The 57671-nt window shown below is 71.5% G+C and carries 41 protein-coding genes and 2 pseudogenes (1 of these 43 running past the window's edge); 13 read left to right on the forward strand and 30 right to left on the reverse strand.

Translation table 11 applies throughout. The features are described 5' to 3' along the window. Positions 1-327: 327 nt before the first annotated feature. The 3 genes from ACZ4Z3_RS30470 to thyX form a co-directional block, all read right to left on the reverse strand. Positions 328-2013 carry a ribonuclease J gene (locus tag ACZ4Z3_RS30470; protein WP_468504053.1) on the reverse strand — a complete coding sequence of 562 codons (1686 nt, stop codon included), beginning with the start codon at positions 2011-2013 and terminating at the stop codon, positions 328-330. A gap of 168 nt (positions 2014-2181) precedes the next feature. Further along, positions 2182-3081, reverse strand: a complete 900-nt coding sequence (gene dapA / locus ACZ4Z3_RS30475; protein ID WP_468504054.1) for a 4-hydroxy-tetrahydrodipicolinate synthase — start codon at positions 3079-3081, stop codon at positions 2182-2184. A gap of 211 nt (positions 3082-3292) precedes the next feature. Then, positions 3293-4033 carry an FAD-dependent thymidylate synthase gene (gene thyX, locus ACZ4Z3_RS30480; RefSeq protein WP_055713438.1) on the reverse strand — a complete coding sequence of 247 codons (741 nt, stop codon included), beginning with the start codon at positions 4031-4033 and terminating at the stop codon, positions 3293-3295. Positions 4034-4222: 189 nt separating this feature from the next. Here thyX and ACZ4Z3_RS30485 point away from each other — a divergent pair, with 189 nt between their 5' ends. After that, positions 4223-4780: a hypothetical protein gene (locus ACZ4Z3_RS30485; protein ID WP_468504055.1), complete on the forward strand. Its 558-nt coding sequence runs from the start codon at positions 4223-4225 to the stop codon at positions 4778-4780. Between the two features lie 64 nt (positions 4781-4844). On the opposite strand, the gene ACZ4Z3_RS30490 is transcribed toward ACZ4Z3_RS30485, so the two are convergent. The 6 genes from ACZ4Z3_RS30490 to eccD form a co-directional block, all read right to left on the reverse strand. Continuing rightward, positions 4845-5300: a DUF485 domain-containing protein gene (locus ACZ4Z3_RS30490; protein ID WP_468504056.1), complete on the reverse strand. Its 456-nt coding sequence runs from the start codon at positions 5298-5300 to the stop codon at positions 4845-4847. Positions 5301-5316: 16 nt separating this feature from the next. Continuing rightward, entirely contained in the window at positions 5317-6069 is a 753-nt protein-coding gene (dapB, locus tag ACZ4Z3_RS30495; protein ID WP_468504057.1) for a 4-hydroxy-tetrahydrodipicolinate reductase, read from the reverse strand. Positions 6070-6103: 34 nt separating this feature from the next. Beyond that, on the reverse strand, positions 6104-7483 hold the full coding sequence (locus ACZ4Z3_RS30500; RefSeq protein ID WP_468504058.1) for a M16 family metallopeptidase: 1380 nt from the start codon (positions 7481-7483) through the stop codon (positions 6104-6106). After that, on the reverse strand, positions 7480-9699 hold the full coding sequence (locus tag ACZ4Z3_RS30505) for a polyribonucleotide nucleotidyltransferase (RefSeq protein ID WP_468504059.1): 2220 nt from the start codon (positions 9697-9699) through the stop codon (positions 7480-7482). Before ACZ4Z3_RS30505 ends, ACZ4Z3_RS30500 begins: the two co-directional genes overlap by 4 nt. A gap of 357 nt (positions 9700-10056) precedes the next feature. Further along, positions 10057-10344 (reverse strand): 30S ribosomal protein S15, encoded by a 288-nt coding sequence (gene rpsO, locus ACZ4Z3_RS30510; RefSeq protein ID WP_030583699.1) that lies wholly within the window; start codon positions 10342-10344, stop codon positions 10057-10059. Between the two features lie 212 nt (positions 10345-10556). After that, positions 10557-12068, reverse strand: coding sequence for a type VII secretion integral membrane protein EccD (gene eccD, locus ACZ4Z3_RS30515; protein WP_468504060.1), 1512 nt, complete (start codon positions 12066-12068; stop codon positions 10557-10559). Between the two features lie 317 nt (positions 12069-12385). Here eccD and eccCa point away from each other — a divergent pair, with 317 nt between their 5' ends. After that, positions 12386-16354, forward strand: a complete 3969-nt coding sequence (gene eccCa / locus ACZ4Z3_RS30520; RefSeq protein ID WP_468504061.1) for a type VII secretion protein EccCa — start codon at positions 12386-12388, stop codon at positions 16352-16354. A 235-nt stretch (positions 16355-16589) separates the two neighbouring features. Then, the gene (locus ACZ4Z3_RS30525) at positions 16590-16907 is read left to right on the forward strand and encodes a DUF397 domain-containing protein (RefSeq protein ID WP_055537238.1); all 318 of its coding nucleotides are present in this window, start codon (positions 16590-16592) and stop codon (positions 16905-16907) included. Between the two features lie 62 nt (positions 16908-16969). Here ACZ4Z3_RS30525 and ACZ4Z3_RS30530 read toward each other — a convergent pair whose 3' ends face one another. From ACZ4Z3_RS30530 to eccB, 4 genes are all read right to left on the reverse strand, one after another. Further along, positions 16970-17278, reverse strand: a complete 309-nt coding sequence (locus tag ACZ4Z3_RS30530; RefSeq protein WP_468504062.1) for a WXG100 family type VII secretion target — start codon at positions 17276-17278, stop codon at positions 16970-16972. Positions 17279-17315: 37 nt separating this feature from the next. Continuing rightward, positions 17316-17657, reverse strand: coding sequence for a WXG100 family type VII secretion target (locus ACZ4Z3_RS30535; RefSeq protein WP_055537236.1), 342 nt, complete (start codon positions 17655-17657; stop codon positions 17316-17318). Positions 17658-17821: 164 nt separating this feature from the next. Further along, positions 17822-19099, reverse strand: a complete 1278-nt coding sequence (mycP, locus tag ACZ4Z3_RS30540) for a type VII secretion-associated serine protease mycosin (protein WP_468504063.1) — start codon at positions 19097-19099, stop codon at positions 17822-17824. A gap of 13 nt (positions 19100-19112) precedes the next feature. Next, the gene (gene eccB / locus ACZ4Z3_RS30545; RefSeq protein WP_468504064.1) at positions 19113-20645 is read right to left on the reverse strand and encodes a type VII secretion protein EccB; all 1533 of its coding nucleotides are present in this window, start codon (positions 20643-20645) and stop codon (positions 19113-19115) included. 194 nt (positions 20646-20839) lie between these two features. On the opposite strand from eccB, the gene eccE reads away from it, so the two are divergent. From eccE to ACZ4Z3_RS30560, 3 genes are all read left to right on the forward strand, one after another. After that, positions 20840-22177: a type VII secretion protein EccE gene (eccE, locus tag ACZ4Z3_RS30550; RefSeq protein ID WP_468504065.1), complete on the forward strand. Its 1338-nt coding sequence runs from the start codon at positions 20840-20842 to the stop codon at positions 22175-22177. Further along, a complete protein-coding gene (locus tag ACZ4Z3_RS30555) occupies positions 22174-23079 on the forward strand; it encodes a hypothetical protein (RefSeq protein ID WP_468504066.1) in 906 nt (301 codons plus the stop codon). The genes eccE and ACZ4Z3_RS30555 overlap by 4 nt, the downstream gene beginning before the upstream one ends. 239 nt (positions 23080-23318) lie before the next feature. Further along, positions 23319-26708, forward strand: coding sequence for an SCO5717 family growth-regulating ATPase (locus tag ACZ4Z3_RS30560; protein ID WP_468504067.1), 3390 nt, complete (start codon positions 23319-23321; stop codon positions 26706-26708). Positions 26709-26775: 67 nt separating this feature from the next. Here the strand turns inward: ACZ4Z3_RS30560 and ACZ4Z3_RS30565 are convergent, their stop codons facing one another. The 9 genes and pseudogenes from ACZ4Z3_RS30565 to rimP all read right to left on the reverse strand — a co-directional run bounded on the left by ACZ4Z3_RS30565 (position 26776) and on the right by rimP (position 37528). Further along, positions 26776-27729, reverse strand: a complete 954-nt coding sequence (locus tag ACZ4Z3_RS30565; RefSeq protein ID WP_079055317.1) for a bifunctional riboflavin kinase/FAD synthetase — start codon at positions 27727-27729, stop codon at positions 26776-26778. A gap of 406 nt (positions 27730-28135) precedes the next feature. Then, positions 28136-30015, reverse strand: a pseudogene (locus ACZ4Z3_RS30570) (trypsin-like peptidase domain-containing protein); the annotation flags it as partial. 292 nt (positions 30016-30307) lie between these two features. Next, positions 30308-31222 (reverse strand): tRNA pseudouridine(55) synthase TruB, encoded by a 915-nt coding sequence (truB, locus tag ACZ4Z3_RS30575; RefSeq protein ID WP_468504068.1) that lies wholly within the window; start codon positions 31220-31222, stop codon positions 30308-30310. Continuing rightward, positions 31219-31665, reverse strand: a complete 447-nt coding sequence (gene rbfA / locus ACZ4Z3_RS30580; protein WP_107464482.1) for a 30S ribosome-binding factor RbfA — start codon at positions 31663-31665, stop codon at positions 31219-31221. Before rbfA ends, truB begins: the two co-directional genes overlap by 4 nt. Before the next feature lie 74 nt (positions 31666-31739). After that, complete coding sequence (locus ACZ4Z3_RS30585; RefSeq protein ID WP_055543214.1) at positions 31740-32033, reverse strand: DUF503 domain-containing protein; 294 nt, start codon at positions 32031-32033, stop codon at positions 31740-31742. Between the two features lie 370 nt (positions 32034-32403). Next, the gene (infB, locus tag ACZ4Z3_RS30590) at positions 32404-35466 is read right to left on the reverse strand and encodes a translation initiation factor IF-2 (protein ID WP_468504069.1); all 3063 of its coding nucleotides are present in this window, start codon (positions 35464-35466) and stop codon (positions 32404-32406) included. A gap of 147 nt (positions 35467-35613) precedes the next feature. Further along, the gene (locus tag ACZ4Z3_RS30595) at positions 35614-35892 is read right to left on the reverse strand and encodes a YlxR family protein (RefSeq protein WP_079050026.1); all 279 of its coding nucleotides are present in this window, start codon (positions 35890-35892) and stop codon (positions 35614-35616) included. A 137-nt stretch (positions 35893-36029) separates the two neighbouring features. After that, positions 36030-37016, reverse strand: a complete 987-nt coding sequence (gene nusA, locus ACZ4Z3_RS30600) for a transcription termination factor NusA (RefSeq protein ID WP_055523732.1) — start codon at positions 37014-37016, stop codon at positions 36030-36032. Positions 37017-37018: 2 nt separating this feature from the next. After that, positions 37019-37528 (reverse strand): ribosome maturation factor RimP, encoded by a 510-nt coding sequence (gene rimP, locus ACZ4Z3_RS30605; RefSeq protein ID WP_468504070.1) that lies wholly within the window; start codon positions 37526-37528, stop codon positions 37019-37021. A gap of 233 nt (positions 37529-37761) precedes the next feature. On the opposite strand from rimP, the gene ACZ4Z3_RS30610 reads away from it, so the two are divergent. The 3 genes from ACZ4Z3_RS30610 to ACZ4Z3_RS30620 are packed head-to-tail and all read left to right on the forward strand — an operon-like array spanning position 37762 to position 39738. Then, on the forward strand, positions 37762-38328 hold the full coding sequence (locus tag ACZ4Z3_RS30610; RefSeq protein ID WP_468504071.1) for a hypothetical protein: 567 nt from the start codon (positions 37762-37764) through the stop codon (positions 38326-38328). Then, positions 38325-38780 (forward strand): ferritin-like domain-containing protein, encoded by a 456-nt coding sequence (locus tag ACZ4Z3_RS30615; protein WP_468504072.1) that lies wholly within the window; start codon positions 38325-38327, stop codon positions 38778-38780. Before ACZ4Z3_RS30610 ends, ACZ4Z3_RS30615 begins: the two co-directional genes overlap by 4 nt. Positions 38781-38808: 28 nt before the next feature. After that, positions 38809-39738, forward strand: coding sequence for an aminoglycoside phosphotransferase family protein (locus ACZ4Z3_RS30620; protein ID WP_468504073.1), 930 nt, complete (start codon positions 38809-38811; stop codon positions 39736-39738). Between the two features lie 220 nt (positions 39739-39958). Here ACZ4Z3_RS30620 and ACZ4Z3_RS30625 read toward each other — a convergent pair whose 3' ends face one another. From ACZ4Z3_RS30625 to dxr, 6 genes are all read right to left on the reverse strand, one after another. Next, positions 39959-41665 carry a proline--tRNA ligase gene (locus tag ACZ4Z3_RS30625; RefSeq protein ID WP_468504074.1) on the reverse strand — a complete coding sequence of 569 codons (1707 nt, stop codon included), beginning with the start codon at positions 41663-41665 and terminating at the stop codon, positions 39959-39961. A 101-nt stretch (positions 41666-41766) separates the two neighbouring features. Then, positions 41767-42297 carry a GNAT family N-acetyltransferase gene (locus tag ACZ4Z3_RS30630; RefSeq protein WP_359690618.1) on the reverse strand — a complete coding sequence of 177 codons (531 nt, stop codon included), beginning with the start codon at positions 42295-42297 and terminating at the stop codon, positions 41767-41769. 102 nt (positions 42298-42399) lie between these two features. After that, positions 42400-43254: a GNAT family N-acetyltransferase gene (locus ACZ4Z3_RS30635; RefSeq protein ID WP_055522833.1), complete on the reverse strand. Its 855-nt coding sequence runs from the start codon at positions 43252-43254 to the stop codon at positions 42400-42402. A gap of 196 nt (positions 43255-43450) precedes the next feature. Next, positions 43451-44608, reverse strand: a complete 1158-nt coding sequence (gene ispG, locus ACZ4Z3_RS30640) for a flavodoxin-dependent (E)-4-hydroxy-3-methylbut-2-enyl-diphosphate synthase (RefSeq protein WP_468504075.1) — start codon at positions 44606-44608, stop codon at positions 43451-43453. A gap of 192 nt (positions 44609-44800) precedes the next feature. Continuing rightward, entirely contained in the window at positions 44801-46105 is a 1305-nt protein-coding gene (locus ACZ4Z3_RS30645; RefSeq protein WP_468504076.1) for a M50 family metallopeptidase, read from the reverse strand. Continuing rightward, positions 46102-47376 carry a 1-deoxy-D-xylulose-5-phosphate reductoisomerase gene (gene dxr, locus ACZ4Z3_RS30650; RefSeq protein ID WP_468504077.1) on the reverse strand — a complete coding sequence of 425 codons (1275 nt, stop codon included), beginning with the start codon at positions 47374-47376 and terminating at the stop codon, positions 46102-46104. The genes ACZ4Z3_RS30645 and dxr overlap by 4 nt, the downstream gene beginning before the upstream one ends. Positions 47377-47595: 219 nt before the next feature. Between dxr and ACZ4Z3_RS30655 the strand changes: the two genes are divergently transcribed. Then, entirely contained in the window at positions 47596-48051 is a 456-nt protein-coding gene (locus ACZ4Z3_RS30655) for a lamin tail domain-containing protein (protein WP_468504078.1), read from the forward strand. A gap of 22 nt (positions 48052-48073) precedes the next feature. Here the strand turns inward: ACZ4Z3_RS30655 and secA are convergent. After that, a pseudogene (secA, locus tag ACZ4Z3_RS30660) lies at positions 48074-50704 on the reverse strand (preprotein translocase subunit SecA); the annotation flags it as partial. A gap of 156 nt (positions 50705-50860) precedes the next feature. After that, positions 50861-52801 carry an acyl-CoA dehydrogenase family protein gene (locus ACZ4Z3_RS30665; protein ID WP_468504079.1) on the reverse strand — a complete coding sequence of 647 codons (1941 nt, stop codon included), beginning with the start codon at positions 52799-52801 and terminating at the stop codon, positions 50861-50863. Positions 52802-53262: 461 nt separating this feature from the next. Between ACZ4Z3_RS30665 and ACZ4Z3_RS30670 the strand changes: the two genes are divergently transcribed. The 3 genes from ACZ4Z3_RS30670 to ACZ4Z3_RS30680 form a co-directional block, all read left to right on the forward strand. Then, positions 53263-54273: a LacI family DNA-binding transcriptional regulator gene (locus tag ACZ4Z3_RS30670; RefSeq protein WP_468504240.1), complete on the forward strand. Its 1011-nt coding sequence runs from the start codon at positions 53263-53265 to the stop codon at positions 54271-54273. A gap of 302 nt (positions 54274-54575) precedes the next feature. Then, positions 54576-56633, forward strand: coding sequence for a glycoside hydrolase family 31 protein (locus ACZ4Z3_RS30675; protein ID WP_468504080.1), 2058 nt, complete (start codon positions 54576-54578; stop codon positions 56631-56633). 313 nt (positions 56634-56946) lie between these two features. After that, on the forward strand, positions 56947-57671 hold the 5' portion of the coding sequence (locus ACZ4Z3_RS30680; RefSeq protein ID WP_468504241.1) for an AI-2E family transporter. 322 nt of this gene lie beyond the right edge of the window; only the first 725 of its 1047 coding nucleotides appear in the window; its start codon is at positions 56947-56949; the stop codon falls past the right edge of the window.

The following is a 57671-nucleotide window of genomic DNA, read 5'->3' on the forward strand; positions in this document are numbered from 1 at the left end:
CAAGGAACGGACGCTTCCTTTGTACTCACCCGAGTATCTTCTCGGGCTTTCCTCCGGGCGCTTCCCTTCGGTCTTGCGTTTCCGACTCTATCAGATCGTTTTCCGATCCGATTTCCTCGGTGCTTTCCAGGTTCCCGCTTTCGCGTTTCCCTTTCCGGCGGTTCCGACTTTATCAGAAGTTCTGAGTCGGAATTTCCGCCCGGTCCGGGTGGTTCCTGACGCACAGTTGCGTCGGGTTCCCCCCTGGGCGGAGCCGTAAACGTACTGGAGCGGAGCGCCCCGATGCAAATCGAGGGGCCCCGCTCCCAGTCAGGCGCTGACGGAGGGTCAGACCTCAACCACCACAGGCAGGATCATCGGCCTGCGTCGGTACGTGTCCGAGACCCACTTGCCCAGGGTGCGTCGGATGAGTTGCTGCAGCTGGTGGGGCTCGACGACCCCGTCCTGCGCCGACCGCTCCAGCACTTCGGTGATCCTCGGGGCGACGTCGGCGAAGGCGGAGTCCTCGATGCCGGAGCCGCGGGCCTGGATGTGCGGGCCGCCGGTGATCTTGCCGGTGGAGGCGTCCACGACCACGAAGACGGAGATGATGCCCTCGTCGCCCAGGATCTTGCGGTCCTTCAGGGCCGGCTCGCCGACATCGCCGACCGAGAGGCCGTCGACGTAGACGTAACCCGCCTGGACCTTGCCGGAGATCCTGGCCTTGCCCTCGATGAGGTCGACGGCGACGCCGTCCTCGGCGATGACGATGCGGTCGTGCGGGACGCCGGTCATGGCGCCCAGCTCGGCGTTGGCGCGCAGATGCCGCCATTCACCGTGGACCGGCATCAGGTTCTTCGGGCGGCAGATGTTGTAGAAGTACAGCAGCTCGCCGGCCGAGGCGTGTCCCGAGACATGGACCTTGGCGTTGCCCTTGTGGACGACGTTGGCGCCCCAGCGGGTCAGGCCGTTGATGACGCGGTAGACCGCGTTCTCGTTGCCGGGGATCAGCGACGAGGCCAGGATCACCGTGTCGCCCTGGACGATGCGGATCTGGTGGTCCCGGTTGGCCATGCGCGACAGGGCCGCCATCGGCTCGCCCTGGGAGCCCGTGCAGACGAGGACGACCTCGTGGTCGGGCAGGTCGTCGAGCGTCTTCACGTCCACGACCAGGCCCGGCGGGACCTTCAGATAGCCCAGGTCCCTCGCGATGCCCATGTTGCGGACCATCGAGCGGCCGACGAAGGCGACCCGGCGGCCGTACTCGTGGGCCGCGTCCAGGATCTGCTGGATGCGGTGGACGTGGCTGGCGAAGCTGGCCACGATGATGCGCTTGCGGGCGCCCGCGAAGACCTGGCGCAGGACGTTGGAGATGTCCCGCTCGTGCGGGGTGAAGCCCGGGACCTCGGCGTTGGTCGAGTCGGAGAGGAGGAGGTCGATGCCCTCCTCGCTCAGCCGGGCGAACGCGTGGAGATCGGTCAGACGGTTGTCCAGCGGGAGCTGGTCCATCTTGAAGTCGCCGGTGTGGACGACCATGCCCGCGGGCGTGCGGATCGCCACGGCCAGGGCGTCGGGGATGGAGTGGTTGACCGCGACGAACTCGCAGTCGAAGGGGCCGATGCGCTCGCGGTTCCCCTCCGCCACCTCCAGCGTGTACGGGCGGATGCGGTGCTCCTGGAGCTTGGCCTCGATCAGGGCGAGGGTCAGCTTGGAGCCGATCAGCGGGATGTCGGGCTTCTCGCGCAGCAGATACGGGACACCACCGATGTGGTCCTCGTGGCCGTGCGTGAGGACGATGCCCTCGATGTCGTCGAGGCGGTCCCGGATGGACGAGAAGTCCGGCAGGATCAGATCGATTCCGGGCTGCTCCTCCTCGGGGAAGAGCACTCCGCAGTCGACGATCAGCAGGCGGCCGCCGTACTCGAAGACGGTCATGTTCCGGCCGATCTCGCCGAGGCCGCCGAGCGGGGTGACCCGCAGGCCACCTTCGGGCAGGGGCGGGGGCGAGCCCAGTTCAGGATGCGGATGACTCAAAAGACTCTCCTCACCACGCGCGCCACGTGCCTCCGTGGCACGTGGCGCGCGTGACGTTCGTGCATAAGCAGTTGTGTATGGGTATGCAGGCACTCGCGTCCTGCGTATTCAGTTGTGAAGTCGGTGCCGCACTGTGCGATGCCAGGTCGCGCCGCGCGAAGTCTGGTGTTAGAGCTGTACCCCGCCGGCAGCAAGATCGATCTTGAGCTGGGCGGTCTCCTCGGGCGAGAGCTCGACCATGGGGGCGCGCAGCGGTCCGGCGGGCAGTCCCTGGAGGGCGAGCGCCGCCTTGGTGGTCATCACGCCCTGGGTGCGGAACATGCCCGTGAAGACCGGGAGCAGCTTCTGGTGGATCTCGGTGGCCTTCTGGACGTCGCCGGAGACGTACGCCTCGACGAGGGTGCGCAGCTCCGGGGTGACGACGTGGCCCACGACGGAGACGAAGCCGACCGCGCCCACGGAGAGCAGCGGCAGGTTCAGCATGTCGTCGCCGGAGTACCAGGCGAGGCCCGAGCGGGCGATGGCCCAGCTGGCGCGGCCGAGGTCGCCCTTGGCGTCCTTGTTGGCGACGATCCGCGGGTGCTCGGCGAGGCGGACGATCGTCTCGGTGTCGATCGGGACGCCGCTGCGGCCCGGGATGTCGTAGAGCATCACCGGGAGGTCGGCGGCGTCCGCGATGGCCCTGAAGTGGCGGTACAGGCCCTCCTGCGGGGGCTTGTTGTAGTACGGCGTGACGACGAGGAGGCCGTGCGCGCCGATCCGCTCGGCGGCGCGGGCCAGCTCGATGCTGTGGTGGGTGTCGTTCGTGCCGACGCCGGCGAGGATGTGGGCGCGATCGCCCACGGCCTCCAGGACGGCTCGTACCAGGTCCGATTTCTCCGCGTCACTGGTGGTGGGGGACTCGCCGGTGGTCCCGTTGATCACCAGGCCGTCGTTGCCTGCGTCCACCAGGTGGGTGGCGAGCCGCTGCGCGCCGTCGAGGTCGAGTGCGCCGTCCGCCGTGAAGGGCGTGACCATGGCGGTGAGGACCCGCCCGAAGGGGGTCTGCGGAGTCGAGGTCGGAGCCATGGGTAACACGCTACTCGTTGCTCAGGGCGCGGTCTGCCCTAGGGGGCCGGGAAAAGTCAGGACAAATGCGGAGCCCGGCACTGCCTGCTCGGGGGTTCAAGCAGTGCCGGGTCCGTTTGATCAGGCTAGATGAACTTCGCGAAATGCCGCAATACGGACACTTCGCCTGGCTGACCCGTACATCTGTGCCTGGCCGAAACACATCTGCCGATCAGGGGGCGACCCGGCCGTTGGCGTTGAAGGCGGCATAGGTCAGCGGCATGAGCTCGGCCCACGCGGCCTCCATCTTCTCGCCGACCATCTCGATCTCCCGTTGCGGGAAGGACGGCACCTTCGCGAGCTCGTGCTGGGTGCGCAGGCCGAGGAAGTGCATCAGCGAGCGCGCGTTGCACGTGGCGTACATCGAGGAGTACAGGCCGACCGGGAGGACCGTACGGGCGACCTCGCGGGCGACGCCGGCGCCGAGCATCTCCTGGTACGCCTCGTAGGCGTGGACGTACGCGTCCTCCGTGATCCGCCCGACCAGCTCCTGCTGGGCCTGGGTGCCCTCGACGAAGACGTACTTGCCGGGGCGGCCCTCCTGGACGAGCTTGCGGGACTCGTCGGGGACGTAGAAGACGGGCTGGAGCTCCCTGTAGCGGCCGCTCTCCTCGTTGTAGCTCCAGCCCACGCGGTGGCGCATGAACTCGCGGAAGACGAAGATCGGGGCGCTGATGAAGAAGGTCATCGAGTTGTGCTCGAAGGGGCTGCCGTGCCGGTCCCGCATGAGGTAGTTGATGAGGCCCTTGGAGCGCTCCGGGTCCTTCTTCAGCTCGTCCAGCGACTGCTCGCCGGCCGTGGAGACGCGGGCCGCCCACAGCACGTCGGAGTCGGACGCGCTGTGCTTGACCAGCTCGACGGTGACATCGCTGCGGAAGCTGGGCTTGAGATCGTCGGCGGGGGTGTCGGTCACGGCTCGAAAGGTCCTTCCCATTGCTGCTCTCGGGCGGCGCCCACTCTACGGGCCGCCAACGACAAGGGGTCGGTTGGCCTGATTTGTACCGCCTTGTGCCTCCATCGGTCCCCCGAGAGTGGTGGGCCCGGGTCCGGCTCGGTAGCCTCACCCGGCACAACCTGTGCGTGGATCGAGTGAGGATCAGCCGTGCCCCTGCCCTTCCTGACCGCCGATCGCGCCTTCGACCAGGCGGTGGACGAGGCGCTGCCGTTCGACGACCGCGACCGCTGGCGGCGGCCCTACCGTCCCGGCCCGTGGCGGGTCGGCGCGGCCGCGCTCCTGCTGCTGCTCGCGTCGTACGTGCTGGTCGCGGCGGTCATCATCGCGGCGGCCGACTCGCTTCAGGCGGGCGCGCTGTGCTTCGGGGCGGCGCTGCTGATCATCGCCTGCACCCTGCGGCTGCTGCGGGTCGGTATCTGGGTGAGTGCGCGGGGTGTGCGTCAGGTGAGCTTCTTCCGGACGCGTACGGCGTCCTGGGAGCCGACCGTGTCGGTGCGTACGGTGCAGCAGCCGGTGCGGTGGCTCGGGCTGCCGCGGTCCGTACAGGGGCAGGCGCTGCTCCTGGTGCGCAGGGACCGGGTCCAGGAGTATGTGACGCCGCTGATGACCAGCCACAACGCCGACTTCCTGGCGCGTACGGAGGCCTTCGATCGGGCGGCCGACACGATCGGGGCATGGGCGGCCGCGTACGGGCGCGCCGCGTAGTCGACGGAACGGGTGAGGGGCCGGTCCGCGTGTGCGGGCCGGCCCCTCACCCGTCGGCGGGACGTCAGGCGGTCGGGATCGGCTTGCCGTCGTGGAGGGCGATGGCGCGCTGCATCGCCTTGCGGGCGCGCGGGGTGTCGCGGGCGTCGTGGTAGGCGACGGCGAGGCGGAACCAGGTGCGCCAGTCGTCGGGGGCGTCCTCGGTCTCCGCCTTGCGCTGCGCGAAGACCTCGTCGGCGGAGGCGCGGTCGATGCGGCCGCTCGGGGTGCGCTTCAACTCGTCGACGGGCAGGCCGCCTTCGGCGTCGAGTTCGGCGGCGAGCTGGTTGGCCCGTCGGACGAACCGGGTGTTCTCCCACAGGAACCAGATGCCGATCGCGGGCAGGACGAGGACGGCGACGCCGAAGGCGATCGTGATCGGCGTGCCGGTCTCGATGAGCATGACCCCGCGGCTGCCGACCAGGACGAAGTAGACGACCAGGACGGCTGCCGTGAGGGCGTAGGTGATCTTCGCGCGCATGGTGGATGCCGGCCGATCAGCCCAGGTCGAGGAAGTGTTCGAGGCCGAAGGTGAGGCCCGGGGTCTGCACCACGCGGCGGGCGCCGAGCAGGATGCCCGGCATGAAGCTGCTGTGATGCAGGGAGTCATGACGGACCGTCAGCGTCTCGCCCTCACCGCCGAGCAGCACCTCCTGGTGGGCGAGGAGGCCCCGCAGGCGTACGGCGTGGACGGGAACGCCGTCGACGTCCGCACCCCGCGCGCCGTCCAGGGCCGTGGCCGTGGCGTCCGGTGCCGGGGCGGTGCCGGCGGCGCGGCGTGCCTCGGCGATGAGCTGGGCGGTGCGGGTGGCCGTGCCGCTGGGGGCGTCGACCTTGTTCGGGTGGTGCAGCTCGACGACCTCGACGGACTCGAAGTAGGGCGCGGCGATCTGCGCGAACTTTATGGTGAGGACGGCCCCGATGGAGAAGTTGGGTGCGATGAGCACGCCGGTCTCCGGGGAGCCGTCCAGCCAGCCCTTCAGCCGCGCGAGGCGCTCGTCCGTCCAGCCCGTGGTGCCGACGACCGCGTGGATGCCGTTGCGGACACAGAAGTCGAGGTTGTCCATGACCGAGGCGGGCGTGGTCAGTTCCACGGCGACCTGGGCGCCCTGCTCGGTAAGGGTCTCCAGCTTGTCGCCCCGGCTCAGGGCGGCGACCAGCTCCATGTCCTCGGCGGCCTCGACGGCCTTGACCGCCTCGGAGCCGATGCGGCCCCGGGCACCGAGGACCGCCACGCGCAGCTTGCTCATCTGTCTTGCTTCCTTCTGGGCCTTGTGGGAGGGGTCAGGCGACGGTGTCGTGGAGTCGGGACGCCTGTTTGTCCTTGAGCGGGCCGATCACCGACAGGGAGGGGCGCTGACCCAGGACGTCGCGGGCGACGGCGCGGACCTCGTCCGGTGTCACCATGGCGATCCGGGTCAGCATCTCGTCGACGGACATCTGCTCGCCCCAGCACAGCTCGCTCTTGCCGATGCGGTTCATGAGGGCGCCGGTGTCCTCCAGGCCGAGGACGGTGGAGCCCTTCAGCTGACCGATGGCCCGGTCGATCTCCTCGTCGGGCAGTCCGTGCTCGGCGACCTGGTCCAGCTCGTCGCGGCAGATCTTGAGCACGTCGTGGACCTGGGAGGGGCGGCAGCCGGCGTAGACGCCGAAGAGACCGCAGTCGGCGAAGCCGGACGTGTACGAGTACACGCTGTAGGCGAGGCCGCGCTTCTCCCGGACCTCCTGGAAGAGGCGGGAGGACATGCCGCCGCCGAGCGCGGTGTTGAGGACGCCGAGGGCCCAGCGGCGCTCGTCGGTGCGGGCGAGGCCGGGCATGCCGAGGACGACGTGGGCCTGCTCGGTCTTGCGGCCGATCAGCTCGACGCGGCCGGCCGTGCGGAGGCTGCGCCGGCCCTCGCGCGGGGCGATCGGGGTGGCGTCGGTGCGGCTCAGGGCGCCCGCCTTCTCGAAGGCCGCGCGGACCTGTCGTACGACCTTGTTGTGGTCGACGTTGCCGGCGCAGGCGACCACGAGGTGGGTGGGGTCGTAGTGCTTTCTGTAGAACCGGCGGATGCGGTCGGCGGTGAGGGCGTTGACCGTGTCGACCGTGCCGAGGACGGGGCGGCCGAGGGGGGTGTCGCCGAACATGGTGTGCGCGAACAGGTCGTGCACGCAGTCGCCCGGGTCGTCCTCGGTCATCGCGATCTCTTCGAGGATGGCGCCGCGTTCCACGTCGACGTCCTCCTCACGGATCAGCGAGCCGGTGAGCATGTCGCAGACGACGTCGATGGCGAGGGGCAGGTCGGAGTCGAGCACGCGAGCGTAGTAGCACGTGTACTCCTTCGCGGTGAACGCGTTCATCTCGCCGCCGACCGCGTCGATCGCGGACGATATGTCGAGCGCGCTGCGCCGGGTCGTGCCCTTGAAGAGCAGGTGCTCCAGGTAGTGCGTGGCGCCGTTCAGAGCGGGCGTCTCGTCGCGGGAGCCGACGTGGGCCCAGATACCGAAGGTGGCGGACCGCACCGACGGCAGGGTCTCGGTGACGATGCGCAGGCCGCCCGGGAGGGTGGTCCTGCGGACCGTGCCGATGCCGCCGGCGCCCTTGATCAGGGTTTGGGTACGGGCGACGGCCCGCGCCTCCGTGGAGGTGCGGGCCGTCGCCTTGGAGCTACGCGACGTCACTTGTCGGCGTCGTCCTTCTTCTCGTCCGAGCCCTCTTCGCCCTCGATCACGGGGATGAGGGAGAGCTTGCCGCGGGAGTCGATCTCGGCGATCTCGACCTGGACCTTCTGGCCCACACCGAGGACGTCCTCGACGTTCTCCACGCGCTTGCCGCCGGCGAGCTTGCGGATCTGCGAGATGTGCAGCAGACCGTCCTTGCCCGGCAGCAGCGACACGAACGCGCCGAAGGTCGTCGTCTTCACGACGGTGCCCAGGTAGCGCTCGCCGACCTCCGGCATGGTCGGGTTGGCGATGCCGTTGATCGTGGCGCGGGCGGCCTCGGCGGCCGGGCCGTCGGCGGCACCGATGTAGATGGTGCCGTCGTCCTCGATCGTGATCTCGGCGCCGGTGTCCTCCTGGATCTGGTTGATCATCTTGCCCTTGGGGCCGATGACCTCGCCGATCTTGTCCACGGGGATCTTGACGGTGATGATCCGCGGGGCGTTGGGGGACATCTCGTCCGGGGTGTCGATCGCTTCCATCATCACGTCGAGGATGTGGAGGCGGGCGTCCCGGGCCTGCTTGAGGGCGGCGGCCAGGACGGAGGCCGGGATGCCGTCCAGCTTGGTGTCGAGCTGGAGGGCGGTGACGAACTCCTTGGTGCCGGCGACCTTGAAGTCCATGTCGCCGAAGGCGTCCTCCGCACCGAGGATGTCGGTGAGGGTGACGTAGTGCGTCTCGCCGTCGATCTCCTGGGAGATCAGGCCCATGGCGATACCGGCGACGGGGGCCTTCAGCGGCACACCGGCGTTCAGCAGCGACATGGTGGAGGCGCAGACCGAGCCCATGGAGGTCGAGCCGTTCGAGCTGAGCGCCTCGGAGACCTGGCGGATCGCGTAGGGGAACTCCTCGCGCGTCGGCAGGACCGGGACGAGGGCGCGCTCGGCGAGGGCGCCGTGACCGATCTCGCGGCGCTTCGGGGAGCCGACGCGGCCCGTCTCGCCGGTGGAGTACGGCGGGAAGTTGTAGTTGTGCATGTAGCGCTTGCGCGTCACCGGCGACAGGGTGTCGAGCTGCTGCTCCATGCGGAGCATGTTGAGGGTGGTGACGCCCAGGATCTGGGTCTCGCCACGCTCGAACACGGCGGAGCCGTGCACACGCGGGATGGCCTCGACCTCGGCGGCGAGCGTACGGATGTCCGTGACGCCACGGCCGTCGATGCGCTTCTTCTCCTTGATGACGCGCTCACGGACCAGGGACTTGGTCAGCGAGCGGTACGCGGCGGAGATCTCCTTCTCGCGGCCCTCGAACTGCGGGAGCAGCTTCTCGGCGGCGAGCGCCTTGACGCGGTCCAGCTCGGTCTCGCGCTCCTGCTTGCCGGCGATGGTGAGCGCCTGGGCGAGCTCGTCCCTGACGGCGGCCGTGAGGGCCTCCAGGACGTCGTCCTGGTAGTCGAGGAAGATCGGGAACTCGCCGGTGGGCTTGGCGGCCTTCGACGCGAGGTCGGACTGGGCCTTGCAGAGGACCTTGATGAAGGGCTTCGCGGCCTCCAGGCCGGCGGCGACGACCTCCTCGGTCGGCGCCTCGGCGCCGCCCTTGACCAGCTGGATGGTCTTCTCGGTGGCCTCGGCCTCGACCATCATGATCGCGACGTCGCCGTCCTCCAGGGTGCGGCCCGCGACGACCATGTCGAAGACGGCGTCCTCGAGCTCGGAGTGCGTCGGGAAGGCCACCCACTGGCCGTTGATCAGCGCGACGCGGACGCCGCCGATCGGGCCGGAGAAGGGCAGACCGGCCAGCTGCGTGGACGCGGAGGCGGCGTTGATCGCCACGACGTCGTACAGGTGGTCGGGGTTGAGCGCCATGATCGTGGCGACGACCTGGATCTCGTTGCGCAGGCCCTTCTTGAAGGACGGGCGCAGCGGGCGGTCGATGAGGCGGCAGGTGAGGATGGCGTCCTCGGAGGGACGGCCCTCACGGCGGAAGAAGCTGCCGGGGATCTTGCCGGCGGCGTACATCCGCTCCTCGACGTCCACCGTGAGGGGGAAGAAGTCGAGCTGGTCCTTGGGGTTCTTGGAGGCGGTGGTGGCCGACAGCACCATGGTGTCGTCGTCCAGGTACGCCACGGCGGAGCCGGCGGCCTGCTTGGCCAGGCGGCCCGTCTCGAAGCGGATGGTGCGGGTGCCGAAGGAACCGTTGTCGATGACGGCCTCGGCGTAGTGGGTCTCGTTCTCCACTAGCGATCTCTCCGTTACTTTGTCGTCTTTTGTCCCGCGCTGTCCGTGTGACAGGGGGACGGTGGCGGAGAAGCGCTCCGTGCGGTGCGGGCCGGTCTTCGATCGAAGCACCCGGGGTTCGCTGCCCCGGGGGCCACTACCGAGGACCGGCGGCGGCGTGGCGCGCTTCTCCTCGTTCGGTCGCGTGCGGTCACCCCTCCCGGGTGTCCTCACGCTGTGTCGTACATATGGCGTTGTGCTACCACACTACAAAGGGGCGGTGACACTCCGCACGTCTCCGCACCTACGGCATGTGCCGTACGTACGGCAAAGGGAGCGGCCCCCGATCGTTTCGGGAACCGCTCCCTTCACGGCGTCCTACTTGGCGCCGGCCGCACCGCGGCGGATGCCGAGGCGGTCGACCAGCGTACGGAAGCGCTGGATGTCCTTCTTGGCCAGGTACTGCAGCAGACGGCGGCGCTGACCGACCAGGATCAGCAGACCACGACGGGAGTGGTGGTCGTGCTTGTGGGTCTTGAGGTGCTCGGTCAGGTCCGAGATACGGCGCGAGAGCATCGCGACCTGGACCTCGGGGGAGCCGGTGTCGCCCTCCTTGGTACCGAACTCGGCGATGATCTGCTTCTTCGTAGCGGCGTCGAGCGACACGCGATACTCCTTCTGAGTCTCTTCGATGCCACCGAGCGCCCCTGGTCTTCGTCTCAGGGGGACTTCTGTGACTCGGGTGGCGGGATCCGTCGGCGCTGCCTCGCGGGGTCCCTGGAGGGAGTCCGCAGGGTGCGTACACAGACGGCCGTCACACAGCGTACCAGCACGCCAGGACGGTCCTGCCCGGGGCCCGGCCGGTGCGGGGCGCGCGGTCAGCCGGTCATGGCGCGGGCGGCGGTGTAGACGTCGAAGACGGCCAGGGCCAGCGGGATCAGGGTCAGCAGGACGAAGCCCTCGAAGATCTCCAGGAAGCGGCCCCAGAAGGGGGTGAGACCGCCACGGGGGGCGATCAGGCCGATCGCGGTGATCAGCGCGGCCAGCGCGGCGATGGCGACGACGAGCCAGACGGTGCGGATCTCCAGGGCCGTGCGGTCGCCGGTGAGGGCCTCGCGGATCACCGAGTGCGGAGGGTCGAGGGCCAGCCCGAGGCCCAGCAGGACGAGGGAGCCGAGGCCCGCGGCGAGGCAGGCGCCGACCTGGGCGGTGTAGCGGAAGAGCTGGGCCCGCATCAGGAGGGCGGCGGCGGTCGCGAACGCGAGCAGTTGCGCCCAGACGTCGCCGGAGAAGCCGAGGACGGCGGCGGAGGCGACGGCGAGCAGGGCGCAGCCGCCGACGAGCCCGACCAGCAGTTCGTGGCCGCGCCGGGCCTGGGCCTCGATCCGGGCCAGGTCGACCGGCTCCTGTGGGGCGGGGTCGGCGCCGTACGCGGCGCGGCCGGTGCTCGGGGGTTCGTAGCCGATGGGGAGGCGGGCGAACCGCATGGACATGCCGGGCAGGAAGGCCAGGGTCATGACGGCGAGGGGGGCGCACAGGGCGGCGATCTCGGTGGGCGTCCAGCTCAGCAGGATCGCGACGAACACCGTGACCATGGCGACGGCGGAGGCGAACACGCAGGCGACGAACGGGCCGTCGCCGCGCGGGGAGCAGACGGTCAGGACGACGGAGGCCACCAGAACGGCCGCGCAGCCGAGCAGGAACTGGAGTTTGCCGACGCCCTGGCCGTCGGTGAGCGGGAGGAGTCCGGAACCGCCGACGCCCGCGTTCACCAGGGCGCCGATCCCGAGGGCGACGGCCGAGGCGCGGTCGTCGTAGACCCGGGCGCGGACGGCTGCGAGGGCGAGGAGGACGACACCGGCCACGGCCGCGAGGACGCCGATCCGGCTGTGCATGTCGTGCCGCGGGTCGGCGGTCCAGACGACGAAGGCGAGCAGGACGGGCAAGACGCCGCCGCCGACGAGGCCGGCGGCGCGCGTCAGGTCGCCGCTCCACAGCCGGTGGTCGCGGGTCACGGCGGAGGCCACGGCTTCGGAGACGTCGTCGAAGACGGCCGGGGGCAGTGAGTCGGCGAAGGGCCGCAGGGTGAGAAGTTCGCCGTCGAGAATGCGCTGTGCGGCGAAGGAGCGGGCGCTGTCGAGGACCGTGCCGTCGCGGCGCACGAGGTGGTAGCCGACCGGGGCGCCCTCGGCGGGGCGCTGCCGGGAGAGCCTGAGGATCTCCGGGCAGAGGTCGGCGACCGGCACGTCGTCCGGCAGGGCCACGTCGATGCGGCTGTCGGGCGCGACGATCGTGACCCGGCAGAAGCCCAGTCCCGTACCGGCCCCGACCGGGGCTCCCTGGCCGGGCGCGCCCGCTCCGGCTGCCGTCGCGGAGGCCGTCATGCTCACCTGCTGCTCCCCCTCGGTGTTGGTTCCGCGTCCGCGGTGTGAAGGTCCTGCGCCCCTTCCCCGGGGTCGTCCCACGGGTGGTCCCGCGGGGCGCGAGGGAGGGGTCCGTGCGGTCGGCCGCCGGTGTCCGGGCGGCTCCGCATCGCGCGGATTGCCCTGTTTCGCCGACCGGATTCGTGTGTGCTCACGCGAATCCACCGGCACCCTACCGCCCGTCGGCGGGGGCCCGGGTCAGTAGGATCGCGCGGCGGCCCGCGTCCGCCCGACACGGGGCGGCGGACGGAACTCTCCGGGTCCGGCAAGGGAATTGGTGAGCGGTGAGCCAGATCGTTGTGAAGCGTCCACCGAGGGCGCTGCCGTCCGAGGTGCCGACGAACGAGGTCGTCCTGCAGCCTCCGCCGGAGTTGCCGCGCGGCCAACAGGAGAGCGTGCTGCTGCAGTTGCTGCCCACGCTCGGCATGGGCGGCTCGGTGGTCTTCTTCTTCACGAGCGGCCATCCGTTCATGAAGGTGATGGGCATGGTGATGATCGCGTCGACGATCGCCATGTCGATCGCGATGGTGGTGCGCTACCGCCGCGGTTCCCAGACGCAGTTGGCGGACATCCGCCGCGACTATCTGCTGTACCTGTCGCAGGCCCGGCGCTCCGCCGTCGAGACCGCGGGGAAGCAGCGCGACGCCCAGTACTACCTGCACCCCTCCCCCGACCAGCTGTGGGCGCTGGTCGCCGAGGGCAGCCGGCTGTGGGAACGGCGGCCGGGTGACGAGGACTTCGCGCAGGTGCGCATCGGCCTCGGCCCGCAGGGTCTCGCCACCCCGCTGATCGCCCCGGAGACCGGGCCGGTCGAGCAGTTGGAGCCGCTGGCGGCGGGCGCGATGCAGCGCTTCCTCGCCACCCACGACACCCTCGACGACCTGCCGATCGCGGTGTCGCTGCGCGCCTTCCACCACGTCACCGTGGGCGGCGAACAGGAGTCCGTACGGGCGTCGGTGCGCGCCCTGACCGGCTCGCTGGCCGCGCTGCACTCACCGGCGGACCTGGTGATCGTGGTGATGGCCGGGCGGGAGGCCCTGCCGCACTGGGAGTGGACCAAGTGGCTGCCGCACGTACAGGCGCCCGGCGCCGCGGACGGCGCCGGCAGCCGCCGTCTCATCGGCGGCGATCCCCGCGACCTGGAGGACCTGCTGGCCCAGCGGCTCACCGGCCGCCCCCGCTTCCACCCCGGCGCGGCACCGCTCCCCGACGAGCCGCACATCGTGGTCGTGCTCGACGGGGTGTCCCTGCCGCCGGACTCCGTCCTCGCCTCCGCCGAGGGCCTCCAGGGCGTGACCGTCGTCGAGGTGGTGCCCGGCGAGCCGGGCGGCGCCCGGGGCGACCTCTCCGTGCTCGTGCACCCCGGGTCGCTGCACCTGGAGTCGGGGCACGGGCTGGTCTACGAAGGGGTGCCCGACGCGTTGTCGTACCCGGCGGCGGAGGCGCTGGCGCGGCAGTTGGCGCCGTTGCGCATGGCGTCGGGCGGGGACGACGACGAACCGCTGCTCGCCAACCTGGAGTTCACGGATCTGCTGGGCCTCGGGGACGCGGCGTCGGTGGACACGAACCGGACCTGGCGGCCTCGTGCGCTCGCCGAGCGGCTGAGGGTGCCGATCGGTGTCGGCGAGGACGGCCGGCCCGTGATGCTCGACCTGAAGGAGGCCGCCCAGGAGGGCATGGGGCCGCACGGTCTGTGTGTGGGCGCCACGGGCTCCGGCAAGTCGGAGCTGCTGCGCACGCTCGTGCTCGGGCTCGCGGTGACGCACTCCTCGGAGACCCTGAACTTCGTCCTCGCCGACTTCAAGGGCGGCGCGACCTTCGCCGGTATGGCCCGGATGCCGCACGTCGCCGCCGTGATCACCAACCTGGCCGACGATCTCACCCTGGTCGACCGCATGGGCGACTCCATCCGGGGCGAGCTCAACCGCCGCCAGGAGATGCTGCGCGACGCGGGCAACTACGCCAACATCCACGACTACGAGAAGGCCCGCGCCGCGGGTGCCCCGCTCCAGCCGATCCCCTCGCTGGTGCTGGTGATCGACGAGTTCAGCGAACTGCTCACCGCCAAGCCCGACTTCATCGAGATGTTCGTGCAGATCGGCCGGATCGGGCGGTCGCTGGGCGTGCATCTGCTGCTCGCGTCGCAGCGCCTGGAGGAGGGGCGGCTGCGCGGGCTGGAGACGTACCTGTCGTACCGCGTCGGTCTGCGGACCTTCTCGGCGGCCGAGTCGCGGGCCGCGCTGGGCGTGCCGGACGCCTACGAGCTGCCGAACGTGCCGGGTTCCGGATTCCTGAAGTACGGCACGGACGAGATGGTGCGCTTCAAGGCGGCGTACGTGTCGGGGGTGTACCGCTCGGGCGCGGCGGGCTCGGGCGCGGCGGGCGGTCCCCGGCCGGTGGACCGGCGGCCGGTGCTGTTCACCGCGACGGAGGTGCCGGTGCGGTACGCGGCGGTGCCCCGGCCCCGTACGGAGCCCACGTCCGACGCGGACGACGCGCTCGCCGACACGGTGCTGGACGTGGTCGTGCGGCGGTTGGAGGCGCAGGGCCCGGCGGCCCACCAGGTGTGGCTGCCGCCGCTGGACAGCCCGCCGTCGCTGGACGCCCTGCTGCCGGGGCTGACGGCCGTGGAGGGCCGGGGGCTGACCCAGCCGGGGTACGAGGGCACGGGCCGGCTGGTCGTCCCGGTCGGCATCGTCGACAAGCCGTTCGAGCAGCGGCGTGATCCGCTGTGGGTGGACTTCTCGGGTGCGGCGGGCCACATGCAGATCATCGGCGGCCCGCAGTCCGGCAAGTCGACGCTGCTGCGCACCCTGATCTCGTCGTTCGCGCTCACCCACACACCGCACGAGGTGCAGTTCTACGGGCTGGACTTCGGCGGTGGCGGAATGTCGGCGGTGGCCGGGCTGCCGCATGTGGGCGGGGTGGCCTCGAGGCTGGACCCGGAGAAGGTGCGGCGCACGGTCGCCGAGGTGTACGGCGTGATGACGCGCCGGGAGGAGTACTTCCGGGCGCACGGCATCTCGTCGATCGCGGAGTTCCGGGCGCGGCGCGCCCGCGGCGACATCGCGGTCTCGGACCAGCCGTGGGGGGACGTCTTCCTCGTCATCGACGGGTGGGGCTCCTTTCGCACGGACTACGAGGGTCTGGACGCGGTGGTCCTGGACATGGCGGCGCGGGGCCTCGGGTACGGCATCCATCTGGTGCTGGCCGTGTCCCGTTCGATGGAGGTCCGTTCGAACCTCAAGGACCACATCATGAACCGCCTGGAGCTGCGGCTCGGCGACCCGATGGACTCCGAGATCGACCGCAAGGTCGCGGTGAACGTGCCCACGGGGGTGCCGGGGCGGGGTCTGTCGCCGCAGAAGCTGCACTTCATGGCGGCGGTGCCGCGGATCGACGGGCTGACCTCCGACACGGATCTGGCGGACGCCACGACCGCGCTGGCCGGCGAGGTCGCACGGCACTGGGACGCTCCGGGCGCGCCGGAGGTGCGGTTGCTGCCGCGGCGGGTGCCGGTGGAGCAGTTGCCGCCGGGCGATCGCCTCCCCCGGCAGGGCGTCGCGTTCGGGCTCGACGAGGACAACCTGGAGCCGGTCTTCGTCGACTTCGAGCAGGACCCGTTCTTCCTGGTCTTCGGCGAGAGCGAGTCGGGCAAGTCGAATCTGCTGCGGCTGCTGGTCAAGCAGCTCACCCAGCGCTACTCGGGCGACGACTGCAAGCTGTTCGTGGTCGACAACCGCCGGTCCCTGCTGGATGTGACGCCGGCGTCCCACCTGGCCGAGTACATCCCGATGTCCAACGCCATGGACCACCACATGACGGCCCTCGCTGACCTGATGAAGCGGCGCACGCCCACCGCCGAGGTGACCGCGCGGCAGTTGCGGGACCGCAGCTGGTGGCGCGGGCCGACGGTGTACGTAGTCATCGACGACTACGACCTGGTGTCCACCTCGAGCGGCAACCCGTTGAGCGGCCTCACCGAGCTGCTGCCGTTCGCCCGCGACGTCGGGGTGCGGTTCATCATCGCCCGTTCCACGGCGGGCGCGGGGCGGGCGTCGTACGAGCCGTTCCTGCAGCGGATGAAGGAACTCGGCGCACAGGGGGTCGTCCTTGCGGGTGATCCCGGCGAGGGTGACCTGCTCGGTGGTGTCCGGCCCCGTCCGATGCCCGCGGGCCGGGGGATCTTCGTGTCGCGGCGCCGCGGCAAGCCGCTGGTCCAGACGGGCCTGGTCCCGGAGGAGACCTTCTGAGGGGGTCTCGGCGACGTCCTGAGCCGTGCCCGGGTCCGGCAGAACGGCTGGGTGTCGACCGGCGGAACGAGGCGGGTGGCACCGGTCGGGAGGGACTCGGGACCGTGCTGCGTTCACATTTGATCGTTCTGGTCAAGAACGCCGCCGTCTTCGCTCATCGGAAGGCCCGCTGCGACAGGGGGGCAGTAGGGTGACTCGCACGGTTCGTTCGCATGTCAGGAAGGTTTTCATCAGGATGACCGACGCACCGGACACCGAGGTCGGCGCTCAGGCCGAGGACGTGAAGGCACGCAAGGAGCGGGAGAAGAACGAGCTGTACGCCCTCGACATCTCGGGGGTGGAGTGGCACTCCGCGCCCGGTACGGAGGAGCACGAGGAGCGGGTGGAGATCGCGTATCTGCCGGGCGGCGCCGTCGCGATGCGGTCGTCGCTCGACACCGAGACGGTGCTGCGGTACACCGAGGCCGAGTGGCGGGCGTTCGTTCTCGGGGCGCGGGACGGGGAGTTCGACCTGGAGCCGGCGCCGCACAACGGCGGACTCGCGGTGGAGTAGCGGTGGAGTAGAAGACCACAGCAGCGGGTGGACCGACGTGCCCACCCGCTCGCTGGGTCACGTCACAGGAAGTAGCTCGCGCCCTTGAGGTCGCCGCCGCGGTAGTCACCGCCGGCGTCGCCGATGCGGTGGCCGATGGCCATGAGGGCGTCGCGGATGCCGTTGGCGTGCGTGTCCCAGTCCTTGTGCTGGGTCTTGAAGGCCTCGTGGGCCTCACCGCCCCAGCCTTCGGCGATCTTCTCGACATCGGCCTTGAGGGCCTGGACCTGGTTCTCGAAGTCCCGTGCCAGGTTGCCGAGTTCGGTGGTGAGGGCGTCGAGCGTGCCGTACTTGACGGCAAGGTCCTGGTAGTCGCCGTTGACGTTCGTCATGACTGCCTTGTCTCCTTGGTGGTGGCTGTCGCCGGGACTAGTAGCTGCTGAGGGCCGAGGTCTTGCCGCCGAGGTCCTGTACGTCGATCCGGGTGATCTGCTGGTGGAGTTCGTCCTCCAGCTTGTCCTTGTCCTTGCGGTTGAGGTTGACGCCTTCGAGGACCTTCTCCAGCATGCGGCCGAGGGCCACCACGTGGTCGTTGATCTCGGTCTGCTTCTTGTCGAAGGCGATCGCGCCCTGGCCCGTCCAGTTCTTCTCGATCATGTCGATCGTTCCCTGGAGGCGGCCGAGAAGCTTCTTGATGTCGTCGTAGCGGTCGATGATCCCCTTCTCCAGCAGCCAGACGCTCTCGCTATTGAGCTTCCGTCCGTCCGTCATGTCTCGCACTCCCTTTCCCGAACTGTGGTCATGGCCTTCACATCGGTGCATTCCCCACTCGATGGACCACTGTAGTCACTGTGTAAATTGCATCCAACTGAAGTTTGTGAGAAGTCAGTTGTGACAGGGGCGTTGCATCGTTGAAGGGGCGCGCGGACCCTTTGCTACTCGAATGCGGAGCCTTTGCTCCTGGCGGTGCGGCGGCGTGCGTCGCGCACCACCACGGCGGTGCCGGCGATGAGCGCGGCCAGGACGGCCGTCGCGCCGAGGGCGTAGGTGGCGTAACGCTCGCTGCGTTCCTGGGGTGTCTCGCCGAGGTGGAGTTCGGCGGCGGTCGGGGCCTCAGCCTCGCTGAGGCCCTCCCGTGGATCGGGGGACTCGATCGGCCGGTCGTCGTCCGTGAGGGCGCGGACCGGGTCGACGACGCCCCAGCCGACCCGCTGGTCGTGGCCCGCGAAGGAGCGTTCGGCGGTCTGCTCGATCTGGGCGACGATCTCGGGGCCGGTCCAACGGGGGTGTTTGGCCTTGAGGAGGGCGGCGACCCCGGCGACGTACGGCGCGGAGAAGCTGGTGCCGTTGTCGGAGCAGTGGCCGCCCAGGGGGACCGTGGAGACGATGTCGACGCCGGGTGCGGCGACCCCGACGAAGTCGCCGGACTGGGAGAAGGGGGCCCGTTCGTTGTTGCGGTCGGAGGCGGCGACCGCGAGGACGCCCTCGTACGACGCGGGGTAGGTCTTCTTGTCGTCGCCGCCGAGGCCGTCGTTGCCCGCCGACGCCACGACCACGATGTCCCGTTGCAGGGCCCTGTCGATCGCCCGTTTCAGCGACTCGTCGGGCTCTACGGCGTTCGCGGTGTCCTGGGAGATGTTGATGACGTCCGCCTTCTCGGCCACGGCGTGGTCGATCGCCCGCACCAGGGTCTTCGTCGTGCCGCGGCCCTCGGCGTCGTTCTGCTTGATGGGGATGACGGTCGCCTCGGGGGCCAGTCCGACGAACCCCGTGTCCTTCGCGGGGCGGGCCGCGATGATGCCGGCGACCTTGGTTCCGTGGCCGACCGCGTCCGTGGTGCCGTTCGCCTTGCCGCGGTCGACGGGCCGGCCCTTGTCGTCCTTCACGGGCAGGTAGTTGGCGCCGCTGGAGACGTCGACGGCGTCCTTGAGCTGCTCGTTGCGGATGTCGACGCCGGTGTCGATCACCGCGACCCGTACGCCTCTGCCCTTCGACTGGCTCCACAGTTCGTCGAGGAGGACGCGCTGGAGGGACCAGGGGCGGCCCTCGTACTTCTTGTTGCCGAAGACGCACTCGTCCGGGGAGGCCGCGGACGCGGGCGTCGCCCCCACGGCGCCGCCGAGGACGAAGGCGGCGGCCGTCGCGGCGGCCACGCGGGCGAGTCGACCGCGCGCGTGCGAGGAGGGCGGCGCGGCGCTGTTTTCCTGTCGCATCAGGGGCTCCCCGTCACGATCCCTGCGGCTGGCGCGCGTCCGCCGTCGACAGTCGGGGGCCCGTCGGCAGGAAGACGGACCACTCGGCGGGGATCACGGCGGGGTCCAGGTCTCCGTAGCCGAGGCGGATCTGGGCGAGCTGCACCTCGTTCTGGAGCTGCTTGCGCTCCTCCTTGGTGATGCCGATGCCCGCGTCGTCCCCGGCGCCGTCGGCGTTGGACTGCAGCGCGTAGCGCAGACCGGTGTCGGTCACGAGGAAGACGGCGCCGGCCTTGGTCTCCTCGCCCTTGAACTGGCGGTAGAGCTGACCGGAGCCGGGAGTGACGTAGGCGCTGGAGGAGCCGGTGGCCAGTGTCGCGGGGAAGTCGCCGCCCGCCCAGGTGCTCAGGGTGGTGGTGCCGTTCTTGTCGACGTCCCGCAGGACGGCGCAGACGGTGTCACGGTCCCGGCCGGTCTTCGACATGCCGTTGACGGCGTCCGCCTTCAGGGTCGGCCACGCCCTGTCCGCCTCGAACGGCTCGCCGGGAACGATCTCTCCGGGGCCGACGTCGAGTGCCTCGCCCCGCTGCCCGACGGGCACCAGGTCCCTGCTCCTCAGGAGCAGCTCGGCGACGAACGGGGAGACGGGCGCGACCCGGTCCGGCAGCACCACGTAGTACCGCTCCGCGTTCCCGTCCTTGGCCTTCAGGACCATGCCGACCTTCTTGTCCTCGTCCTTCAGCAGACCGGGGACGTCCGCCGGGGCACCCGGCCGGCCCTCGACCTTCGGGAACGTGATCGGGTCACCCGGGTGGAGGGTGTCGAGCCACTGCCGGCTCACCCGCTGGGGTGTGCTGGTGGATCCGACGACGGCACGCACCAGCGCCTCATCGTCGCCGTCCCACTCGTACGCGGTGCCGCCCGCGTCCACGACGTAGCGGTTCCCGTCCGGGTCCACGACGTCGAGGAGTTGACCGCCGCGCAGCTTGTCGCGGCCCTCGGTGCGGTCCATGTCGCGGGAGGCGAGGACGAACGCCGCCTTCTGGATGGCCCTGCCGCCCGGTGCCTGCCGTTCGCAGACCGCCCAGCGCTTCTTCGCGCCCGCCTCCTCGGCGGAGGGCAGCCGGTCGGGGGCGTACGGGATGCCGATCGTCACGCCGTGCGGGATGTCGCCCTTGTCGAGCACCGACTCGTCGACGGTGACGACCTCGCCCTTTCCGGTGGCGAGCAGCAGCTTGGCGGAGGCCATGTTGAGGACGGGATGCAGCTGGGTCTTCCGGCCGGTGCGGCTCTCCGTCTGCAGGACGACGTACCGGGTCGTGGACTTGCTGGCGATGATGACCTTCTCGCCGGGCTTGTCCCAGTCCTTCGGCGCCGTCGGCTTGAACATCCCCCACGCCCCGAAGGCGGCGACGATGACGACCCCCACGATGGTGCCGGGCAGGACGGCCCGCAGGGGGCGCGGCGCCCCCTCGTCGGAGCCGTCGGGGGACGACTGGAGGAAGGACGCGAGCATACGGCGCTTCGCGAAGGTGTAGGCGTTGAGCTGGTCCCGCCGAGATGCCATGTCTGCGTGAATCTCCCCGTGTCTCGCCCTGATCGGCGCTCGGGGGTCACCGTCCCCCGCCCTCCGTTGTCAGACCGGCCCCCTACTATGCCTGGTACGGGGACGACTCTGCGGAGCGGGTAGGGTACCTGGATCTTCCGAGGGCCTGTGTGCCTGGGAATTCCGGCGAGTTGTGGGCAGAACGGGGGGACGGAGTGAGGGTTTCCGGAGCGCTGACCCGGTCGCGTGACCGGTCGCGGACACCAGGCTCCCCGACCCCCGGGCCGCACCCCGCGGGCCGGCCGTCCGCTCCCGGCGCGGCGCCCGTCCCGACGGGCGTGGTGCATCTGCGGTCCCGGTCGGGGCTGTCGGGGTCGTTCCGGTTGCAACGGATCGTTCTGCTGGAGATCGCCGTCGCGGTGCTCCTCGTCGGCTGGGCCGTGGGTCCCCTGGCGCTGATCCCCGCCTCCGTCGTCGCCGTCCTGCTCTTCCTCCTCGCCGTCGTCCGCCGCCGGGGACGCTCACTGCCGGAATGGCTGGCCACGGCACGGGCGTTGAAGGCACGGCAGAAGAAGGCGGCGGCCTCCGCGATACGTCCGGGGACCGAGCCGGGCCTCGCGCCCGCCGTCGAATGCGACCCGAGCCTGCGGACGTACGCGTACGGCGGTCGGGAGCGCCGGCCCGTCGGCATCATCGGGGACGGCACCTTCGTGACGGCCGTCCTCCAGGTCGAGGCGGACGTGACGGCGCTGCGCGCCGAACCGAGCCGACGGCCACTGCCGTTGGGGCTGGTGCGGGACGCGCTGGAGGTCGACGGCATCCGGCTGGAGGGGGCGCAGATCGTGCTGCACACCCAGCCTGCGCCCGCGATCCACCTGCCCCAGCAGTCGGTGGCCGTCAGCAACTACGCCCCGTTGCAGGCCCGGACGGGCGCGCCCGCGGTCCGTATCACGTGGATCGCCCTGAAGCTCGACCCGGAACTGTGCCCGGAGGCCGTCGCCATGCGCGGGGGCGGGCTCGTGGGCGCCCAGAAGTGCGTCGTGCGGGTCGCCGACCATCTGGCCAGCCGGCTGACCGGTGCCGGGTTCCGGGCGACCGTGCTCGACGAGGAGGAGCTGATCGCCGCCGTCGCGACCTCCGCCTGCGCCAATCCGCTGGTGACGGCGGAGGCCGGGCGTACGGACACTCCGCAGCGGCGGACCGAGGAGTCCGGGCGGAGCTGGCGGTGCGACAACCGGCGGCACACCACCTACTGGGTGCGGCGCTGGCCGCAGCTGGGCGGGCAGGGGCCCTCGCTCCCCCGGCTCGTGGGCGCGCTGACGGCCGTGCCCGCGCTCGCCACCACCTTCAGTCTGACCCTGGCACGCGGGGAGCGGCAGGACGTGACGCTCACCGGGCACCTGCGGGTGACGGGACGCAGTGACGACGAACTCGTGGCGGCCCGCCGCGCGTTGGAGCACGCCGCCCGCGAGACCGGCACGGGGCTGGCGCGCCTCGACCGCGAGCAACTGCCGGGTGTCCTCGCCACGCTGCCTCTCGGGGGTGCTCGATGACGGTGACGACCGGCGCGGGTGCGCAGCCGCCGGGTCCACAGCCGCAGGGGTCCCAGCCCCAGGGCGCGTTTCCACCGGGTTCGCCGGGCACGTACCCGTCGGCCACGGATCCGTCGGGCGCATATCCGTCGGTCTCGCCGGGCGGTTCGGTGTCGGGCGGGGCTTCGACCGGGCCGTCCGTCGGGGAGCGGGTGCGTGAGCGGGTGCGCTCCGGTCTCGGGCTCATCGGGCCCCGGCACGGGCGGCACACACTCTCCGCCGAGCAGCTCGACACTCTGGCGCTGCCCATCGGGGACGACGGGGTCGTCATCGGGGTGGACGCCGAGGGCCAGCCCGCCGTGCTGGGCGTCAACCGGCCCACTCCGTACGACGTCGTCCTCATCGGCGGTCTGTGGACGGCCCAGGTCCTCGCCCTGCGCGCGGTGGCGACGGGGGCGCGCGTCGCCGTGGAGACCGGGCGGGCGCAGTTGTGGATGCAGATGGTGCACGCCATGGGCGGCGGTCAGAACGGCATGACCGTGTACGACGTGGGCCGGGTGCCGCCGCAGGGCGCGTCGGCGGGCAACCCGGTGCTGGTGGTGCGTGACTGCGGTATGCGCCCGCCGCGCGGCCGAGTGGTCTCCGGGCCGTGGCAGTCGGTGCTGACGCTGCTGCCGTATCTCAGCCCGGTGGCCCCGAGACTCATCCGTCAGGCACGGCTCGTCGGCGTACAACGGGTCTCGCCGGACGAGGCAGGCGAGTTGGGGCGCACGATGGCGCTGCCCCGGGCGGACGTCGAGTCGCTGCCGACGCTCGCCGACGGGGTCACACTGTGGTGCGCCGACCGCGACCGGCAGTACGTGATGACCCAGCCGACCGACGCGGAGACGGGGTTGCTGGGGACACCCCGACGGATGGACTGAGGGTGCGCGCCCCCTCCGGGGGCGCGTCCTCGTCGCGTCCGCCGGGCGGCGCGCGCCCGCTCGGGGTCGACGGAACGGGCGGGTGCGGAGGGGCGGACGGGCCTGCCGTCGTCACGCTCGTGGTGATTAGGCTGGGACCGGGGGCGCACACCACGACGTTCAGGACGACACGGCTCGAACGACGAGAACGGTCGGCCCCGGCACGACTTTGAGGGTGCTCGACCACACCAGGAGGAATTGTGAACAGCGATCGGGACGGGATGCGCGGGGGCTGGGCCACGCCCGGCGATGACCAGTCCGACGCGGAGTCCGCCATCGAGACGACGGGCGAGTTCACCATCGACTACGCACCGCCTGCCTGGTACACGCAGAACGCCTCGCCGCAGGGGGCCGGTTCGGAGCCGGGGTCGGGGACGGGGACGGGGACGCACGTGGGGGCCGATGCGGGTGCCGATGCCAGTTCTGGTGCTGATGCGGGTGCGGGAGGAGCCGCTCCGGCGGTCGGACCCGTGACACCTCCGCAGAGCCCGCCGGTCGGGCCGCCCACGGGCATGCCGGGTACGGCGTCGGGCGGCGCCTATCCCCCGCCGTGGCCCCCGGTGGCCGCAGCCCCCATGCCGGGCCCGGATCCCGCCCAGGCGCCCACTCCTGTTCCAACTCCCGCACCTGCTCCGGCCGATAGGGACAACGGTGACATCGAGAGCGGCGCGACCATGCGGATCTCCGCCGCCGCGCTGAAGCGTGACATCGCTCAGGTGGCGACGCCTGGGGAGGTCGCTGCCGCTGCCCCCGGTGGGGGTGCGGAGGCTGCCTCGGACGCGAACGTGGTCGTCGACGGGGCTGCGGGCAACGGTGCGGGTGCGGAAGCACCCGAGGTCCAGGCCGAGGTCGGGGCTGAGGGCGTGGCGGTCGACGGCGCTGGTGACCTGGACGGTGATCGTGGCGCCGAGGGAACCGCGGAGAGCGGTTCGGGTACCGGCGGTTCGGTCGAGGGCGCTGCTCAGGGCCAGGGCCAGGAGGCTGCCACCGACGGGGTCAGGGCCGACGCACCAGCCGGTGCGGTGGAGGGCCGGTCCGAGCCGGGTGATGTGAGCGCCGAGGGCTCGGCGGGTGCCGACGCGTCCGGCGAGGACGGCCCGAGCGGCGAGAACGCTGAGGGTGTCACGGGCGCTGAGGTGTCCGGCGAAGCCGGGGGCACGGAGGGCGAGCAGCCCGGTGACGCCGCCCCGGACGCCGCCGCCGGAGACGCCGAGCCGGCGAACGACGCCGCCCCGCAGGACGCCGCCCCGGGGGTGCCCAGCCCGGGCGCCGACGAGTCCGCGCACGCCGAGGGTACGGCGCCGCAGGACGCACCGCCCGTACCCGCCTCGCCGGACGCCTCCGGTGCCGTACCCCAGACTCCTCCCGCGTGGACTCCTCCGCCGGCCACGCAGGGCGGGCTGCCGCCGCTGCCGCCCGCGTACCAGCCCGCCGCGCCCACCGCGCCCGCATCGGCCGCGCAGTGGCCCGCGTCCGCGCCGTCGGCCCCTGCCGCACAGGCGTTCCCGGAGGCCCCGGATCCCGCGCAGTCGGCGGTCCCCCAGCAGCCGATCCACCCGCAGGCCCCGCAGGGCGCGCCCGCGGCATGGAGCGACCCGGCCGATGCGGCACCGGGTGCGCCTGGTACGCCTGGTTCACCGACGGCGCCGGGTACGCCCGCCGCTCCGGGCACCCCCGGCACGCCCACGCCCCCGCAGCCCCCGAACGACGTACCGCCCCCGGCGGGTTACGGCTTCCCGCCACCCCCGGTGCAGCCCGGCCACCCGGAACAGCCCGGTCAGCCGGCGCACCCAGCCGCCAGCTACGGCTCCCCGCAGCCCCCGGCCCACCCCGGTCACCCCGCGCCCGCCGTGCCCCCGGCGCAGCCCACCCCCGGCTACGGCTTCCCGCCCGCCGCCTCCGCGCCCCCGCAGGCGCCCGTACCCCAGCAAGGCGGCTACGGCTTTCCCCAGCCACCAGCACAGCAAGACACCCCGAACACCCCCGGAAACCCCAACACCCTCGACGGCGCGAGCAGGCCAGGTGCCCCCGCGGTCACGCCGACCCCGACCACCCCGCACCCCCCGGCCCCGCCCGCGGGCTACGGCTTCCCGCACCCCGGCGCACCCCAGACTCCGGGCGCCCCTGGCGCCCCCCAGAGCGGGTACGGCTTCCCCCAGCCCGGCGCGCCCGTCCAGCCGCACGCTCCCATCCCCGGTCAGCCCGGCCCGGCAGGCTACGGCTTCCCCCAACCCCCGGCCCAGCCCGGCACCCCTCCCCACCCCGGCACCCCCGCCCAACCCGCCCACCCGCAAGCCCCCGCGGGCGCCCCCACCGCCCCCGTCGACCCCCGTACCGGTGCCGCCTGGCCGCAGGCCGTGCAGCACGATCAGCGGCAGCCGACCAACCCCGGTGTGGCGCCGCTCGGTTACACGGCGGCCGTGGAGCTGTCCTCCGACCGGCTGCTCAACAGCAAGAAGCAGAAGGCGAAGAGCAGCCGGCCGGCGTCCGGCGGCGGACGGTTCAAGCTCGGCGGCAAGAAGGAGGAGGCCGAGCGGCAGCGGAAGCTTCAGCTGATCAGGACCCCTGTCCTGTCCTGCTACCGCATCGCGGTCATCAGCCTCAAGGGCGGCGTCGGCAAGACCACGACGACCACCGCCCTCGGTTCCACCCTCGCCAGCGAACGCCAGGACAAGATCCTCGCGATCGACGCCAACCCGGACGCGGGCACGCTCGGCCGCCGCGTCCGCCGCGAGACCGGCGCCACCATCCGCGACCTGGTCCAGGCCATCCCGTACCTCAACTCGTACATGGACATCCGGCGGTTCACCTCCCAGGCCCCCTCGGGTCTGGAGATCATCGCGAACGACGTCGACCCGGCCGTCTCCACCACGTTCAACGACGAGGACTACCGGCGTGCGATCGACGTGCTCGGCAAGCAGTACCCGATCATCCTGACCGACTCGGGCACGGGTCTGCTCTACAGCGCGATGCGCGGCGTGCTGGACCTCGCCGACCAGCTGATCATCATCTCGACACCGTCCGTGGACGGCGCGAGCAGCGCCAGTACGACCCTGGACTGGCTCTCCGCGCACGGGTACCAGGACCTGGTGGCACGGTCCATCACGGTCATCTCGGGTGTGCGCGAGACGGGCAAGATGATCAAGGTGGAGGACATCGTCCACCACTTCGAGACGCGCTGCCGTGGCGTCGTGGTCGTGCCGTTCGACGAACATCTCGCGGCCGGCGCGGAGTTGGACCTCGACATGATGCGGCCGAAGGTGCGGGAGGCGTACTTCACGCTCGCCGCGATGGTCGCCGAGGACATCGCACGGCACCAGCAGTCGCACGGCCTGTGGACGTCCGACGGCAACCCGCCGCCGGTGGCCGCCCCGCCACTGCCGGGCCAGCCCGTCCCGGGCCGGCAGCCGTACCCGCCGCAGCAGGGCCAGCCGCACCCCGGCCAGCCCTATCCGGGCCAGGCCCCCCACCCGGGCCAGGCCCCTCAGCCCCACCCGGGCCAGCCGCTCTACGGCCACCCGGCACCGGGCCAGCCGTACCCGCCCCAGCAAGGCCAGACCCCGCCGCCCGCCGCGCCCCCGCAGCAGTAGCGGGAGCAGGCCGGAGGTGTGCAAAGGCCCGTACCGTCCTCGACGGTACGGGCCTTTCCGTACGGGGCTACTCCCCTTCGTACGCCGCGATCAGCTCACGGCACTTCTTCACGTCCTCCGCCATCGCCACGAGCAGCGCCTCCAGCGACTCGAACTTCGCCTGTCCCCGCACGAACGCGAGGAAGTCGACGGCCACATGGAGCCCGTACAGATCGAGGCCGACGCGGTCGATCGCGTACGCCTCGACCGTGCGCTCGGTGCCGTCGAACTGCGGGTTCGTGCCGACGGAGATCGCGGCCGGCATGGCCTCGCCGTCGACGTGCAGCCAGCCGGCGTAGACGCCGTCGGCGGGGATCGCGGTGTGCGGGAGGGTCTCGACGTTGGCCGTGGGGAAGCCCAGCTCACGGCCGCGCTGGGCGCCGCGCACGACGACACCCTCGACGCGGTGGGGGCGCCCGAGGATCTCGCGTGCGCCCTCGACGTCGCCCTCGGCGATCAGCCGCCGGGTCAGCGTGGAGGAGAAGGGCTCGCCGCCGCCCGCCTCACCGGTGACGTACAGGTCGACGACCTCGACGTCGAAGTCGTACGTCTTGCCCTGCTCGGCGAGGAACAGCACGTCCCCGGCGGCCTTGTGGCCGAAGCGGAAGTTGGGCCCCTCGACGACGGCCTTGGCGTGCAGCTTGTCGACCAGGACCTTGACCACGAAGTCGGCCGGGGAGAGCCGGGAGAACTCCGTCGTGAAGGGCAGGACCAGCACCGCGTCCACCCCCAGCTCAGCCATCAGTTCGGCACGGCGGTGGTGCGGGGCGAGCAGCGGCGGGTGCGTGCCGGGGCGCACCACCTCGCTGGGGTGCGGGTCGAAGGTGACGACGACCGAGGGAACGCCCAGCTCGCGGGCGCGTTCCACGGCGTGCCGGAGGATGAGCTGGTGCCCGCGGTGCACCCCGTCGTAGGAACCGATGGTGACGACGCTGCGCCCCCAGTCCTCGGGGATGTCCTCCAAGCCACGCCAGCGCTGCACTGTGACCGCTCCTCGTCGAACCTGTGTCCGTGGTTGCCTCTACGCAGGTCTAAGGGTGCCATGCCCGCGGGCGTCGGCCCGCATCGGCATCCGGCCTGTGACCGGGAGCACGGTCGAGGCACCCCTCTCATGCGGGCACCCGCACCCCCGGTTCGCCCGCCAGGTTCTCGATCATCCGGCGGGTGCTCGGCCCCACCACCGCGGCCCATTCCTGCGGTGTACCGCTGAGCCAGCCCGCCACCAGCTCCGCGAAGCCGGGGAGGTGACGGGCGAGGTCGACGAGCGCCCAGTCGAAACGGGTCGCCCCTTCGGGCGTACGGACAAGGAGCCGCGCCGCCTCCTGCACCTGCCCGGAGACCTGCGCCGCGAGCCGCCGTACGGCCGTCCCCCGCATCCCGTTCGCCGCGGCGAGCCGTACGGCGATCCGGAGGCACATGAGGTCGAGATAGGCGCCGAGCACCTCGTCGCAGTCCGGCACCGGCGCAGGCCCTGGCTGCTCCTCGTCCCGGCCGGGCACCCGCGCACGCCCCGGCTGCTCCGCGCCCCCGCCGACGCCTACACGCCCGCCGGCGCCCGCGCCGGGCGGTCCGGGCGGTCCGGGCGGTCCGGCGGGGGCGCCATCCCCGCCGTGCCGCCCGGCGCCCGCTCCGGCAGCGCCGCCCGTACCTCCGACAGGAGCCGCAGGGTGAGCGGGTGCCGGGCATCGGCCCCCGCGAGCGCCCCTTCCGGGATCCCGTACCTCAGCCGCGCCCGCCGCGCCTCATCCTCGGTCAGCTCACCCAGCCGTACGCACGGCGGCAGCGACCTCCCCTCGCCCTCGGGCCCTGTCCCGTGCAGCGCATCCGGCGGGAACTGCGCCCCGGCCTGCTCCCAGTACTCGGCCCGGCACGCCACCACGAGACGCGCCCCGTTCACCCGCAGCCAGGCGACCGTGCCCTCGGTCCACTCCGCCAGCCGGTGCGCCAGGGCGGGCGGCATCTCCTCAGGGCCGTCGAGCAGCAGCAGCAACGGCCGCCCCTCCTGCGACGCGAGCCGAGCGAGCCGCTCCGGCCGGATGTCCCCCAGCGCACCGTCGTACCGCCCGCCCGCCTCCGGCTGCTCGCCCCCACAGCCGAACGGGTCGCCCACGGCACCGAACGGATCGACCGGCGCGGTGGAAGCGCCCAGACCGGCGGACGCGGTGGGCGCGACGGAGACGGTGGGCGCTGTGGGCGCTGAGGAGACGGTGGCCGTGGCCGAGGCGCTGAAGGCGGTGGAGCCGGTGGACGCGGCCACGATCCGCCCCGCCCGTTCCAGTGACCGTCGTGCCCCGTCGGCCACCGACCCGTCGTCGGCGAGGAGGTCGGCGCCCCGGAGCCACAGCGTGGGGGTGGGCTCGGCCCCACGGGCGCGTCGGGCGGCGAGGGCCGCGAGTGCTGTCGTACGACCGCTGCCGGGCGCCCCGACGAGCCCGAGGACGGTGGCCGTTCCGTCGGTGAAGGCGGCGAACTCCCGCACGCACGCGGCGCGTTCGACGGGTTCCGCAGTGACCGCCGCAGTGGGCCCGGCCGGCTGTCGGGGCCCGTCGGACCCCACCGTGGTGGCCGTCAGCTCCAGGACCCCGGCGAGGTTCAGATCGGTCCCGTAGGCCGGGACGGTCGCCGCGTTGCGCGCGAGGAGGTCGGCCAGCGGCGGTACGGCCCGCCATCCGCGCAGGGGCACGGCGAAGCCGGTGGACCGGTGGGGTGCCTCCAGTGCGGTGCCGAGGACTCCCACCACGGTCCCGGTGGTCATGTCGAGGACGGGCCCGCCGGCCGCTCCCCCGCCCGGCCGCAGCGCCTCGCTGCCCGCCGTCCCGATCGCCAACTCCGGGGCACCGGGGATGAGGTGGAAGCCGTCCGGCGCGGTGTAGGTGACGTCCGCCGTGCCCAGCACACGGGCCTCGCGCCAGCCGCCGGCGGCGATGTGGACATAGGCGCCGACCTCGGCCTCATGGCTCGACGCGAAATGGCTCGGCGCGAAGGGCAGCGGATCGACGCAGAGCCCCTCGGCGCGGATCAGCGCGAGATCCAGCGCGGGCAGCGGGGTCACCGCGTCGGACGTCACCACACAGGTGCGGTCACCGGTGGTGTGCAGCACGATCCGGGCCAGCCCGTCCACCGCCTCGTGGCTGGTGACGACCGTGCCGTGGTGGTCGGCCACGAAGCCCGTGCCGCGCGGCCGTCCCGCAGGATCGGCGACCCACACCAGGACCTCGTCCCACGCGGCCCGGCCGTCGCCCGTCGCCCGACGGCCCCGTACCGCCATCCCTGACCTCCCCGTCGTACCTCTGTTCCGACGGTAGGCAAGCGAAGATCAGCAGGACAGACCGCTCCGCGAACGCGCCCCCTTCCGCTCCCTCGGTTCACTCCGAGCGCCTGCACGAAGGGGTGAATAGACGTGAGCGGATGGATACACCTCTGGGTGGGGGAACCGAGGGGGGACCGTGGAGCGGCGGGAACAGCACATCCCCGTGACCGTCGCTCCACGCTCGCTCCCCCGGACCCCACCCGGGTTGCCGGGCCCGCGGCACTCTCAAGGCCCTCGGACCCTCCGGCCCTCAGCCGAAGACGGCCAGGCTCTTGGCCTTGCCCTTCAGGTTCTCCACCAGGGCCAGGAAGCGGCCGTCGGCGTCGAAGACCGCGACGGCGCCGGCGCCCGCGTACTCCTCGGGCATCTCCAGGCGCACGCCGTTCAGCAGAAGCCGGGCCCGCTTGGTGTCCACGTCCCAGCGAGGGAACGCGGCGGCGGCCGCCTCGGCGATCGGCATCACGGTCAGCTCCTCCTGGAGCTGGTCGAGCGTCCGGGCCGAGTCCAGCTTGTACGGCCCGACGCGGGTCCGGCGCAGGGCGGTGAGGTGGCCGCCGACACCGAGGTCGGCGCCCAGGTCACGGGCGAGGGCCCTGATGTACGTCCCGGAGGAGCACACCACCGACACCACCAGGTCGAGGACGGGGGTGCCGTCCTCGGCGACCGCGTCACGGATGTCGTACACGGCGAAGGAGGAGACGGTGACGGGCCGGGCGGGGATGTCGAAGTCCTCGCCGTCCCTGGCGCGCTTGTACGAGCGCACCCCGTTGATCTTGATGGCGCTGACCTTGGACGGCACCTGCATGATGTCGCCGGTCAGTTTGGCGACCCCGGCGTCGACGGCGTCGCGGGTGACCTTCGACGCGTCGACCGACGCCGTGATCTCGCCCTCGGCGTCGTCGGTGACGGTGGTCTGCCCGAGCCGGATGGTGCCCAGGTACTCCTTCTCGGTGAGCGCGAGATGACCGAGGAGCTTGGTGGCCTTCTCGACACCGAGGACGAGCACACCGGTGGCCATGGGGTCCAGGGTGCCCGCGTGCCCGACCCGGCGGGTCCGTGCGATGCCGCGCATCTTGGCGACGACGTCGTGCGAAGTGAAGCCCGACGGCTTGTCGACGATGACAAGTCCGTCGGGCGGGGTGATCTTCTGGCGCTGCTGGGTCATTCGGCGGCGTCGTCCTCGTCGTCGCCCGGCTTCCTGTACGGGTCGGCGTCACCGGCGTACTTCGCCCCCGAGGCGCTCTCGCGCACCTTGGCGTCCGAGGTCCGCGCCTTGTCGAGGAGGTCCTCGATGGTGCGGGCGGTGTCCGGGAGGGCGTCGGCCACGAAGGTGAGGGTCGGCGTGAACTTCACACCCGCGGCCCGGCCGACCTCGGAACGGAGGATGCCCTTGGCGCTCTCCAGTCCGGCGGCGGCCGCCGCCCGCTCCTCGTCGTCCCCGTACACCGTGTAGAAGACGGTCGCCTCCCGCAGATCCCCGGTGACCCGGGTGTCCGTGATGGTGACGTGTGAGCCGAGCCGCGGGTCCTTGATCCCGCGCAGCAGCTTCTGGGCCACCACCTCTCGGATGAGGTCCGCCAGCCTCTTGGCGCGCGCGTTGTCGGCCACTGGTCCGTCTCCTAGCTCGTTCTGCGTTACCGCTGTTTCTTGAATTGTCCCTGCGATCCGGCTCCGCGACCGGTCTAGTCGTCGTCGCCGTGCAGCCGCCGTCTGACCGAGAGCAGTTCCACCTCGGGACGACCGGCGACCAGCCGCTCGCACCGGTCCAGTACGTCGGTCAGGTGCCCCGTGTCACCGGAGACAACCGCCAGTCCGATGACGGCCCGGCGGTGCAGATCCATATGGTCGACCTCCGCCACGCTCACCGCGAATTTCCGCTGGAGCTCGGCCACGATCGGGCGGACGACGGAGCGCTTCTCCTTCAGCGACCGTACGTCGCCGAGCAGGAGGTCGAAGGACAGAGTCCCCACGTACATGTGTGTAGCCGGTTAACCCGCCGGGCCGGGGTAGATGGCCTGCGCCGTGTCCGGGCAGGAACATCTGAACGGTACCCCGAACCTGCGGTGCGGCTCGACGGGATATCGGGCGCCCAGTGGGTCGGGGGGTGCGGGTTCGTTGGCGGGTGCGGGTGGGTGGGGGTTGTTCGCGCAGTTCCCCGCGCCCCTGAGAAGCGCCCGGGGCTACGCCCCGTGCTTTTCAGCTGAAGGCGGGGCCGCAGGCCCAAGCCTTCAGGGCGCGGGGAACTGCGCGACAAGCCCCATCCGACCGTCACTCTCACGACAACCGGAAAACGGCCACACCGGCCGGCGGTGCTCATCGCACCCCCGGCCGGCATGAACCTCGGCCTTACGCCCGCGGCTTCTCCCGCATCTCGTACGTCGCGATGACGTCGTCCACCTTGATGTCGTTGAAGTTTCCGAGGTTGATACCACCCTCGAAGCCCTCGCGGATCTCGGTGACGTCGTCCTTGAAGCGACGCAGACCCTCGATGTTGAGGTTCTCCGCGACGACCTTGCCGTCGCGGATGAGGCGGGCCTTGGTGTTCCGCTTGACCTCGCCGGAGCGGATGAGAACACCCGCGATGTTGCCCAGCTTGGACGACTTGAAGACCTCGCGGATCTCCGCCGTACCGAGCTCGACCTCTTCGTACTCCGGCTTGAGCATGCCCTTGAGGGCCGCCTCGATCTCCTCGATCGCCTGGTAGATGACCGAGTAGTAGCGGACGTCCACACCCTCGCGCTCGGCCATCTGCTGCGCACGCCCGGCGGCGCGCACGTTGAAGCCGATCACGATGGCGTCGGAGCCCATCGCCAGGTCGATGTCGGACTCCGTGACCGCACCGACGCCGCGGTGCAGGACGCGGATGTCGACCTCTTCGCCGACGTCCAGCTGGAGCAGGGAGGACTCCAGGGCCTCGACGGAACCAGAAGCGTCACCCTTGATGATGAGGTTGAGCTGCTGGACCTCGCCGGCCTTGAGCACCTTGTCCAGGTCCTCGAGCGAGACGCGGCGCGTGCGCTTGGCGAACGCGGCGTTGCGCTCACGGGCGGCGCGCTTCTCGGCGATCTGACGGGCCGTACGGTCCTCGTCCACGACGATGAAGTTGTCGCCCGCACCCGGGACGTTGGTGAGACCCAGGACCTGCACCGGCGTCGACGGGCCCGCCTCGAGCACGTTGTTGCCGTTGTCGTCGTGCATGGCACGGACGCGGCCGTACGCGTCGCCGACCACCATCGTGTCGCCGACCCGCAGCGTGCCTCGCTGGACGAGGACCGTCGCCACGGCACCACGGCCGCGGTCGAGGCGGGACTCGATGGAGATGCCCTGCGCGTCCTGCTTCGGGTTGGCCCGCAGGTCGAGCGAGGCGTCGGCGGTCAGGATGACCGCTTCCAGCAGCGAGTCGATGTGCAGACCCTGCTTGGCGGAGATGTCGACGAACATCGTGTCGCCGCCGTACTCCTCGGCCACCAGGCCGTACTCGGTCAGCTGACCGCGCACCTTGGTCGGGTCCGCGCCCTCGACGTCGATCTTGTTGACCGCGACGACGATCGGGACGTCGGCCGCCTTGGCGTGGTTGAGCGCCTCGACCGTCTGCGGCATGACGCCGTCGTTGGCCGCGACGACCAGGATCGCGATGTCCGTCGACCGGGCACCACGGGCACGCATGGCGGTGAACGCCTCGTGACCCGGGGTGTCGATGAAGGTGATCTTGCGCTCTTCGTCGTTGACCTCGGTCGCCACCTGGTAGGCACCGATGTGCTGGGTGATGCCGCCGGCCTCGCCCGCGATGACGTTCGTCTTGCGGATGGCGTCGAGCAGTCGGGTCTTACCGTGGTCGACGTGACCCATGACGGTGACGACCGGCGGGCGGACGACCAGGTCGTCCTCGTCGCCCTCGTCCTCGCCGAACTCCAGGTCGAAGGACTCGAGCAGCTCGCGGTCCTCCTCCTCCGGGCTGACGATCTGAACCGTGTAGTTCATCTCGTCGGCGAGGAGCTGGAGCGTCTCGTCGGAGACGGACTGGGTCGCGGTGACCATCTCGCCGAGGTTCATCATGACCGCGACGAGCGACGCCGGGTTGGCGTTGATCTTCTCCGCGAAGTCGGTGAGGGACGCACCGCGCGACAGGCGAATGGACTCGCCGTTGCCGCGAGGCAGCATCACGCCGCCGACCGACGGGGCCTGCATGGCCTCGTACTCCTGGCGCCTCTGCCGCTTCGACTTGCGGCCACGACGCGCCGGACCGCCGGGACGGCCGAAGGCGCCCTGCGTGCCACCACGGGCACCCGGACCACCGGGACGGCCACCGAAGCCGGGACGACCGCCGCCGCCCGCACCCGGACCACCGGGACGGCCGGCGAAGCCGCCGCCACCACCGGGAGCACCGGGACGACCGGCGAAACCGCCACCGCCGCCACCGGGACGTCCGGCGAAGCCGCCGCCACCCGGACGACCGCCGCCGCCACCCGGACGACCGCCGCCACCGGGGCCACGACCGCCGGGACCGCCACCACCGGGACGCGGGCCGGCAGCGGGACGCTGCGGCATCATGCCGGGGTTCGGACGCGGGCCGCCGGGGCCGCCGCCGGGACGGGGACCGCCCTGCGGACGGGGCATGCCACCGGGCGTCGGACGGGGACCGCCCGGAGCCTGGGGACGCGGACCGCCACCGGCCGCACCCTGCGGACGGGGGGCCTGGCCGGGAGCCTGCGGACGCGGGCCGGGGGCACCGGGGCCACCGGGACGCGGCGCACCGCCGGGACGGGGCGCCTGCGGGCGGCCCATGCCGGTGGAGCCACCGGAGGTGAAGGGGTTGTTACCGGGACGCGGACCGGCCGGACGGGCGCCGCCGGGCTTGGGCGCACCGGCACCGCCGGGACGCTGACCGCCGGGGCGGGGCGCCTGGCGCTCCTGGCCGGGGCCGCCCGGACGCTGCTGGCCACCGGGGCGCGGGGCACCGGGGCCGGGACGGGCGCCCGGACGCGGGGACGGGGCGGCCGGGGCCGACGGGGGCGCCTGGAACTCGGGCACGCTCGGGGCCGGGGAGGCCGGAGCGGGCTTCGGCGTCGGCGGCTTCGGGCCGGGCACGGGGCGCGGACCCGGGGCCGGCGCCGCGGGCCTCTCCGCGGCGGGCGGCTTCGGAGCCGCCGGACCCGGACGCGGGGCGGCCGGACGGGCGGCCTGCGCCGGAGAGGGGGCCGCCGGACGGGCCGGGGCGGCCTTGCGCGGGGCGGGCTTGCCGCCACCGCTGCCCTGCTGGAGGGCGTCAGTCAGCTTGCGTACTACAGGCGCCTCGATCGTCGAGGACGCCGAACGGACGAATTCACCGAGCTCTTGGAGCTTGGCCATGACGACCTTGCTCTCAACCCCGAACTCCTTGGCGAGTTCGTATACCCGGACCTTAGCCACTTCGCTCCTTTTAGGTCCGGGTTGACGCCGGACCGTCGCTACTTCATGGGCGTACTCATCGCGTGCTCATCGAGTGCTCATCGCAATCTCGACCTACTTCCAACTCGCGGGGTACCAGGGCCGCACGGAGGTTCCATGCGACGCGTCTTACTGTGTTGCCTGCTCGACGGTGAGGCGCAACGCCGCGCTGTCGAGCGGTCCCGGGGCACGGAGCGCCCTCGGGAACGCCCGGCGGCGAACCGCCAGGTCGAGACAGACCAGGGCGGGGTGGATGTACGCACCCCGGCCGGGCAGCGTACCGCGATGATCGGGGACGCATTCGTCCTCGATCGCCACGACGCGCAGCAGCTCGGTCTTGGCCGCTCGTTGCCTGCACCCCACACAGGTGCGTTCAGGGCATGCGCGGGCACGCGTCCGGCCAGACACTGCTAAGTCTACCTCCCCGCACCGACCTCACCCCTTTGGGGCAAGAATCGAACAGTTGCCGCGCACATAACTGACGTGATCTGAGCGACCTGCGGCTTGGATCTATTCCCGATCATGCGCCGTCCGGCCTTCCTCGGCTATTCGGACGGCTGCTCGGTGTCCGGACGGATGTCGATGCGCCAGCCGGTGAGACGGGCGGCGAGGCGGGCGTTCTGGCCCTCCTTGCCGATCGCCAGCGACAGCTGGTAGTCGGGGACCGTGACCCGCGCGGAGCGGGCCGCGAGGTCCACCACCTCGACCTTGGAGACCCGGGCCGGGGAGAGGGCGTTGGCGACCATCTCGGCCGGGTCGTCGGACCAGTCGACGATGTCGATCTTCTCGCCGTTCAGCTCGCCCATGACATTGCGCACACGGCCGCCCATGGGGCCGATGCAGGCGCCCTTGGCGTTCAGGCCCGAACGGGTGGACCTGACGGCGATCTTCGTCCGGTGACCGGCCTCACGTGCGATGGCGGCGATCTCGACGGAGCCGTCGGCGATCTCCGGCACCTCCAGGGCGAAGAGCTTCTTCACCAGATTGGGGTGCGTGCGCGAAAGGGTGACGGACGGACCGCGTACGCCCTTCGCCACCCGAACGACGTACGACCGGAGCCGCATGCCGTGCGGGTACGTCTCCCCGGGGACCTGTTCCTGCACGGGCAGGATGGCCTCCAGCTTGCCGATGTCGACGAGCACGTTCTTCGGGTCGCGGCCCTGCTGGACCACACCGGTGACGATGTCGCCCTCGCGGCCGGCGTACTCGCCGAGCGTCGCGTCGTCCTCCGCGTCCCGCAGACGCTGCAGGATCACCTGCTTGGCGGTGGTGGCGGCGATGCGCCCGAAGTCCGACGGGGTGTCGTCGAACGCACGAGCCTCCTGCCCCTCCTCCAGGTCCTCGGGGTCCTCCTTCGCCCACACGGTCACATGGCCGGTCTCCCGGTTGAGCTCCACGCGCGCGTGGCGGCGGCTTCCCTCGGTGCGGTGGTAGGCGATGAGGAGGGCCGCCTCGATCGCCTCGACGAGCAGGTCGAAGGAGATCTCCTTCTCCCGCACCAGGCCCCTGAGGGCACTCATGTCGATGTCCACGGCTACGCCTCCTCCTCTTCCTTCATGTCGTTCTTGTCCTTGCGGTTGAACTCGACCTGGACGCGAGCCTTGTCGATCTCGTCGAAGGCGAGCCTGCGGGTGGTGGCCTTGCGGCCCTTCACTCCGGGCACCTCGAGGTCGAGGCCGTCGTCGTCCACGGTCAGGATTCTGGCGATCAGTTCCCCGCCCTCGCGGAGTTGGAACTTCACCAGTCGGTCCACGGCCCGCCGGTAGTGGCGGTGTTCGGTGAGGGCGCGCTCGGCGCCCGGCGTGCCGACTTCCAGGGTGTACTCCGCCTGGCCCATCGCGTCCGTCTCGTCCAGCTTGGCCGAGAGCGCGCGGCTGACGTCGGCGACCGTGTCCAGATCGGCGCCCTCGTGGGAGTCGACGGTCACGCGCAGCACCCGCTTGCGGCCGACCGCGTCCACGGCGATCTCTTCGAGGTCCAGACCCTGGGAGCGTACGAGGGGTTCCAGCAGCTCTCGCAGCCTCTCGCTCTGGGTGGTGCTCATCCGGGTGACTCCTCGGCCGCGTGTGCTGTTGTGGGTAGGGCGCGTGTCAGGTCAAAGGGTAGCCGCTCCGCTGGGGTGTTGCCGTCCGCCCGCACGCTCGGGGGACGTGGTCCGTTGGCGCGAGCGGGTTGTCCGCGGCCGGTCGCGCGGTTCCCCGCGCCCCGCGCGGGGCGCGGCCGGGTAACGTGATCACACCGCTCTTTTGTTCGTACGACCCCCCTAGGACGTCTGCTGTGTCGTTCAGCCTGCCGTCGCGTGCCCCGTCGGGGCCGCGCAGAAGGACTTTGCTCGCCGGGGCCGCGGGTCTGGGCCTCCTCGTGGGGTGCTCGTCCGGGGGTGAGGGGTCGGATTCCGCCGGGAGGAGTCCTTCGGCGGCCGAGAAGGCGCGGGCCGGAGCGGCGCGGGACAGTGAGGCACTCGTGGAGCGGTACGACGCCGTACTCGCCGCCCATCCCGATCTGACCGGGCTGCTGACGCCGTTGCGGGCGGAGGCAGTACGCCACGCGGAGGCGTTCGGGGGCGGGAAGCGCGCGACGAAGCCCTCCACGTCCCCCTCGCCGTCGCAGTCGCCGTCCGCGTCCGCGGCGGCCTCGTCCTCGGCCGGCCCGTCCGGTGGGCCCGACCCCGTGCCGGCCGAGCCGAAGGCGGCGCTCGCCGGGCTGGCCGCGGCCGAGCGGAAGCTCGCCGACCGGCGGGGCAAGGCGTTGCTGGAGGTGCCGGGCGAGCTGGCCCGGCTGATGGCGTCGGTGGCCGCGGCGGGGGCCGGGCACGCGTACATGTTGACGGAGGGCGCGAAGTGAGCGGCGCGGAGCTGAAGGCGATGCAGGCGGCGCTCGGGGCCGAGCACGCCGCCGTGTACGGGTACGGGATCGTCGGCGGGAAGATCGGTGACGCGCGGCGGAGCGAGGCACGGGAGGCGTACGACGCCCATCGGGCCCGGCGGGATCTGCTGACGCGGGCGGTGCGGGACCTCGACGGCCGGCCCGAGGCCTCGGCGGCCGCCTACGCGCTGCCCTTCGCGGTGACGGACGCGGATTCCGCCGTACGGCTGGCCGTGGAGCTGGAGGAGCGGGTGGCCGGGGTGTACTCCGACCTGGTGCGGGCGGCGACCGGCGAGCGGCGGGCCTCGGCGGCCGAGGCGCTGCGGGAAGCGGCGGTGCGGGCGGTCAGGTGGCGCGGGGGAAGCGTAGCCTTCCCTGGTCTCGCCGAGCGGGCGGCCGGTGCCACCGCCTCGGCGGCACCGCGCAGCTGATCACGGCCTGGAAGGGGACGAGTCGCACATGACGCGCAGGGCTTTCGAGGCTTTCGAACCGCCGCAGCGGCTTGTGCGGGCGCTCGCCGAGACCCGGCAGAGCGGGGGCGACGGCGCCCAGGAGTGGCTGTCGCGGTTGCCCGACCTCCTTCAACAGGCCCTTGATCTACGCGAGTTGACCGTCGAGCGGGTGCAGGCGCCCGGCGGGCGCAGCAGTCTGGTGGTGCTCGTGCGGCAGATCGACGGCACCCCGGCCGTGCTGAAGCTGGCGCCCGAGCGGGCGCGGCCGGAGAGCGAACGGGCGGCGCTCGCCCACTGGGACGGGCGGGGCGCGGTGGAGTTGCTGAACCCCGGGGACAGTCAGGGTGTGCTGCTCCTGGAGCGGCTGCGGCCGGACCTGTCCGTGCGGTCGCTGCCCGAGGCGAAGGCGCTGCTGGAAGCGGCGGCCACGCTGCGGCGGCTGTGGGTGGAGCCGCCCGAGGCGCATGTGTTCGAGACCGTGGCCGAGCGGACGGGGCGTCAGGCCGAGGCGATGCGGGCTGCCGCCGAGGCCGACGGTGAGGTCCGGGGCTTGGTCGAGGCGGCTCTCGCCGCGCGGGAGGAGCTGCTCGCCTCCGCTCCCGAGGAGCGGTTGCTGCACGGGACGTTCCGGCAGAGCAAGGTGCTGGCCGGGGATCGGTTGCCGTGGCTGGCGGTGGGACCCGATCCTGTGGTCGGGGAGTGCGCGTTCGATCTGGCGCGACTGGTGCGGGACCGGGTGGAGGATCTGATCGCCTCCCCGTCGGGGGCGGCGACGACACGACGACGGGTGAGGAAGCTGGCCGACTCGCTGGACGTGGACCAGGAGCGGCTGCGGGGGTGGACGCTGTTCCGGGCCGTGGAGTCGGGGGTTCGGGCCCGGCGGGTGGGCCGCCCGCGTGACGCCGAACTGTTGCTGGAGTTCGCCGGCTGGCTCTGACCCTCGGAGGAGTTGGGGTTCGTCGACGGCCGCGGGTCGGTGGGGGCTGGTCGCGCAGTTCCCCGCGCCCCTGAGAAGCGGGGGGTGCGCCCCGCGCTTCTCGTCGGCCCGCTGGGCCGTTCCGGGTGCGGGGGAACTGCGCGACCAGCCCCCACGCACCCGTTCGCCCGTACGGAACCCGGCTCGGGCGGTCCCCGACGGCTCGACCGCCGGTGCCGGGTCAGGCGGTCGTCAGCCGGGTGATCGCCTCGTCGACGGTCAGTTCCTCGCGCTCGCCGGTGCGGCGGTCCTTCAGCTCCAGGACGCCCTCGGCCGAGCGGCGGCCCGCGACCAGGATCTGCGGCACACCGATCAGCTCGGAGTCGGTGAACTTCACGCCCGGGGAGACCCCGGCGCGGTCGTCGACGAGGACGCGCAGGCCGGCGGCCCGCAGCTTCTCCGAGACCTCCAGGGCGAGTTCGGTCTGGAGGGCCTTGCCGGCGGCGACCACGTGCACGTCCGCCGGGGCGACCTCGGCGGGCCAGCACAGGCCCTTGTCGTCGGCGGTCTGCTCGGCGAGTGCCGCCACCGCGCGGGAGACGCCGATGCCGTACGAGCCCATGGTGACGCGGACCGGCTTGCCGTTCTGGCCGAGGACGTCGAGCTTGAGCGCGTCGGCGTACTTGCGGCCGAGCTGGAAGATGTGGCCGATCTCGATGGCGCGGTCCAGCCGCAGGCCGGTGCCGCACTTCGGGCACGGGTCGCCCTCCTGGACGACCACGACGTCGACGTACGCGCCGACCTCGAAGTCACGGCCCGCGACGACGTTCTTGGCGTGCGTGCCGTCCTTGTTGGCGCCGGTGATCCAGGAGGTGCCGGGGGCCACCCGCGGGTCGGCGACGTAGGTGACCTTCTCGCCGAGGCCCTGCGGGCCGACGTAGCCGCGCACCAGCTCGGGGTGGGCGACGAAGTCGTCCTCGGTGACCATCTCGACGACCGCCGGGGCGAAGTGCGCCTCGACCTTGCCCATGTCGACCTCGCGGTCACCGGGGACACCGATGGCGACGATCTCGCCGTCGACCTTCACGAGGAGGTTCTTCAGGGTGGCGGAGGCCGGGACGCCGAGGTGGGCGGCGAGGGTCTCGATGGTGGGGGTGTCAGGGGTGGGGATCTCTTCGAGGGCGGGCACGTCGCCCGCGTCCACCGGCTTCAACTCGTAGGTGATCGCCTCGGTGTTGGCCGCGAAGTCGCAGTTGGGGCAGTCCGCGAAGGTGTCCTCGCCGGCACCGGCCGGGGCCAGGAACTCCTCCGACTTGGAGCCGCCCATCGCGCCCGCGGTGGCGGCGCAGATGCGGTAGTCGAGACCCAGGCGCTCGAACACCTTCTGGTACGCCTGGCGGTGCAGGGCGTACGACTGGGCGAGGCCCTCGTCCTCCAGGTCGAAGGAGTACGAGTCCTTCATCAGGAACTCACGGCCGCGCAGGATGCCGGCGCGGGGGCGGGCCTCGTCGCGGAACTTCGTCTGGATCTGGTAGAGGATCACCGGCAGGTCCTTGTAGGAGGACGCCTGGTCCTTCACGATCAGCGTGAAGATCTCCTCGTGGGTGGGACCGAGGAGGTAGTCGCCGCCCTTGCGGTCCTGGAGACGGAACAGCTCCGGGCCGTACTCGTCCCAGCGGCCGGTCGCCTCGTAGGGCTCCTTCGGCAGCAGGGCGGGGAGCAGCACCTCCTGGGCGCCGATCGCGTCCATCTCCTCGCGGACGATCCGCTCCACGTTGGCGAGGACCCGCTTGCCGAGGGGCAGCCAGGTCCACACGCCGGCGGCCGTGCGGCGGACGTAGCCGGCGCGGACCAGCAACTTGTGGCTGAGTACCTCGGCGTCCGCCGGGTCGTCGCGCAGCGTCTTCGCCATCAACTGGGACATGCGCTGGACCGGTGCGTTCGCCATGGTTCTCGTACTCCTGCTGCGGATCGGTTGATGGCAGGAGGTTAGCCGGGGGGCGGGGGACCGTGGAAATCCGGCGGTGGCGGGCGGGGGCGGGAGGGCGGCTACCTGCGGCGCAGGGGCAGGGGGGCGCCCATGACGGCGTAGGGCCTCGGGGCGCTGGGAAAGAGGACCTGGCGGGCGAGGTCCTCGTAGCCGAGGGAGCGGTACAGGCCCCGGGCGGGGCTCTCGATGTCGATCGCGGAGAGGATCGAGCGGGGCTCGGTCGCGCTGTCGGTGATGGTGGTGATCAGTGAGCGGCCGACCCCACGGTTCTGGTAGGCGGGGTGGACGTGCAGCTCGGTGATCACGAAGGAGTCGTCCAGCCAGTCCTCGTGGCCCCGGGCGCGGAGATAGGGCTCCACGACGGTGGACCACCAGTGGGTGCGGTCGTTGGGCATGCCGTAGACGAATCCGACGAGACGGCCGCCGGCCGTGGCGCCGAGTGCCCTCGCTCCGGGATAGGTCATGTGGCGCAGGACGATCTGGCGGCGTACGGCCACCTCGTCGGGGCCGAGACCGAACGCCACGGCTTGCACGGCCAGGGCCTCGTCTACGTGGGCGGGGAGGTCCAGGGGGCCGATGACGAGGCTCATGTTGCGGATGCTACAGGGGGGTTCGGCTGGTGCGCGGGGTGCCGGTCGGATGTGGCCGACCCTGCGGTTCCCGGGTCCGGGACGGGGGTGCGTCGGTCTTCGTCAGAAGAGGACGCTCATGAACTCCCCGACCTCCTGGAAGCCCACCCTGCGGTAGGTGCGCCGCGCGGCCGTGTTGAAGTCGTTGACGTAGAGGCTGACCAGAGGGGCCACGTCGGCGAGGGCGTAGCGCAGGACCGCCGCCATACCGGGCCCCGCCAGGCCCCGGCCGCGGTACTCGGGGGCCACCCAGACGCCCTGGATCTGGCAGGCCTGGGGGGTGGCGGCGCCGATCTCGGCCTTGAAGACCACGCGGCCGTCGGCGTCGAGGCGGGCGAAGGAGCGGCCGGAGCCGACGAGTTCGGCGACGCGGGCCTGGTAGAGGAGGCCGCCGTCCCCGGCCATCGGGGAGACGCCGACCTCCTCGGTGAACATCGCCACGCACGCCGGCATGATCGTTTCCATCTCGTCCTTGCGGATCCGGCGGACGTACGGGTCGGGGGCGACCTCGGCGGGGTCGGGCAGCCGGTCGGTGACCATCAGCGGCTGGTGCGCGCGGACCTCGCGGGCGGGGCCCCAACTGGGCTCCAGCAGGCGCCAGAGCTGGGCGGTGGGTTCGGCGGGGCCGACGAGCGAGGAGCAGCGGCGGCCGGCCCGGCGGGCGCGGTCGGCGAAGGCGCGGACGGCGCGCGGGGTGGCGCAGATGGGGACGAGGTTGGCGCCGGCGTAGCAGAGGGAGGTGAGGGCGCCGTCCTCGTACCAGCCCCACATCTCGCCGCCGAGCCGCCAGGGGTCCAGGCCGGCGACCTGGACGCGGGACGTCACGAAGGCGTTCGCGACGGGCTCGCGGTCGAGGACGGCGAGTGCGGCGTCCAGGTCACTCGGTTCGAGGACCCGGGTGGTGGTCTGGGTCAACACGTGCGGGGGCCTCACCCTTGGTCTGCGCTGATTTCCGCACGATACCCTGCGGGGCTGTGGCCGGGTGCCCTGTGGCTGCGCCAGGGGCCGGGCGCCCAGTGGCCTCCGGGGGTACCGGTGCTCTTGCGGGTGCGGGTCGGTCGTGGCTGGTCGCGCAGTTCCCCGCGCCCCTCGAGGGGCCTGCGGCCCTCGAAGGTCAGCCCGCTACCGCCACCGTCGGCTCGCCCGAGGTGACGCCGGCCTTCTCCATCTCCTCGGCGATCTTCATGGCCTCTTCGATGAGGGTCTCGACGATCTTGGACTCGGGGACGGTCTTGATGACCTCGCCCTTGACGAAGATCTGCCCCTTGCCGTTGCCGGAGGCGACGCCGAGGTCGGCCTCGCGGGCCTCGCCGGGGCCGTTGACGACGCAGCCCATGACGGCGACGCGGAGGGGGACCTCCATGCCGGTGAGGCCGGCGGTGACCTCTTCGGCGAGCTTGTAGACGTCGACCTGGGCGCGGCCGCAGGAGGGACAGGAGACGATCTCCAGACCGCGCTGCTTGAGGTTGAGGGACTCCAGGATCTGGTTGCCGACCTTGACCTCCTCCACGGGGGGCGCGGAGAGGGAGACGCGGATGGTGTCGCCGATGCCCTCGGAGAGGAGCGCGCCGAAGGCCACGGCGGACTTGATCGTGCCCTGGAAGGCGGGGCCCGCCTCGGTGACACCGAGGTGGAGGGGGTAGTCGCACTGCGCGGCGAGCTGACGGTAGGCGTTGACCATGACGACCGGGTCGTTGTGCTTGACCGAGATCTTGATGTCCCGGAAGCCGTGCTCCTCGAAGAGGGAGGCCTCCCACAGGGCCGACTCGACCAGGGCCTCGGGGGTGGCCTTGCCGTACTTCTTCAGCAGGCGGCGGTCGAGGGAGCCGGCGTTGACACCGATGCGGATCGGGGTGCCGTGGTCGTTCGCCGCCTGGGCGATCTCCTTGACCTTGTCGTCGAACTGCTTGATGTTGCCGGGGTTGACGCGGACGGCGGCGCAGCCGGCCTCGATCGCGGCGAACACGTACTTCGGCTGGAAGTGGATGTCGGCGATGACCGGGATCTGCGACTTCTTCGCGATGACGGGCAGGGCGTCGGCGTCGTCCTGCGTCGGGCAGGCGACCCGGACGATCTGGCAGCCGGAGGCCGTCAGCTCGGCGATCTGCTGGAGCGTGGCGCCGATGTCGGACGTACGCGTGGTCGTCATGGACTGGACCGACACCGGTGCGTCCCCGCCGACCGCCACGGACCCGACCTGGATCTGCCGGCTCTTGCGGCGCTCGGCGAGCTTGGTCGGAACGGACGGCATGCCGAGAGAAATCGCAGTCATCTGCTGTGCAACCCCAAGTTGTGGATCAGGATCGGGTCCCGGAACGGGCGGGCTCCGGGCTTCGAGATTACGGCACGGCCCTGGGCCCCAGCACATCACGGGCCGTAAACCCACCCGTAAGGGAAGGCGGGGGGCGGGACAGCGAAGCGGCCGGGCACCCCAGGGTGCCCGGCCGCCGTGAACGCGGGGTGTCTACGAGATGCGCACCGGGTTCACGAGGTCCGCGATGAGGACCAGCAGCGTGAAGCAGATGAAGACGCCGGCCACGACGTACGCGACGGGCATCAGCTTCGCCACGTCGAAGGGGCCGGGGTCGGGCCGGCGGAGCACCTTGGCCGTGTTCCGGCGCACCGACTCCCACAGGGCGCCCGCGATGTGCCCGCCGTCGAGCGGGAGGAGCGGGAGCATGTTGAACAGGAAGAGGGAGAGGTTGAAGCCGGCCAGCAGGATGAGGAAGCTGGCGAGCTGCTGGGTGGCGGGGATGTCCATGGTGAAGATCTCGCCGCCGACGCGGGCGGCGCCGACCACGCCCATGGGCGAGTCCGCCGCGCGCTCGCCGTCGCCGAAGGTGGCGTCCCACAGTGCGGGGATCTTGGCGGGCAGGGAGATCAGGGACTCGACGCCGTTCTCCATCATGTCGCCCATGCGGTCCACGGACTGCCCGAAGGAGAGCGGGACGATGTCGACGGCCGGGGTGAAGCCGAGCCAGCCGGCGGAGACGAACTTGTCCTCGACGTAGCCGCCCTGGCCGTCGGTCTGGGCGACGTCGTTCTTGATGAGGGTGGGGGTGATGTCGACCTGCTTGCCGTCGCGCTCGACGGTGAGGACGACCTTCTTGCCAGGGTTGTCGCGGATGTCCGCCTGGAGGGCCGACCAGTCGGTGACGGGGGCGCCGTCGAACGCGACGATCTTGTCACCGGGCTGGAGGCCGGCGGCCTTGGCGGGGGCCTCCTTGTCGCCGTCCTTGCACTTGGTGCGGTTCTCGCTGGCGGAGATGACGCAGTCGGAGACCTTGCTGACCGTGGTCGTCTGGGTCTTGGCGCCGAAGGTCATCATCACGCCGACGAAGATCACGACGGCGAGGACCAGGTTCATGAAGGGCCCGGCGAACATCACGATGACGCGCTTCCACGGTTTGCGCGTGTAGAAGAGGCGCTGCTCGTCGCCGGGCTGGAGCTCCTCGAAGGACGCCTCGCGGGCGTCCTCGATCATCCCGCGCCAGGGGGAGGTGGAGCGGCTCTCGACGCGGCCGTCGGCGCCGGGCGGGATCATGCCGATCATGCGGATGTAGCCGCCGAGCGGGATCGCCTTGACGCCGTACTCCGTCTCGCCCTTCCTGCGGGACCAGAGGGTCGGGCCGAAGCCCACCATGAACTGGGGCACGCGGATGCCGAACATCTTGGCCGTCGAGAAGTGGCCCAGCTCGTGCCAGGCGATCGAGAAGGCCAGGCCGATCACGAAGACCACTATGCCGAGGATGAACATCAGGGTCGTCATGCACGGGCCTCCGCGGTCGTCCGCTCGGTGGGTTTGCCTGGGGAACCGGTCAGTTCACGGGCGCGGGCGCGCGCCCAGGTCTCCGCTTCGAGGACGTCCGCCACGGTCAGGGAAGTTCCCGTGGCGGGGGTGCCGTGCTCCTCGACGACCCGGGTCACGGTCTCCATGATCGCGTCGAACCGGAGACCGCCGTGCAGGAACGCGTCCACGCACTCCTCGTTCGCCGCATTGAACACCGCCGGGGCCGTGCCCGCGAGCCGGCCCACGTGCCGGGCGAGGCCGACCGAGGGGAACGCGTCGTCGTCGAGGGGGAAGAACTCCCAGGTGGACGCCCTGGTCCAGTCGAAAGCGGGCGCGGCGTCGGGGACGCGCTGCGGCCAGCCGAGGCCGATGGCGATGGGGCCGCGCATGTCCGGGGGCGTGGCCTGCGCCATTGTCGATCCGTCCGTGAACTCAACCATCGAGTGGACATACGACTGGGGGTGGACGACGACCTCAATGCGATCGAAGGGAATGTCGTAGAGGAGGTGCGCCTCGATGACTTCCAGGCCCTTGTTGACGAGCGTCGCGGAGTTGACCGTGATGACGGGGCCCATGGCCCAGGTGGGGTGCGCGAGGGCGTCGGCGGGGGTGACGTCCGCGAGTTCCGCCTTGGTGCGGCCGCGGAACGGGCCGCCGGAGGCGGTGACGACCAGCTTGCGCACATCGGCGCGGGTGCCGCAGGCGAGGGCCTGGAAGAGGGCGGCGTGCTCGGAGTCGACGGGGATGATCTGGCCGGGCTTGGCCACGGCCTTCACCAGCGGGCCGCCGACGATGAGCGACTCCTTGTTGGCGAGCGCGAGGGTGCGGCCCGCCTCCAGGGCGGCGAGGGTGGGCGCGAGGCCGATGGAGCCGGTGATGCCGTTGAGCACCGTGTGACAGTCCGAGGCGGCGAGCTCGGCGGCGGCGCCGGGGCCCGCGAGGATCTCGGGGAGCGGCTCGCCGGTGCCGTACGCGGCGGTCAGGGCCTCGCGCAGCGCGGGGACGGTGTCCTCGCGGGCGACGGCGACGGTCCGCACCCGCAGTCGGTGCGCCTGCTCGGCCAGCAGTTCCACCCTCCCTCCGGCGGCGGAGAGCCCGGTGACCCGGAAGCGGTCCGGGTTGCGCAGGACGAGGTCGATGGCCTGGGTGCCGATCGAGCCGGTCGATCCGAGGATCACGACGTCCCGGACCCCGTCGACGGGGTCGAAGACGAGATGGGGATCGGCGAGAGGGGCGGGACTGTCACTCATCCCCCCATTGTTGCCGCATCCGGTGTCCGGCAGGACCGCGCGGCCCCCTGTTGACCCACTTCGGGTGGTGTGCCGTCGACGATGCGCTTTCTCCGTTTGTGAAGCAGATGTGAAGGCGAGGTGATATGACTACTTCCCTGCTGATCCGAAAGTCGTATCAGCCGATCGCCGCACCCCTGGATGACGGCGATCGTGAACGAGGTCCCTGGGGGGAAATCCATGCGCAAGCGCATACGCGCCGTCCTGCCCGCGCTCGCCGGAGCGGTGGCTCTGACCGGCACGGTGCTGAGCAGCCCGGCGGAGGCGGCGGGGGGCGTAATCATCTACGAGGTCTACTACGACAGCCCGGGGTCGGACCACGGTTCCAACGCGAGCCTGAACGCCGAGTGGATCATCATCAAGAACACCAAGTCCACCACGGTGGCCCTGAAGGGCTGGAAGATCAAGGACAGGACCGGCTACACGTACACGTTCGGTGATGTGAAGGTCAGCGCGGGCAAGTCCAAGAAGGTGCACACCGGCAAGGGCACCAACACGGCCTACGACAAGTACTGGGGGCGTTCCTGGTACGTGTGGAACAACTCCGCTGACACGGCCACGCTCCACAAGCCGGACGGGACGAAGTCCGACACTTGTTCGTGGTCCACCCTCGGCAAGGGCTACAAGTACTGCTGAGCAACGTCTAACCCCGCCGGGCGCCCTCCACCACGCCCTCCGCCGTGTCGACGGTCGGGGCCGTGAAGTGGAGGGCGTCCTCGTCGCGGGAGGGGGCGAGGCCGGCGGAGGTGGTGTCGAGGTGGAAGACGTAGCCGACGGACTCCTCCTTGATCGCGTCCGTCATGGCGACGAACATGTCGTAGCCCTCGCGCTCGTACTCGACGATGGGTTCGCGGCCCAGGGTCCAGCGCAGGCCGATGCCGTCGCGGAGGTAGTCCATCTCATAGAGGTGCTCGCGCCAGGTGCGGTCCAGGACGGACAGCACCACCCGGCGTTCCAGCTCGCGCAGGGTGCCCTCGCCCAGCTCCGCCTCGCGTTCGGCGTAGTGGGCGCGGATGTCGTCCGTGAGGGCCGCCTCCAGGTCCCCGGCGGTGAGGTTCGCGCGGCCGCCGTGCTCCCGCTCCAGGTCCTCGATCGTCACGCCCACCGGGTAGAGCTGCCCGAGCGCCCGCCACAGGGCGTCCAGGTCCCACTCCTCCGGGTATCCCTCGGCGGTCTCGGCGGCGACGTACGCCTCGACGGTGTCGTCCATGAAGCGGAGGAGCTGGCCGCGCAGGTCCTCGCCCTCCAGGACGCGGCGGCGCTGGGCGTAGATCAGCCGGCGCTGGCGGTTGAGGACCTCGTCGAACTTCAGGACGTCCTTGCGGGACTCGAAGTGCTGGCGCTCCAGCTGGGCCTGGGCGGAGGCGACGGCACGGGTGACGATCCTGTTCTCGATGGGGACGTCCTCGGGCACGTTCGTCGCGGCCATGACGCGCTCGACGAGCTGGGCCTGGAACAGCCGCATCAGGTCGTCCTGGAGGGAGAGGTAGAAGCGGGACTCCCCCGGGTCGCCCTGGCGGCCGGAACGGCCGCGCAGCTGGTGGTCGACGCGGCGGGCGTCGTGGCGTTCGGTACCCAGGACGTAGAGGCCGCCGAGTGCGGTGACCTCGGCGCGCTCGGCCTCCACCTGGGCGGTGATCCGGTCGAGGACCGCCCGGCGCTCGTCCTCGTCCGCGTCGTCGGGCAGCGCGGCCCGGGCCAGGGCCTCCGGGTTGCCGCCGAGCATGATGTCGGTGCCCCGGCCCGCCATGTTGGTGGCGACCGTCACCGCTCCCCTGCGCCCGGCCTGGGCCACGATCATGGCCTCGAGGCGGTGGTTCTTGGCGTTGAGGACCTGGTGCGGGACGCGGCGGGCGCGCAGGCGGGCGGAGAGCGCCTCGGAGACCTCGACCGTGGTGGTGCCGACCAGCACCGGCTGGCCCCTGGCGTGCCGCTCCGCGATGTCGTCGACGACCGCCGCGAACTTGGCGTCGGTGGTCCGGTAGATCAGGTCCGGCCGGTCCTCGCGGATCATGGGACGGTTGGTGGGGACGGGGACGACCCCCAGCTCGTAGATCTGGTGGAACTCGGCGGCCTCCGTCATCGCCGTGCCGGTCATGCCGGAGAGTTTGTCGTAGAGGCGGAAGAAGTTCTGCAGGGTGATGGTGGCGAGGGTCTGGTTCTCGGCGTTGACCGACACCCCCTCCTTGGCCTCGATCGCCTGGTGGAGGCCCTCGTTGTAGCGGCGGCCGGGCAGCAGGCGGCCGGTGTGCTCGTCGACGATCAGGACCTCGCCGTCGATGACCACGTACTCCTGGTCCCTCCGGAACAGTTCCTTGGCCTTGAGGGCGTTGTCGAGGTGCCCGATGAGGGGGGTGTGGTCGGACTCGTAGAGGCTGTCGATGCCCAGCTGGTCCTGGACGTACTCGACGCCGGGGTCGAGGATCGCGACGGTGTGCTTGCGCGGGTCGTACTCGTAGTGGTGGCTCGCGCGCAGCCGCTCCAGCCGCTCCTTGTCGGCGGGGCGGGTGAAGCGCTCCTCCTGGATCTCGACGCCCCTCATCGGGCCGACGAGCGTCGCGAAGGCCTCGTACCAGTGCGTGGCCGGGTCGGCCGGGCCCGAGATGATCAACGGGGTGCGGGCCTCGTCGATGAGGATGGAGTCGGCCTCGTCGACGATCGCGAAGTGATGGCCGCGCTGCACGAGTTCGGCGCGCGACCAGGCCATGTTGTCGCGGAGATAGTCGAAGCCGAATTCCGTGTTCGTGCCGTAGGTGACATCGCACGCGTACGCCGCCCGGCGTTCGTCCGGGGTGGATTCGGAGCGGACGACGCCGACGGTCAGCCCGAGGAATTCATACGCCTTTCCCATCCATTCGGCGTCCCGGCGGGCGAGGTAGTCGTTGACGGTGACGACATGGACGCCTTTTCCGGTCAGGGCGTTCAGATAGACGGGAAGGGTGGCCACCAGGGTCTTTCCCTCACCCGTCTGCATTTCGGCGACATTGCCGAGATGGAGGGCCGCTCCGCCCATGACCTGGACGTCGAAGGGGCGCATGCCGAGGGTGCGGCGGGCGGCCTCCCGCATGGTGGCGAAGGTCTCCGGCAGCAGGTCGTCGAGGGTCTCGCCGTCGGCCAGTCGCTGCCGGTACTCGTCGGTGAGGGCGCGCAGACGGGTGTCGTCCAGGGCCGCGACATCCTCCTCGACCGAGGCGACCTCGTCGGCGATCCGGTGCAGCCGGCGCAGTATCCGGCCCTCGCCCGCGCGCATGATCTTGTGGGTGAGGGAATTCATGCCGAGTTCGGGCATCGCAGCATCACCTCGGCGCTGTCGCCCCGTCCGCCGTCCTTTCGATTGTCGGCTCGTGGGGTGAGCGCGGCAAGCAGCGGGACGGTGGAACGGGGCGACGGCGCTTTCCGTACGCGGCGGCCGGCGAAGGGGGCGGCGTGAGCGAATGGGACGGTGTCAGCGAATGGGGCGGTGGACGTTCTCCTTCTCGCTCGCGCCCGGTGTCGCGTCCGCGATCCACGGGCCCTCACCGGAGGGGTCGATCACGCCCTGCTCCAGCCACTCGTACGCACCGCCGAGCACACCCTTGACCACCTTGCGGTCGACGTCGTCGGTGTTGCTCCACAGCCGGCCGAAGAGTTCCTCGACGCGGAGGCGGGACTGCCGGCAGAAGACGTCGGCGAGCTGGTACGCCTCGCGGCCGTGGCCCTCCGTGGTGCGCAGCAGCTCGGCGCGTACGCAGGCCGCGCTCATCGCGAACAGCTCCGCGCCGATGTCCACGATCCGGCCCAGGAATGCCTGCTTGGTCTCCATCCGGCCCTGCCAGCGGGACATGGCGTAGAAGGTGGAGCGGGCCAGCTTGCGGGCGGAGCGCTCGACGTAGCGCAGGTGGGCGGAGAGGTCGGGGTGGCCCGCCGGGTGGAACTCCGCGTAGGCGCGCGGGAGTTGTCCGGTGCCCGTGACCAGCTTGGGCAGCCACTTGGCGTAGAAGACGCCCGCGTTCGCGCCGGCCCTGGCCTTGTCGGAGAGGGACTTCTCGGGGTCGATGAGGTCTCCGGCCACGGACAGGTGGGCGTCGACGGCCTCACGGGCGATCAGCAGGTGCATGATCTCCGTGGAGCCCTCGAAGATGCGGTTGATCCGCAGGTCGCGGAGCATCTGCTCGGCGGGCACGGCCCGTTCGCCGCGCGCCCGCAGGGACTCCGCGGTCTCGAAGCCCCGGCCGCCGCGGATCTGGACCAGCTCGTCGGCGATGCGCCAGCCCATCTCGGAGGCGAAGAGCTTGGCGAGGGCGCCCTCGATCCGGATGTCGTTGCGGTCCTCGTCGGCCATCTGCGAGGAGAGGTCGAGCACCGCCTCCAGGGCGAAGGTGGTGGCCGCGATGAAGCTGATCTTGGCGCCGACGGCCTCGTGGTGGGCGATCGGCTTGCCCCACTGCTCACGGGCCTCCGACCATTCGCGGGCGATCTTCAGACACCACTTGCCGGCGGCCACGCAGGACGCGGGCAGCGAGAGCCGGCCGGTGTTGAGGGTGGTCAGCGCGATCTTCAGCCCCGCGCCCTCCGGGCCGATGCGGTTCGCCGCCGGGACCCGGACCTGGTGGAGGCGGGTGACGCCGTTCTCGATGCCGCGCAGGCCCATGAAGGCGTTGCGGTTCTCGACGGTGACGCCGGGTGAGTCCGTCTCCACGACGAAGGCGGTGATGCCGCCCTTGTGGCCGTCGGACTTCGGCACCCGCGCCATGACGACGAGGAGGTCGGCGACCACGCCGTTCGTCGTCCAGAGCTTCACGCCGTCGAGGACGTAGTCGTCCCCGTCGGGCACCGCGGTCGTCGCCAGCCGGGCCGGGTCCGAGCCGACGTCGGGCTCGGTGAGGAGGAAGGCGCTGATGTCGGTGCGGGCGCAGCGCGGCAGGAACTTCTGCTTCTGCTCGGGGGTGCCGAACAGTTTCAGCGGCTGCGGTGCGCCGATCGACTGATGCGCGGAGAGCAGCACGCCGATCGCCGGGCTGGCCGAGCCGACCAGGGCCAGCGCCTTGTTGTAGTACACCTGGGTGAGGCCGAGGCCGCCGTACTTGGGGTCGATCTTCATGCCGAGGGCGCCGAGTTCCTTGAGGCCGTTGATCACCTCGTCGGGGATCCGGGCCTCGCGCTCGATGAGGGCGCCGTCGACCTTCGTCTCGCAGAACGCGCGGAGCTTGGTCAGGAACTGCTCACCGCGCCGGACGGCCTCGTCGGTGGGCAGGGGGTGGGGGTGGATGAGGTCGAGGCGGAACCGGCCCAGGAACAGTTCCTTGGCGAAGCTGGGCTTGCGCCAGTCCCGCTCGCGGGCTGCCTCCGCCACCTGGCGGGCCTCACGTTCGGTGACGACGGGTTTCTTGAGGGGTGGTGCGGACATGAGGTTCACCTCGCCGCGAATCGGGATCTTGTACCGGATGAGTACCTGATTGGTTACCGATGGGTGCTACCCGATCGTTGGTACCCGATCCGGACGCCCCCCGCCACCCCTCGCGTCCGCCTCCGGCCGCCGGTGGCCGAGTACCGCTTCACCTCCGAACCGGCCATTCCTCGCCACCCACGGCCGAAAGCCGTCTGCCCGGCCCTAAGCTGAGACCCACTGCGCCTTTCGAAGCAGAGGGCGCCCGAAAGGGGCGCGGGGGAACGGCGTGCCAAGCCCCCACAAACCCGCGGCCGCCCGTACGACACCCTCCCCCACCCCTTGGGTGCCCGACCCGGTATCGAAGCGCTTCGACAACCTATGGACACGCAGTCACCACCGAGCTACTGTCGAGCCACCCCCACATCACCCTGTACGGAACCCTCGCGCAGTCGAAGCGCTTGAACAGCTTGGAGAGCTGGATGGTCACCCTCGCCGAGGTCGCCCAGCACGCCGGAGTCTCGGCGAGCACGGTGAGCTATGTCCTCAGCGGCAAGCGGTCCATCTCCGCCGGCACCCGCCAGCGGGTCGAACGGAGCATCCAGGAGCTGGGCTACCACCCGAACGCCGGGGCGCGCGCCCTGGCGAGCAGCAAGTCCAACATCATCGCGCTGATGGTCCCGCTGCGGACGGACATGTACGTGCCCGTGATGATGGAGATCGCCATCGCGGTGGCGACCACGGCCCGTATCCACGGCTATGACGTGCTGCTGCTCACCGGCGAGGAGGGTCCCGACGCGGTCCGCCGTGTCACCGGCAGCGGGCTCGCCGACGCGATGATCCTGATGGACGTCGAGCTGGACGACGAACGCCTGCCGCTGCTGCGCGACACCGACCAGCCGTCCGTACTCATCGGACTACCGGCCGACACCAGCGGACTGACCTGCGTCGACCTCGACTTCGGGGCGACCGGGGCGCTGTGCGTGGAGCACCTGGCGATGCTCGGCCATCGCGAGATCGCCGTCATCGGCGAGGCCCCCGCGGTGTACGAGCGGCACACCGGTTTCGCCGAGCGCACCCTCGACGGGCTGCGGTCGCGGGCGCGGGAGCTGGGACTGCGGGTGCTGCACCGGCCCTGCGAGGGCGGCTACGACGCGATGGCCGCGACGCTGGCCCGGATCTTCGACGAACGGCCGGCCACCACGGGGTTCGTCGTGCAGAACGAGTCCGCGGTCGAGCCGCTGCTCGCGCTGCTGCGCCAGCAGGGCCGGGCGGTGCCCGAGGACGTCTCGGTGATCGCCGTCTGCCCCGAGCAGGTCGCCCTGCAGGCGTCGGTACGGCTGACCTCGGTCGCCATCCCCGCCCAGGAGATGGGGCGGCGGGCCGTGGAGCAGCTCGTCGCCAAGCTCGACGGGCGGGAGACGGACGAAGTGGTGCTCCTCGCCCCCGAGCTGACGGTCCGCGCGAGCACGGGACCGCTGACCGGCGGCTGACCTCGGGGGCGGGGCACGGCAGGCGGGAACCGGCTCCCGCAGGCCGGCGGCCACCTCCGTCGCCCGGCGTCCGACTCCTTCTCCGTCCGCCCGCGCGGCTCCGGACCCGACCCGGTCTCCGGTCATCCGGCGCCCACCGACCCGCCCACCGTCCTGCCACTCGTCCGGCACGTCTCCCGCCGACCCGCACGTCGTCCGGGCGGCGAGCCCTGCGCTTCTCGCCCCTGCCCCCGATCCCCACTCCCCCGGCCGCAGCGGACGTGCCGGGTGGGCCGTCACTCCTTCCTTCCAGGAGCCGTCTCGTGAATCAGTCTGCCGAGAACGAGAACCAGACCCCGACGGGCGCGGTCAGCCTCGCCCAGTCCTCCCCCACCGTCGGCACGTTCCGTGAGCGGGACGGTGCCCTGGAGTGGAGCGGACGCCAGGAGACCCTGCGGATCGAGCCCTGGGGGCCGGACGCGGTCCGGGTCCGTGCCCGGCTGGGCGGCCCCCTCCTCGACGGGCTGCCGGGCGCCCTGCTCGACGAGGCGGAGAGCACCGAGAGCAGCGTCAAGATCGAGGACGGGCAGGGACGGCTGACGGTCGGCGCGCTCACCGCCGAGGTCAGCGCCGAGGGCCTGGTCCGGTTCACACGCACCGCCGACGGTCGTGAACTGCTGTCGGAGGAGCGCGCCCACTTCTGGTGGCCGGGCCCCCGCCTCTACACGGCGGTCGGCAACGGCCACCACCGCCTGGAGCAGCGTTTCGCCGCGTACGACGACGAGAGGCTGTACGGCCTGGGCCAGCACCAGCACGGGCGGCTGGACCAGAAGGGGCTGGTCCTCGACCTGGTGCAGCGCAACGCCGAGGTGGGCATCCCGGTGCTGACCTCCAGCCGCGGCTACACCCTGCTGTGGAACAACCCCGCGATCGGCCGGGTCGAGCTGGCGGGCAACGGGACGCGCTGGGTCGCGGACTCGGCCCGGCAGATCGACTACTGGATCACCGCGGGCGAACCGGCCGACGCCCAGCGCCGCTACAGCGCGGTGACGGGCCGTACGCCGATGCTGCCCGAGTGGGCGGCCGGGTTCTGGCAGTGCAAGCTGCGCTACCGCACCCAGGACGAACTCCTCGCCGTGGCACGGGAGTACAGGCGCCGGGGTCTGCCGATCGATGTGATCGTGTGCGACTTCTTCCACTGGACCCACCTCGGCGAGTGGAAGTTCGACCCGAGCGAGTGGCCCGATCCGGCGGCCCTGGTGGACGAACTGGCCGGGATGGGCATCAAGCTGGTGGTGTCGGTGTGGCCGTCGGTGTCGCCGCTGTCGGAGAACCACCCGGTGATGGACCAGCGGGGCTACTTCATCGGCACGCAGTACGGTCCGACGGCCCACGCCGACTGGCCCGACAAGGAGGTCGCCTCCACCGTCCAGGTGGCGTTCTACGACGCGACCAACCCGGAGGCCCGCGCGTTCGTGTGGGCGCGGGTGAAGGAGAACTACCTGGAGCCGTACGGCATCACGGCGTTCTGGCTGGACGCCTGCGAGCCGGAGCTGAAGCCGGGCTTCCAGGAGAACCTGCGGTACTGGGCGGGCCCCGGCCTGGAGGTCGGCAACATCTACCCGGCGGAGAACGCCCGCACCTTCTACGAGGGGCTGAAGGCGGCCGGCGAGGAGGAGATCGTCTCCCTCAACCGCTCGGCGTGGGCGGGCAGTCAGCGCTACGGGGCAGCCCTGTGGTCCGGTGACATCGGCACCGACTTCCCGACCCTGCGCCGGCAGATCGCGGCGGGCCTCAACACCGCGCTGTCGGGCATCCCCTGGTGGAACACCGACATCGGCGGCTTCCACGGCGGCGACCCGGACGACCCGGCGTACCGGGAGGTGATGGTCCGCTGGTTCCAGTTCGGGGCGTTCTCCCCGCTGATGCGCCTGCACGGCTTCCGGGAGCCCGGCATGCCGCTCGGCCCGGCCATGACCGGCGGCCCCAACGAGGTCTGGTCGTACGGCGAGGAGGCCGGCGCGATCCTGGAGCGGTATCTGCGGCTGCGCGAACGCATGAAGCCGTACGTCCTGCGGGTCATGCGCGAGGCCCACGAGCAGGGACTGCCGGTCATGCGCCCGCTGTTCCTGGAGTTCCCCGGGGACGAGCGGGCCTGGTCGGTCGACGACGCGTATCTGTTCGGCCCCGATGTGCTGGTCGCGCCGGTGCTGGAGGCGGGCGCGACGACCTGGACGACGTATCTCCCGGCGGGCGCCCGCTGGACCGACGCGTGGACCGGGGTGACGTACGACGGGGGCGCGTCCGTCACCGTGGACGCGCCGCTGGACCGCATCCCGCTGTTCCTGCGGGACGGGGCGTCGTTGCCGATCACCGAGTAGGCGGGCGGCTGCTGTTGGGACGCCGGGTCTACGCTATGGCGCCACGGCCATCCCGTGATCTTCAGGGGGTGTGCGCAACCCCCTGAGTGAGCGGAGACGACCAAGCATGAACAGCCGTACGGGAGACCCTCGCCGGGTGCGCGGGGGACGGCAGGGCCGGCGGGGCGGTCCCGCGCCGAGACCGTTGCACCGGACGCGGACGACGATACGGACCACCGGCGGCGGCCATCTGGAGCTGCCGCCACCGGTGGCGGCCCCGGCGACGCCGGTCGGCGCCGGTGGTTTCCTGCCTGGGCCCGCGCGGCACGTGGCGGTGTGGAGCGCGCTGACGCTGCTCGTCACCGGTGTCGTGGCGGTGGGGGTGTGGATCTGCGTGACGTTCCAGACGGCGGTCACGCCGGTGCTGCTCGCGCTGCTCGGCACGGCGCTGCTCGGGCCGTTCTACCGGCGGCTGGTGGCGATGCGGTTCAACAAGTCCCTCGCCGCCGGGCTGACCTGTGCGGCCGTGGTCGTGGTGATGGGCGGCGCCGCGTACATCGTGGTGGCGGCGCTCATCGACACCGGCGACCAGATCATCGCCTCGCTGCGGGACGCGGCGCGGTCGCTGAGCGACGAGTTCGGGCTGGCCGGGACGTCGTTGGACGACCTCGCGAAGAACGCCAAGGAGCTGCTGTCGAAGTTCGGCGGGACGGCGGCCTCCGGGGTGCTCACCGGGGTCAGTGCGGTCAGCTCGTTCGTCGCGATGGCGATCCTGGCGCTGCTGCTGATGTTCTTCTTCCTGCGTGACTCCGACAAGGCGGTCGCGTCGCTGCACTCCCTCGCGCCGCGCGGCCGCGGGGAGACGCTGGAGGTGATGGCCCGGCGCGCGTTCCAGGCGATCGAGGGCTTCATGCGGGGCACGACGATCATCGCGTTCATCGACGGCGTCTGTATCGCCGTCGGCCTGCTGATCCTCCAGGTACCGGGAGCGGTGGGGCTGGGCGCGCTGGTGTTCGTCGGCGCGTACATCCCGTACCTCGGCGCGTTCCTGTCGGGCGC

Source organism: Streptomyces sp. NPDC030296, assembly GCF_055572815.1.

What these genes read in the sequence shown, in the direction of transcription:
- dapA (WP_468504054.1), bottom strand. Translation starts at nt 3,081, where the DNA reads ATGGCTCCGACCTCGACTCCGCAGACCCCCTTCGGGCGGGTCCTCACC.
- ACZ4Z3_RS30490 (WP_468504056.1), bottom strand. Translation starts at nt 5,300, where the DNA reads ATGCGCGCGAAGATCACCTACGCCCTCACGGCAGCCGTCCTGGTCGTC.
- dapB (WP_468504057.1), bottom strand. Translation starts at nt 6,069, where the DNA reads ATGAGCAAGCTGCGCGTGGCGGTCCTCGGTGCCCGGGGCCGCATCGGC.
- ACZ4Z3_RS30525 (WP_055537238.1), top strand. Translation starts at nt 16,590, where the DNA reads ATGACCGACGCACCGGACACCGAGGTCGGCGCTCAGGCCGAGGACGTG.
- ACZ4Z3_RS30530 (WP_468504062.1), bottom strand. Translation starts at nt 17,278, where the DNA reads ATGACGAACGTCAACGGCGACTACCAGGACCTTGCCGTCAAGTACGGC.
- ACZ4Z3_RS30535 (WP_055537236.1), bottom strand. Translation starts at nt 17,657, where the DNA reads ATGACGGACGGACGGAAGCTCAATAGCGAGAGCGTCTGGCTGCTGGAG.
- mycP (WP_468504063.1), bottom strand. Translation starts at nt 19,099, where the DNA reads ATGCGACAGGAAAACAGCGCCGCGCCGCCCTCCTCGCACGCGCGCGGT.
- eccB (WP_468504064.1), bottom strand. Translation starts at nt 20,645, where the DNA reads ATGGCATCTCGGCGGGACCAGCTCAACGCCTACACCTTCGCGAAGCGC.
- ACZ4Z3_RS30555 (WP_468504066.1), top strand. Translation starts at nt 22,174, where the DNA reads ATGACGGTGACGACCGGCGCGGGTGCGCAGCCGCCGGGTCCACAGCCG.
- truB (WP_468504068.1), bottom strand. Translation starts at nt 31,222, where the DNA reads ATGACCCAGCAGCGCCAGAAGATCACCCCGCCCGACGGACTTGTCATC.
- ACZ4Z3_RS30585 (WP_055543214.1), bottom strand. Translation starts at nt 32,033, where the DNA reads ATGTACGTGGGGACTCTGTCCTTCGACCTCCTGCTCGGCGACGTACGG.
- rimP (WP_468504070.1), bottom strand. Translation starts at nt 37,528, where the DNA reads ATGAGCACCACCCAGAGCGAGAGGCTGCGAGAGCTGCTGGAACCCCTC.
- ACZ4Z3_RS30620 (WP_468504073.1), top strand. Translation starts at nt 38,809, where the DNA reads ATGACGCGCAGGGCTTTCGAGGCTTTCGAACCGCCGCAGCGGCTTGTG.
- ACZ4Z3_RS30625 (WP_468504074.1), bottom strand. Translation starts at nt 41,665, where the DNA reads ATGGCGAACGCACCGGTCCAGCGCATGTCCCAGTTGATGGCGAAGACG.
- ACZ4Z3_RS30630 (WP_359690618.1), bottom strand. Translation starts at nt 42,297, where the DNA reads ATGAGCCTCGTCATCGGCCCCCTGGACCTCCCCGCCCACGTAGACGAG.
- ispG (WP_468504075.1), bottom strand. Translation starts at nt 44,608, where the DNA reads ATGACTGCGATTTCTCTCGGCATGCCGTCCGTTCCGACCAAGCTCGCC.
- ACZ4Z3_RS30645 (WP_468504076.1), bottom strand. Translation starts at nt 46,105, where the DNA reads ATGACGACCCTGATGTTCATCCTCGGCATAGTGGTCTTCGTGATCGGC.
- dxr (WP_468504077.1), bottom strand. Translation starts at nt 47,376, where the DNA reads ATGAGTGACAGTCCCGCCCCTCTCGCCGATCCCCATCTCGTCTTCGAC.
- ACZ4Z3_RS30655 (WP_468504078.1), top strand. Translation starts at nt 47,596, where the DNA reads ATGCGCAAGCGCATACGCGCCGTCCTGCCCGCGCTCGCCGGAGCGGTG.
- ACZ4Z3_RS30665 (WP_468504079.1), bottom strand. Translation starts at nt 52,801, where the DNA reads ATGTCCGCACCACCCCTCAAGAAACCCGTCGTCACCGAACGTGAGGCC.
- ACZ4Z3_RS30670 (WP_468504240.1), top strand. Translation starts at nt 53,263, where the DNA reads ATGGTCACCCTCGCCGAGGTCGCCCAGCACGCCGGAGTCTCGGCGAGC.